Here is a 57671-nt window from a genome sequence, read left to right as displayed (position 1 = left end):
CTCGAGCAGTTCAGTCCACTTCTCAGAGTTTTCAGCTTTCGCAAGCTTCTCCTGAGCACGTTTGAATTGCATCTTCACCATGGCACGACGGATTTTGAAATCCGGAACCGTGCGCAGATTGCTGGTCAGACCCACGTATGAGCAACCTTTAATGAACCACTTGGTTGGGTCCCAGTGGAACCAGCGGATACCGTTACGGTAGTCAGTCTGGAAGATGTGGTGATAGTTGTGATACCCCTCACCATGCGTCAGGAATGCGAAGAATGCATTGTCACGCGCTGTGTTTTCATCCGTGTATGGCTGAGAGCCCCACTTGTGGGCAATCGAGTTAATGAAAAAGGTCACGTGGTGAGTCGTCACGATACGCAGGAAGCCAGCCAGAAGCAGCATGCCCCATACGTCACCGAAAATCAGGCCCAGTGCCAGTGGCACACCGATGTTCATCGCAAAAACGATAGGAACATAGTATTTGTACTGCCACATAACGATTGGATCTTTCATCAGATTCTTCACGTTGGCGAAATCAACGCGACCGCTTGGGTATTCGCGAATCATCCAGCCCATGTGAGAGAACCACAGACCACGTTTAGCAGAGTATGGGTCTTTATCTACATCATCACAGTGGCGATGGTGTACACGGTGGCCAGAACACCAGTCAAGGATGGTGTTCTCCAGCGCTGCCGCACCCCACAGCGCGTACCAGACGCGTAGAATCGGGTGAGCATCGTAAGCATTGTGAGACCACAGACGGTGGTAGCCGCCAGTAATCGCCATGCCGGTAATCCAGGTTAATGCCAGATAGGCAACCCAGGTTGAAGTTTCGTAGCCATATGTCATGCCATACCAAGGTACGAGTGTGACGGCAACGCCTGTCGTCACGATGAACATGATGGTCGCCGTCCAGTTTAAGGGGGCTTTTTCTTTTTGTACTGATTTACTCATAGACAACTCAGTTGGTTTACGTCAGTTACTCTACGCAGTGTAGCGATGGAGCATTACACTGTTGCGACATGATACCGGAATTAGTCAGTTATGGATGGCCTGAATGTGGTGTTAAGTCATTGTTTAATGTAAATATGGCGTCAGATTGGCCCACTTCAAATAACTCTTTCCATTTAATCAATAGTCCAAGGCCTGAATGCACAACAAGAGTGCCATTTGCGGACATAAAAAACCGCGCCGAAGCGCGGTTCTTTTTACGGCTACTGCTAATCAGCCACCGAAGTCATCAAGCATGATGTTCTCGGGTTCTACACCCATGTTTTCCAGCATGCTGATCACCGACTGGTTCATGATTGGCGGCCCACACATGTAGAACTCGCAATCTTCTGGTGCCGGGTGATCCTTCAGGTACTCTTCATACAGTACGTTATGGATGAAGCCGGTCAGACCTTCCCAGTTATCTTCTGGCTGAGGGTCAGACATAGCAACGTGCCATTCGAAGTTGTCGTTCTCTTCGGCAAGCTGATCGTATTCATCCTGATAGAAGAGTTCACGCAGTGAGCGTGCACCATACCAGAAGCTGATCTTACGCTTAGAGTTCAGACGCTTCAGCTGATCGAAGATGTGTGAACGCATTGGCGCCATACCAGCACCACCGCCCACGAACACCATTTCAGCGTCGGTATCTTTCGCGAAGAATTCACCGAATGGACCGTATACCGTCACTTTGTCGCCTGGCTTCAGGTTGAAGACGTAAGACGACATGATGCCCGGGTTAATGCCTTTGCTGCCCGGAGGCGGCGTAGCAATACGGATGTTGAACTTAACAACGCCCTTCTCTTCCGGATAGTTCGCCATCGAGTAAGCACGGATGGTGTCTTCTTTGTTGACCGCTTTCAGATCGAAGAAGCCGAAACGCTCCCAGTCACCGCGGTACTCTTCTTCGATGTCGAAGTCAGAGAAGTTAATCTCGTACGGAGGACACTCAAGCTGAACGTAACCGCCGGCACGGAAGTCAACGTTCTCCCCCTCAGGCAGTTCAAGCGTCAGCTCCTTAATAAAGGTCGCAACGTTCGGGTTAGATACCACAGTGGTTTCCCACTTCTTAACACCGAAGACCTCTTCAGGAACTTCCACTTCCATATCTTGCTTAACCGGTGCCTGACAAGACAGGCGCCAGCCTTCACGGGCTTCACCCTTGGTGAAGTGCGACGCTTCTGTAGGCAGCATTTCGCCACCACCAGATTTCACGATGCACTTACACTGCGCACAGGTACCGCCACCGCCACAGGCTGATGACAGGAAGATATTATTGGCTGCCAGTGTGTTCAGCAGCTTGCCACCGGCTTCTGTTTCAACGGTACGCTCACCGTTCACCAGAATTTTTACCTTACCGGAGTTAACCAACTTGCTGCGAGCACCCAGGATGATGAACACCAGTGACAATACAATCACGGTGAACATCACAACGCCGAGTATGATTTCTATATCCACAACCGACTCCTTACAGTGATACGCCAGAGAATGACATGAAGCCAAGAGACATCAGGCCAACCGTCATAAAGGTAATACCCAGACCTTCAAGGCCTGCCGGTACGTCGCTGTACTTCAGCTTCTCACGGATACCTGCCAGTGCAGTAATCGCCAGTGCCCAACCGACACCTGCGCCTACACCGTAGACCGTTGATTCACCAAAGCTGTAGTCACGCTCAACCATGAACAGAGAGGCACCGAGAATCGCACAGTTCACCGTAATCAGCGGCAGGAATACACCCAGCGCGTTGTACAGTGATGGGAAGTACTTATCGAGCACCATCTCAAGGATCTGAACCATCGCCGCGATAACGCCGATGTAGGTCAGCAGACCCAGGAAGCTGAGGTCGACCTGAGCGAACTCTTCACCGGCCCACGCCAGCGCACCTTCTTTCAGAAGGTAGGTATAGATCAGGTTGTTAACCGGTACAGTAATCGCAAGTACAACAACAACCGCGATACCGAGACCGAGAGACGTCTGAATCTTCTTCGAGATCGCGAGGAAGGTACACATCCCCAGGAAGAAGGCCAGCGCCATATTTTCAACAAAGACTGCCTTAACCAGCAGGCTGATATAGTGTTCCATCAGTGACCTCCGCTGTGTTCAGTGTTTGGCAGGATTTTGAATTCAGACTCTTCCACCTGATCTTTTTTCCAGGTACGCAGTACCCAGATGAAACCACCGATGATGAAGAAGGCTGAAGGTGGCAGCAGCAGCAGACCATTAGACTGATACCAGCCACCGTCGGTAACCAGAGGCAGAATCTCGAAGCCCAGCAGCTTACCCGCACCAAAGAGTTCACGAATTACCGCAACAGTAATCAGTACAACCGAATAACCAAGGCCGTTACCAATACCGTCGAAGAAGCTCAGAACCGGGCCATTTTTCATAGCGAAGGCTTCTGCGCGACCCATTACGATACAGTTAGTGATGATCAGACCAACGAATACCGACAGCTGCTTACTGATTTCATAAGCGAAGGCTTTCAGTACCTGGTCTACCACGATCACCAGCGAGGCAATGATGGTCATCTGCACGATAATACGGATGTTGTTCGGAATGTGATTCCGGATCAGTGCGATACCCGTGTTAGACAGCGCAGTTACCGAAGTCAGTGCCAGACACATTACCAGTGTCACTTGCAGACTTGTGGTTACCGCCAGTGCTGAACAGATACCAAGGATCTGTACGGCAATCGGGTTCTTACTGAAGAGCGGTTCAGTCAGAACAGTTTTAATCTGTGACATCTCAGGCTCCCTGTTCTTTCAGTTTGGTTAGCAGACTGCCGAAAGCACGGTCGCTTACCCAGAAACGCACGAGGCTGCTTACACCACGGCTTGTCAGAGTAGCACCAGAGAGTCCATCGACCTGATATGGGTTACCTGGCTCCGCCGGCCCCTTAACAACTTTAATGGCAACGTCGCCGCTGTCGTCGTAAACCTCTTTACCTTCCCAGATCGCTTTCCACGATGGGTTGTCGACTTCACCACCCAGACCCGGTGTTTCTGCGTGCGAGTAGAAACCCAGGCCAACGATGGTGTCCATGTCGCCTTTCAGTGCGATAAAGCCGTACAGCGTCGACCACAGACCGTAGCCGTGAATCGGAAGAATGATCTTCTCGATTTCGCCGTTGTTTTCGATCATGTAGATCTCAGCGTACTTTTCCATGCGCTTAATGCTGGCTGGATCTTCATCACCAGACAAAGGCTTGGACAGTTCAGGTGTTTTAGAAGCTTTACGCTGATCGTACTTCTGCGGATCAAGACCGGCGGCCTTGATTTCAGCCAGCTCGGCTTCCGTCGCAAAACGACCTTCTTCAAGATTCACGATACGGGTCGTGATTTTCTTGAACTGCTCTTCAACGCTAACGCCTGGCTGTAACATACCTGCAGCTGCCAGAACGTTTTTCTTTTTGTCTTCAACTTTGTTAGCAACCTGCAGTGGTTTCAGTGAAACCGCCGCACCTGCAACAATGATTGCACACACCAGACACAGCAGAACTGCAACGATGAGTGTCTTCTGGATGCTGTCGTTATTAGCTGACACGTGCCACCCTCCGTTTAACGTTTGCCTGAACCACGAAATGGTCAATCAGTGGTGAGAACAGGTTAGCGAACAGAATCGCCAGCATCATGCCCTCTGGGTACGCCGGGTTAATCACACGGATCATCACTACCATCACACCGATCAGTGCACCGAAGTACCACTTACCTTTGTTGGTCATTGAGGCAGATACCGGGTCGGTTGCCATAAAGAACATACCAAACGCGAAACCACCAACAACCAGATGCCAGTACCAAGGCATCGCAAACAGTGGGTTAGTGTCAGAACCAACTGCGTTCAGCAGCAGGGTCATCGCCACCATACCGATCATGACACCGGCAACAATACGCCATGCAGCAATGTTCATTACCAGCAGCACTGCACCACCAATCATAATGGCCAGGGTACTTACTTCGCCCATGGAGCCTGGTACGAAACCAAGGAAAGCGTCCATCCAGGTGATACCGGACTCAACCACTTTCTCAACACCGCCTTCAGCTGCCAGGCCAAGCGCCGTCGCACCTGTATAGCCATCAGCTGCAGTCCAGACTGCGTTCCCCGACATGTTTGCCGGATAAGCAAAGAACAGGAAAGCACGACCCGTCAGTGCTGGGTTCAGGAAGTTTTTACCTGTACCACCGAAGATCTCTTTACCGATCACAACACCGAAGGAAATACCCAGAGCAACCTGCCAAAGCGGGATCGTTGGCGGTAAGGTCAGAGCAAACAGCACCGAGGTTACGAAGAAGCCTTCGTTCACTTCGTGTTTACGGATAGTCGCGAACAGGACTTCCCAGAAGCCACCGACGATAAAGGTAACGGCATAAACCGGCAGGAAGTAAGCCGCACCGAAGACCATATTATCCCAGAGGCTGGAAGCGTCATGCGCTCCACCGCCAAGCATAGCGATGAGCATTTCACGCCAGCCTTCAAGCGGCGTTCCAGCACCGGCTGCGATGGCGTCGTTCGCCTGCAGGCCAATGTTGTACATACCGAAGAACATCGCCGGGAAGGTACATACCCAAACGGTAATCATGATGCGCTTAAGGTCGATACCATCACGCACATGAGCAGTGTTATTGGTCACGCTTGGAGGCGAATACAGACCTGTATCAATTGCCTCATAAAGCGGATACATCTTCTCAAGCTTGCCACCTTTCAAAAAGTGAGGCTCGAGGCTGTCGAGCATACTACGCAGGCCCATAATTAACCCTCCGCTTCAATTCTGGTGAGGTTCTTACGCAGAATTGGACCGTATTCGTACTTACCTGGGCAGACGAAACTGCACAGTGCGAGGTCCTCTTCATCCAGCTCCAGTGCACCCAGAGCAATGGCACTTTCCATGTCCTCAACGATCAGCGCGCGCAGCAGCTGAGTTGGCAGAACATCAAGTGGCATAATGCGTTCGTACGTACCGATCGGCACCATAGCCCGCTCAGAGCCATTCGTGGTCGTGGTGAAGTCGAACATCTTCTTCATCAGCTTGGTAACGTAGATCGGCATCGCAGAGAAGCGATCAAAACCTGGACGTAGATAGTGCAGCATCGGACGCTCACGGCCCTCTTCCAGCACGGATACCTGGGTGTGATAACGACCAAGGAAGGCAAGATCACCGGCAGCGTTGCGGCCACCGAATACAGAACCAGAAATAATACGGTTCTCGCCGTCTTTCAGCTCACCCTTAGTCAGCTCGGCAAGAGAAGCACCAACCTGAGTGCGAACCAGACGCGGGTTCTTCACCTGAGGGCCAGCCAACGCAATAACGCAATCCGTATTCAGCTTACCCGTAGTAAACAACTTACCGATCGCAATCACGTCCTGGTAGCCAATGCTCCAGACGGTACGGCTTTCACTCACTGGATGCAGAAAATGAACATGCGTACCCGTCAGGCCCGCTGGGTGCGGACCACCAAATTCTTCAGCCTGCTCAACACCCGCGCTTGGTACAGACGCGCCCGGTGCTTTACACACGTAGGTTTTACCATCAGTGAGGCGACTGATGATCGTAACACCTTGCTTGTAGGCTTCGGCATCGGCACTGATCACAACCTGAGGATCAGCGGCCAGAGGATTCGTATCCATCGCATTGATAAAGATGGCCTCTGGGCGGCTACCCAGTTCTGGCACCTTAGAGAAAGGACGGGTACGCAACGTGGTCCACAGACCCGATGCCACCAGATTCTTCTCGATGTCGCCTGCACTCAGAGTCGCAAGCTTGTCAGCTGGATAACTGTCGAAGGTTTCTTCGTCGTCGCCATCAATCTCTATAACGACGGAGAGGAGTACACGGCGTTCGCCGCGGTTGATAGCTTTTACCACACCAGAGGCCGGGGCGACGTACTGAACGCCATCGGTCTTCTTGTCAGTAAATACCACCTGGCCTTTCTTGACTCGATCACCTTCCTGAACAGCCATCGTTGGCTTCATACCAACGAAGTCCGGACCGACTACGGCTACCTGAGTAACCTTAGGACCGTCCGAAATTTTCTGTTCAGGGCTACCGGTGATTGGTAAGTCGAGACCTTTTTTAATGTTGATCATATGCCTCGCCTAATCACGTTTGGATTCTGTCTTCCTCAGGCGTACAGAAGTACACTTTGAGGTATCGGGTACCACAAAGCGTAGATTCACGCACGGACCTGTGCGGAGACTACCCATTTCCCAAGTAAAAAATCGCGCTAAGTATAATGACGCAACTGACTTTTATCCACTGACGTTAAGGTCAATCTCACACTAATGGATAATGCCGGCCACGTCTGTACTGGATTTGTATAAATTCTAGACAAAAAAAAGCCGCTGTCAGACGACAACGGCTTTTTTATGTTCCGGCTTAACCGCGAGACGGGTAAGTCGGGTACTCAACGCCGCATACCTGCTGCGCGATACGAACCACCTGACGGCTGTAGCCGTACTCGTTATCGTACCAAACGTAAAGGTTTACACGGTTGCCGTTAACAATGGTCGCTTTGGCATCAACAATGCCCGCGTGGCTGTTGCCAACGAAGTCAGTTGATACAACTTCTGGAGAGTTAACCCAATCAATCTGCTTCTGTACAGCTGAGTGCAGAGCCTGATCACGCAGGAAGTCGTTAACTTCTTCAGCGCTGGTTTCTTTCTTCAGGTTCAGAGACAGGATCGCCATAGAAACGTTTGGCGTTGGTACACGGATCGCGTTACCGCTCAGCAGACCTTTCAGTTCTGGCAGTGCTTTCGCTACTGCGCTCGCTGCGCCTGTTTCAGTGATTACCATGTTCAGCGGAGCAGAACGGCCACGACGGTCACCTTTGTGGTAGTTGTCGATCAGGTTCTGGTCGTTGGTGTAGGAGTGAACAGTTTCAACGTGACCGTTCTCGATGCCGTACTGATCGTTCATCACTTTCAGTACAGGCGTAATCGCGTTGGTAGTACATGATGCTGCAGACAGGATCTTGTCAGATGCATCGATGTCTTTATTGTTGATACCGTAAACGATGTTTTTCAGGTCGCCTTTGCCCGGAGCAGTCAGCAGTACCCGCGCGGTGCCTTTTGCTTCAAGGTGTTGAGCAAGGCCAGCTTCGTCACGCCATACACCAGTGTTATCGATAACCAAAGCGTTCTCGATACCGAATTCGGTGTAATCAATCTCAGCCGGGCTGTTGGCGTAGATGATTTTGATGTAAGTGCCGTTCGCAATGATGGCTTCGTTTTCGTGGTCGATGCTGATAGAACCACGGAAAGTACCGTGTACAGAATCACGACGCAGCAGTGACGCACGCTTAACCAGGTCATCACCTTTACCACGACGAACAACGATAGCGCGCAGACGCAGACCGTTACCGCCACCTTCTTTCTCGATCAGGATACGAGCCAGCAGACGACCGATACGACCGAAACCGTACAGAACAACGTCACGGTTCTCGCTGTCACCCGCTTCGCCGTTCAGGCTAGCCAGTTCTTCAGCCAGGAATTCTTTAACGTCTTTGCCGTTACCTTCGGTGCGATATTTAACCGCCAGCTTACCCAGGTCGATGTGTGCCTGAGCAACGTCCATCTCGGTCAGAGCCTGCAGCAGAGGATAGGTATCCTGAACTGACAGTTCTTCGTTTTCCATGTGACGGACAAAACGGTGCGCTTTCAGGAGCTCAATGACTGAGCGATTAATGACCGGACGGCCGTAGATAGAAGAAACGATGCTTTTCTGGCGGTACAGGGTACCAATCAGAGGAATCATTGACTCGGCGATGGCTTCACGGTCCATCCAGTCCTGTAAACAGGCGTCGCGCTGGTCTTTGCTCACGGGGTCACCTTACAAAGAAGTTAATTTAAGAGGAAAAATCGGGGCGGTATTATGCCGATTTTCGAGGCCGCCGACAAATCTTTCGCAGGCGCCGTGCCGTCGCGATTTCGTTCGGTTAACAGTGCCCGGTGCTTTGGGTAAACTAGCCGACCTTATTTGCATCGATCACACCGCTCAGGAGCGCGAATGTCCAGCCCTTTACACCCTGAACTCCCCCAACGTGCAGGTGAACGCCGTTTCTGGGGCCAGCTGACGGGTTCTACCCAGGCCATGGCACTGGCCAGTGCTGCGACTGAACACACGGGGCTGACATTGGTTGTCACCACGGATACCAGCTCGGCGCTGCGCCTCGAAGAAGAGATCCGCTACTTCGCGCCGGATCTTGAGGTCATGCACTTCCCGGACTGGGAGATTCTGGCGTACGACATCTTCTCGCCCCACCAGGACATCATTTCCCAGCGTATTGCGACTCTGAGCCAGCTACATGATGTCCGCAAGGGTGTGCTGATCATTCCGGTTTCAACCCTGCAGCAGCGACTTCCACCTGCAAGTTTCTATCAGGGCCAGACTTTTGTTCTGGATATCGGCAGTACTTTTGATGTCGACAACACCAGACGTCAACTTGAGAACGCCGGCTATCATTGCGTTGATACCGTGTACGAACACGGTGAATACGCAGTGCGCGGCTCAATCATCGACATATTCCCTATGGGGCAGCCACTGCCGTTCCGCATAGAGCTGTTCGACGACGAAATTGAATCACTACGTACCTTCGACCCAGACAACCAGCGCACGCTGGATAAAATTGAGCAGGTCAGGATTTTACCAGCGCGTGAATTCCCGTTAGATACAACGGCCATCCGCACTTTTAAGGCACGCTGGTTCGACTTCTTCGAACAGGACCCGAAAGCCTGTAGTGTGTATACCGATGTTGCTCAGGGCATTGCTCCGGCAGGTGTTGAATACTATCTGCCACTGTTCTTCAGTGATGATCTCGGCAACCTGTTTGAACACCTGCCAGCCAATACGCTGGTCATCCATGATGCGGGGATCGAAGACGCAGCCAAACATTTTCGTGACGATGTTGAGACCCGCTACGAAAGTCGTCGCTACGATATTCAGCGCCCTATCGTGCCACCGGCGCAGCTGTTTCTGGCGCACGACGAGTTATTCAGCGCGCTGAACAACTACCCTCGTGTTCAATTGCACGACAAAGAGCTTCCGGAGCGCGCGGGTGGCGTGGCGTTTGAAACTCAGCCTCTTCCTGATCTCACCGTCGATTCACGACTGGATCAACCACTACAGCGCTTGCAGGCCTGGCTGGCAGACGCCGACGGTCAGGTCTTCTTCTGCGCTGAGTCCGCCGGTCGCCGTGAGGCCCTGAAAGAGTTACTGCAACGCATTAAAGTCCTGCCGGATGAGTTTGAACGCTGGCCCGATGCGCTGGTGTCGGAGAAGCGCATCCTGATGCTGACAGGCCCGCTGGAGGCCGGTGCATCGATGACCGATAGCGGTCGACAGATTCACCTGATCACTGAGAACGAATTATTCGGTCAGCGCATCCGCCAGACCCGCCGTCGTCAGAAGCAGAAAACTGACAGCGACATGGTGATCCGCGATCTGTCAGAGCTGAAGGAAGGCTCTCCGGTGGTTCACCTCGATCATGGTGTCGGGCGCTACACGGGGCTTCAGACACTGGATGCAGGCGGCCAGGTGAATGAGTTCGTTGTGCTGGAATACTCTGGTAACGACAAGCTCTACGTACCGGTATCAAGCCTGCACCTGATTTCCCGTTACGGTGGTGGCGCCGAAGAAACCGCGCCAATGAACAAACTCGGCACCGATAAGTGGTCAGCCGCGAAGCGTAAAGCCGCTGAGAAAATTCGGGACACCGCCGCAGAATTGCTTGATATCTACGCCCGCCGACAGGCACGTAAAGGCTTTGCTTTTGATGAGCCAGATACCGATTACGAGCGTTTTGCAGCAGGCTTCCCTTACGAAGAAACACCGGATCAGCAAGCAGCCATCGAAGCTGTGATTGGTGATATGTGCTCACCGCGCCCAATGGACCGTCTGGTGTGTGGTGATGTTGGCTTTGGTAAAACCGAAGTTGCCATGCGCGCCGCTTTCATGGCCGTTCAGAGTGGTAAACAGGTCGCCGTACTCGTACCGACTACCCTGCTCGCACAACAGCATTATCAGAACTTTGCCGACCGCTTTGCCGAGTGGCCGGTCAAAGTCGATGTGCTGTCGCGTTTCAAATCAGCAAAAGAAACTCAGGCTGCATTGGACCGTATGCTGGAAGGCAAAACAGACATCGTCGTTGGCACGCACAAGCTGCTGCAGAAAGACGTGAAATTTGACCATCTTGGTCTGCTGATCATCGACGAAGAACACCGGTTTGGTGTCGCTCAGAAAGAGAAAATCAAAGCTTTAAGGGCAGAGGTCGATATTCTCACCTTAACGGCCACGCCGATTCCACGAACGCTGAATATGGCAATGGCGAGCATCCGGGATCTGTCGATTATCGCGACGCCACCGGCCAAGCGCTTAAGTGTAAAAACCTTTATCCGCCAGCAGGACGATACTGTCACCAAAGAAGCGGTTCTGCGGGAAATTCTGCGTGGTGGTCAGGTGTATTACCTGCACAACGAAGTGAAGAGCATTGAGAAGACCGCGCGTGAATTGAGCGAAGCCATTCCTGAGGCGCGTATCGGTGTGGCCCACGGACAGATGTCAGAGCGCGAACTGGAAAGCGTGATGAGCGACTTCTACCACAAGCGCTTCAACATGCTGGTGTGTACCACCATCATCGAAACAGGTATCGATATCCCATCGGCAAACACCATCATTATTGAGCGTGCTGATAAGTTTGGTCTGGCGCAGCTTCATCAGCTCCGGGGCCGCGTCGGTCGCTCGCATCACCAGGCGTATGCGTATCTGCTGACACCACCACCGAAGCAGCTCACCAAAGATGCAGAAAAGCGTCTGGATGCTATCGGTGCCTCCCAGGACCTGGGAGCGGGCTTTATGCTTGCGACGCACGACCTTGAGATTCGTGGCGCTGGTGAACTGTTAGGCGATGAACAGTCGGGTCAGATTGAAACGATTGGTTTCACCCTCTATATGGAAATGCTTGAGCAGGCCGTTAATGCGATTCGCGCCGGTAAAGAGCCTTCAGTTGACCTTGCCGCAACGCACGGTGCCGATGTAAACCTGCATATTCCAGCCTTGATTCCGGATGACTACCTGCCAGACGTGAACAGCCGCCTGACGCTCTACAAGCGCATTGCCAGCGCCAAAGACGATCACCAGCTGAAAGAGCTTCAGGTAGAAATGATCGACCGCTTCGGCCTGTTACCTGAACAGGTTAAGAACCTTTTCCGTATTGCGTCACTCAAATTCAAACTGCAACCGCTGGGTATCGCCCGACTCGATGCCAACGACAGTACGGGCAAAATTGAATTCAGCCGTGATACCGAGATAAATCCATTCACTCTGATCAAGCTGGTGCAGACGCGACCGGATGCCTATAAACTGGACGACGGAAACTCGCTGCGTTTCTACGCGAACATGGAAACACTCGACCAGCGTTTCCGCACTATTGATCAACTTCTGACAGATTTACAGAAGGACCCGAATTCGTGAAGACCCTTTCCGCCCTGCTCTCTGCGGGCCTGACACTGAGCATGCTGCCCAGCGTTGTAAACGCGACAGAACATTATCGTGTCGAAGTTATGCTGTTCACTTATCTGGACGAAAACAGTGCCCGCGAGGAACACTGGCCACTCCTTAAGGAGCGCGCAGAGGCGGAAGAAGCTGCAATTGCGGCGGCATTAGAAGAAGACACTTCAGCGATGGCCGAATCAGAGCCAGGCATTGTGAAGTCAGAGGAAGGTATGGCGGGCGACGCCAATCCAGGTGTTCTGCAGGTATCCGCTGAAGAATCGTCAGAGCTTAACAGCGACGCTTCAGACGAGATGAACTCCGCCGAAGAAGATACTGACAGCACGCCTCCGGTAACGCTGCTCGACGACCTCGAATTCGCCAACGCCGTTAATCGCTTTGGCTACCGCAGCGATATGAAAGTCGTGTGGCACCAGGCCTGGATCGAAGAACTTCAGGATTCAGCCAACGCCTACGATCACGAAGTAACCGCCAGTTACGAAGAAGAGAACTTCCGCATCGATATCAGCGGTAGCTTCAACCTGTACCGTAGCCGCTACATTCATATCCGCCCGGATCTTGAAGTAGACCAGCTGATCTTCACCATTCCGGCTGATGCACCACTGTCTGGCGAGACTACTGAAAATACCGAAGAAGGCGCCATGACCATGGCCGTCACCTCTGACACCATATCTGACAACATAGGTAACTCAGACGCCCTTCCCGGGGTTGAAGGTCAGATGACGATCCTTCCCCCGGATCAAGGGATCACCAATGAGCCTGTGGCTGAACCTGAGCCAGAATGGATTCCGCTGCGCGCAGCAAAAATCGAGCGTAGCCGCCGCATGCGCAGCGGTGAGGTCCACTACCTTGATCACCCCCTTCTAGGTATGGTCGTCAAGGTAACGCCTTATGAGGTGCCAGAAGAGGCCTCAGAAGAAGCCCCAGAGAGCGAAGCTTCAGATCAGGGATAATGAAGCTGCGATAATATCGCGGACTTCACTCATTCCTGAGTCGATCACGGCGCGTATCTCATCCATGGTAATCAGGTCGTCGCTCTTTCCGGCGGCCGGATTCACGACAAGACAGATACTCGCGTAAGGAATACCCAGCTCTCTCGCCAGGGCTGCTTCAGGCATGCCCGTCATACCGACCAGATCACAACCGTCTTTATCGAGACGATTAATCTCAGCGATAGTTTCTAATCTTGGCCCCTGTGTCGCCGCATAGACCCCGAAATCAAGCGCGTCGACTGAACATTCTGATGACGCTTTAACAAGCGCCTGGCGCAACGTCTCATCGTACGGATGCGTGAGATCAATATGCTCAAGCGGACGGTACTCACCATCAAAAAAAGTACTTTCGCGGCCCCAGGTGTAATCAACCACCTGATGAGGAATCACAATTTTGCCTGAACCCATGTCCGGGTGAATACCGCCCACAGCATTCACAGCAATGATATGAGTAACACCCTGCGCCTCTAATGCCAGCAGGTTAGCGCGGTAGTTAATCTTATGTGGTGGGACTTTGTGAGGATGCCCATGCCGCGCTAGAAACACAACCTCCTGCTCTCGCCAGCGCCCGACTGACAGCGGTGAAGATGGCTGTCCAAGGTCAGTCGTTACAGCCAATGTCTGGCTGATCTCCGGCCCATCAAGCTCGGTTAAGCCGGTGCCGCCAATAACAGCGATTTTACGAGAAGTTGCACTCACAGGTTGTCGTCTCTGATCAGTTGATACGAGCCCAGTATTTTACGGGCCTCGGCCATGCCCTTTTCATCAAGGGCATTAGCCTTGCTATCGGGTTTTAGTGATTCAAGCTTTAAAGCGCCAGTGCCTGCACGGTACAAATCGGCAACGGCACTGACGACATCTTTGGCGGCCTGTCGGTTATTGCAGACCACCAGTGCGTTGGCTCCCGCCTGAGCCGCAGCGATCGACCGCTGATAAAAGTCGCCGCCACTGGCAGCGCCTTCCATGGACAGGTCATCGCTGAAAATGATGCCGCTGAAGCCGAGCTGCTTACGCAGAATATCCTGCAACCAGACAGAAGAAAAACCGGCGGTATGGTTTGCATCAATGGCAGGATAGACGACGTGAGCAGGCATAATGCCCTGTATCACGCCTTCGCTGATCAGCGTTTTAAAAGGTACCGACTCGGCTTCTAAGGCTTCGGCATCGCGCGGGTCGACCGGTAACTCCAGATGTGAGTCCGCTTCAACGGCACCATGCCCCGGAAAGTGTTTACCAACGGACATCATGCCCGCAGAAGAAAGTCCTTCGCACCAGGCTCTGGCCAATGACGTCACCGTGTCTGCGCTGTGACCAAAGGCACGATCACCAATCACCCGAGAAAGATCTCGCTCAATATCCAGAACCGGGGCAAACGTCAGATCAACACCATGCGCGATTAACTCAGTAGCCAGAAGTTGGCCACCCAAACGGGCGAGCTCAAGCGCTTTTTCAGGTGATTCCACAAAAATGGCTTCATAGCGCATCATCGGCTCAAACAGCGTAAAGCCGGAGCGAAAGCGCTGCACACGACCACCTTCCTGATCTACGGTGAGCAGGAGGTCGGGTCTCAACGCGTTTAATTCTCCCGTCAGAGCTTTCAGCTGCTGAGGAGATTCGTAATTGCGCGCGAAAAAAATAAGCCCGGCGATTTCAGGCTGAGTTAAGAAATCACGATCCTCATCCGTCAACGCCGTTCCTTCAATATCGGTAATCACGCCGACGGCCTGTGCTAACGCATCCGACACAGCGTATGAATCAGTGGAAGAAACTGAAGACTCGGTCATCGTCATCTCACAAATTGATGCAGGAAATTCGCTGAAAACTTGCCGCCTGAATCCACACCCGGGTACCGGCCTGAATCCGTTCAGCAAGGTCAATCACATCGCTGTTACGCATGCGAATACAACCATGAGACAAGGGTTTCCCCATAGGTTCAGTATCCGGTGTGCCGTGGATATAGATAAAACGACGCTGGGAGTCGACGTTGCCAAAGCGGTTGAGCCCACTCTCCAGGCCCTGTAACCAGAGGATGCGGGAAAGTATCCAGTCCCGGTCCGGATGCTCTTCGGAAAGCTCTGAAGAATAGATTTCACCCGTTGGACGACGCCCACGGAATACGGCGTTTTCCGGCTGATCACGGCCAATAACAGCACAGATACGATGCCAGCCTCTCGGCGTGCAGCCGCTGCCTTCTTCTTCACCTATGCCATTCAATGCCGTTGACACTGAATATTCAGTAATGCCATCGCGCTCAGTCAGCCGCAAGAGTTGATCCTCGACTGAGATCTCAATAAACGGAAGATCTGACATCTACTGACGCGTTCCTTAGTTACCCGCAGGTGACTTCAGCCCGCTGGCGAGGAACGGCAGCAACTGATCGATAACATCCGGCGTGGCGGTGGGTTTACCGAAATCATGCTCCGCCATCGCGGTCAGAGAATCAACCCCGTTCAGTGTGAACATAGTCGCACCCAGCATGAAATGAACCCGCCAGAAGCGGTCTTCGTCGGAGAGCTCCGGCGTCGCCCGGGTAAGAAGATCCGAATAGCGGCGAAATACATGACCATACTCCACGCGCAGAAAACGACGTACATGGCCCTGACCCTGACTGTAGGCAAGCCCCAATAAACGCATAAAGATACGCAGACGTTCAGGCCGGTCTGCCCCCGAACGTAATGCGGTGTCAGATAAGAGCCGCAATAAAGACATCAGGTCAGCAGGTTGTTCGCCCTGCTCTGCATCGCAGGTATTGAGCGCCTTATCGAGTTCAGCGACAAAGGGCGTCAGAAAGCGGGCAAATACAGCCTGTATCAGAGACTTTTTAGAGCCAAAGTGATAATTCACGGCAGCCAGATTCACATCAGCCTTAGTCGTAATATTACGCAACGAAGTCTCCGCGAAACCCCGTTCTGAAAACAACTCTTCTGCAGCATCGAGAATGCTGCGCGCGGTATCTTTCTGCGCCATAGTGCCTTATCCAACTAACAAGTGTTTCAAACATACGTTTAAAACACTTAACACGCAACAATTGCAGCAATTCGGGGAAAATTCCGTCAGATCTAAAATTAGACGGCACTGGGTATTTACACAGTAAAAGGTACTGTATATATTTACACACACTGTATAAATCAACAGACTGGATAAATGTCATGGAAAAGCTCACGGCTCGCCAGCAGGAAGTTCTTGACCTGATTCGCTCAGCCATTGATGAAACAGGCTACCCGCCGACGAGAGCAGAAATTGCCGCAGAACTTGGCTTCCGCTCACCGAATGCAGCAGAAGAACACCTGAAAGCACTGGCACGAAAAGGTGCCATTGAGATGATGCCAGGTGCCAGCCGTGGCATTCGCATCGTAGGTGAAGACTCTCCGGGGCTGCCGGTAATCGGTCGCGTTGCAGCCGGTGAACCTATCCTGGCTCAGGAGCATATTGAAGATTACTGCGAAATTCCGCCGTCGTTCTTTAAGCCGGAAGCGAACTTCCTGCTCGAGGTGCATGGCGACAGCATGATCGACATCGGCATCATGGATGGCGATTACATCGCAGTGCATAAAGCAGAGACCGCACGCAATGGTGACATCGTGGTTGCCCGCGTCGGTGAAGAAGTAACCGTTAAGCGATACCACAAGAGCCGCAATCAGGTAACTCTGTTTGCTGAGAACGAAAATTACGCCCCGATTGAGGTCAACCTGAAAGAGCAGGAATTTGCGATTGAAGGTAAATACGTAGGTGTTATTCGTCGCCAGTAACGCGACCGACCAGAGTAACAGGTAAACGGTACACGACAGGAGAGATTGTTATGCGTCAGTTATCTTTCGAAGTATGTCCAGAAGCAGCACCACTCAGCTCTGCGGCACCCGTCAGAAGCGTGCCTAAAGGCAGTATGACGGAAGTCATTGTGTCTGAAGGCAGTGCATTACAACCCTTCCAGCTGTTGCCTGTGCTGGCTCTGTGCAGCGACCAGAAACGTTGGTTGATGTGGCTGAGCCCAAGCCAGAATCTGAACAAACAATGGCTGGCAAAAGCGGGCATCAGCGACTCTCCGGTACTTCACCTGAATACTCAAGTCGCTACTCAGTTTGACTTGTGTATCAAGGCGCTGAGATCAGGTAAAAGCCATTTGATTGTTGAGTGGTCAGGCGAACTCGCGGCAGATACCCGTCAACTGCTACGCCGTGTCGCAGAAGAAAACGGATCACACCTGTTCATTGTGCGTGGAGAATAAGACACTACCAGCCGGAGCTGGTAGTTGATCCGCCCGAATTACTGAGCAGTAGTAGCGGCAGGAACGTGCACAACGGCACCTTTTTCGTGCAACTCAACAACACGATCCAGTCGCTCAAGGGCTTTTTCCAGCGCGTCCTGGTTGTTCTCCATCGCTTTAATGGCATCTTTTGTTTCTTCGAGCGCGGTGCGCGTCTGCTCACGGGCTTCAGTGTATGCCTGAACGAGTTCAGAACTTTCTGGCTCATCGCTGCACGCGGTGATCAGTGAAGCGGAAAGTACTACAGTCGAGAGTGCTACTAGCTTTTTCATTCTCATCCTCAGAAGTCAATTTTCACAAGTACACCCGTTAACAGGGCTTTAGTTAGGATACTGAAATTCAAAAAAAAATCCGGTATCAGTTGCCCGATACCGGATTTTTTTATGAATTTGTCTGCCAGGGACAAATCAATGCAGGTGCTGACTGCTCTGCGGCACCTCAAAGTCGTCACTCTCGACTTCCATCCCAGACAGATCGCCCACGAGGCGCACGCCAGCCTCGAGCATTACTCTGGCCACATCCATATGGTGCTCCTGGAGACTTGCTTTCGCATCTTCAGAGAAACAGATACGAACCAGCGCATCGCTGTCCTGTTCGTCGGCACGACGCAGGGCAATGTCACCATTGGATAACTCTACAATTTCGAAAAAACCAGCCATAAGTGCCTCTTCGTTTCTGAGCGCGGATGATAACACAGGGGGGTGACGCTTTATACGAGAGTCACTGGGAGAATCAGCTTTCCTGCCGATTCTCACGCTGACTATCGATCAGGTCAGACAGATGCTGCCACCAGGACTGTGGCTGTATGTCATCGCTCTGTGCAACGGCAATGACGTTGACCGCACCCGCTGCCTGCGGGTTTCCAGCCGGGCCCGGACGCCAACGCGTTTCTGCCTCACGCAGAAATGCACTCAACCATGAGTAAGGGTCCTCGGCCAGAATCCGAATCTCGGTCATTTCACCGGTCACCAGAGGTGTCTTGTTCAGAAGATCTGAAAATGAACTGACTTCGCCGCGGTAAGTAGCAAGCGTCGCCAGCTCATTCAGATACGAAATAAAGGCATCCTGCATAAGGTACAGGCCTGAGGTCTCAAGCCCTTCAGCAAGTGCCGGGTTACCGGTTTCGCGACGCGCCTGCTCCAACAGCAATCGTGCCTGATAGAGTTTCTGGTTGGTGAAGCTCAGCCACTGACTCATCAGAAGTTCAGCTTCAGGCCGAGGTGCAGACCATCGCCGATCTTATGACGACCGCTCTGATCATCAAAAGAAACCGAGGTCATGCGGAAGCCTGTGTAAAGGTGGGCCGTCGGCAGAATATTAAAGTGCAGACGCAGATCTGCATCGACAAAGTTATTCACGTCACTGAATGACACAACCGGCGGCGCGTAGTACACATGACCACTCACACCAAAGTTACGGTTGAACGGGAAGTTGTAACGGGCAAAGCCGCCTACACCAATGGCGGCTCCGTCATTGTCATCAGTGAATATGCCGTAAGCATTGGCGCCAACACCGATATACAGGTCTGAATTCGGATTACGGACATCCACCACATGAACGCCCCCCGAGATGATGTCGCCCTGGTCACTCTCGTGCAGAGCCGCCAGGTTCAGGTGCATACCGGTATCCATGCGGGTGGCATCCCAGCCAACGCGAGCAGTAGTGTCCGCCAGGCTGATATCTAAAGATCCCCCAGCCATCGCAGAAGTAGAAATTGCAGCGACTGACGCTATAGCAGCCAGAGAAATGCGACGGGCCAACGTAAGTGTGTTCATCGTGGTACGGCGTCCTGTTTTTAGTAATAGATGTTCAGTAATAGAATTCTTATCGGTCTATGATACCAGCGTGTCTGTCGTTGGGAAAAGTACGCCAGAGACAGGCATGGTGACCTAGGTGTTGAGGAGTGTACGGGAGTGTCAGGAAAAATGCTCACACACCAGAAGCGCATGAGCATTTTGTTAAGGCAAGGCTTACTTCATCAGATCAAGCAGCAGCTTGTTCAGGCGGGTAACGTACTGAGCGGGTTGCTTCAGTTGACTGCCCTCTGCAAGCTGGGCCTGCGCGTGAATGACCTGTGCCAGTTCGGCGAAGCGATCTTCGTCCGCTTCCTGATCAAGGCGCTCAATCAATGGATGTGACGGGTTCACTTCGAGTGCAACTTCAGGCTCTGGCACCTTCTGACCAGCAGCTTCCATCAGGCGACGCATATGACCACCCATGTCGTACTGGCCAACCACGAGGCATGCGGGAGAATCTGACAAGCGCGAGCTGACACGGACTTCTTTAACGTCGTCTTTCAGCGCTGCTTCCAGACGCTCAATGAGTGCTTTGTGCGACTCTTCGAGTTGCTTCTGCTCTTCCTTTTCGGACTCGTCAGCCAGCTCATCAAGATCCAGCTCGCCCTTGGTAACATCCTGGAATGCTTTGCCATCAAAGTCACTCAGGTGGCCGACCATCCACTCATCAACGCGATCTGTCAGCAGCAGTACCTCAATACCTTTTTTACGGAAGTATTCGAGGTGCGGGCTGGCTGCAACAGCGTCGTGATTTTCGCCAGTGATGTAGTAAATTTTCTTCTGACCTTCGCGCATGCGAGCAATGTAGTCAGCAAGAGAAACGGTCTGCTCCGTGCCTTCGCTCTGAGTAGTCGCGAAGCGGAAAAGACCTGCCACTTTTTCACGGTTGGCGAAATCTTCAGCTGGGCCTTCTTTCAGAACTTCACCGAACTGATTCCAGAAGGTCTGGTACTTCTCAGCGTCTTTTTTCGACATTTTTTCGAGTGTATCCAGCACTCGCTTCACCAGTGCTGAACGCAGGCTATCGACTTGCTTATCCTGCTGCAGGATTTCACGAGAGACGTTCAGAGACAGGTCGTTGGAGTCCAGAACACCTTTAACAAAGCGGAGATACGCGGGCAGGAACTGCTCGGCGTCATCCATAATAAAGACGCGCTGAACGTACAGTTTAACGCCACGGCTGGCTTCGCGGTTCCACATATCGAACGGCGCCTGCGCCGGAATATACAGCAGGCTGGTGTAGTTCAGCTTGCCTTCGACCGTGTTATGCATCCATGTCAGTGGTTCGTTCCAGTCGTGGGAAACGTGCTTATAAAACTCTTTATAATCTTCGTCGCTGATGTCGCTCTTAGCGCGGGTCCACATCGCCTGCGCCTGGTTCACAGCTTCTGGAGCGGAGGCATCTTCACCTTCGCCGTCGTCATCATTGCTGTCCTGCTGTACAAATACAGGGATCGCAATGTGATCCGAATATTTCTTGATCAGGTTCTGCAGGCGGAAGCTGTCAGCAAACTCTTCCTCGCCCTCTTTCAGATGCAGGGTGATGCTTGTACCGCGGCCAGTTTTCTCGATCTGCTCAAGGCTGAATTCGCCCTCGCCTTCGGATTCCCAACGCGTGCCCTGCTCTGCGCTCTCACCGGCACGACGAGTTTCAACGATCACCTTGTCAGCAACAATAAAGGCCGAGTAGAAACCCACACCGAACTGACCAATTAATTGCGAGTCTTTCTGCTGATCGCCGCTCAGTTGGCTCAGAAATTCAGCAGTCCCTGATTTGGCGATGGTACCCAGATGATTCACAACATCATCACGGGTCATACCGATACCATTATCGGCAATGGTCAGGGTTTTCGCGTCTTTATCAAACGTGATGTCGACTTTCAGGTCTGACTCTGATTCGTACAGGTCATTGTTTGTTAACGCCTGGAAACGCAACTTGTCACAGGCATCCGATGCGTTGGATACCAGCTCACGCAGGAAAATTTCTTTGTTGGAGTACAAAGAGTGAATCATCAGGTGCAGAAGCTGCTTAACCTCTGTCTTAAATCCCAGTGTTTCTTTACTTGCGGCAGTCATTCATCTCTCCTTTCAGACGTGTCAGCCCTTTTACTGTGATCACCGATGGCCAGCCACCCATTGCTGACTGGCCATCGACTATGTACTGATGACCTATTTTGGGGCTGGCGAAAACATTTCAAGGGCTGCGCGAAGGTCGGCGATGTTACTGCGTATGAGAGGCTCGTCAGCTGGGCTTCCGGCGATGCATGTCACTACGGCCAGAGAACCCACACCCGACTCTGCAACAAGGCGGGCGTTTTCGGGAACAATGCCGCCGATACAGGTCTGAGGCCAAGTATGATACCGCTTACTCCAGGCGGTCAGACAATCGATACCGAGAGGCTGATAGCGCAGGCGCTTGGACAGTGGCGTAAACACTGGGCCAAAGGCGATATAACTCGGCTTTTGGGCGCGTGCCCGGGCAATTTCCCACTCGGTGTGAGTACTGATACCTAACGCGACGCCTGCGGCGTGAAGAGCGTCGATATCCGCACTGACCAGATCTTCCTGACCCAGATGCACACCATCTGGCTTCAGCTCAAGCGCTAACGGCCAGTCGTCGTTGAGCCAGAAACTGACCCCCTGACTGCGACACATTGCCAGCGCCCGCCGAGTCTGATCCTTGTAATCAGGCCCCGGCGCTTTAATTCGCCATTGCACGGTATCCACACCCATACCAAGCAGCATTTCAAGGTGATCCAACGACTCTGTCAGCACATAGACACCGGGACGGTAGGGTTCAAAACGATCAGTACGGGGATACGTCCCAACATCGGTAATCAAGGGCCACTCATCTCCGCTACGAGGCAGTGGACTGGCAATGCAGTTTCTGTAGACAGAGCGCTCAGGCTCCATGCCTCCGGACTCAGTGCCTCCGAACTCAATACCAAGGACTCCCGAGCTGGCAATCAGTGCCTGACGTGCGGCAGCAGCGGCAATGACAATCGCATCGTACAAGCGCGTACCTTTTGTGAGCTGAACCGCAAGGGCCGCCGAGAACTGACTTCCCGTGCCGTGCGCCTGGGTTGTTTCTCTCTGCTGATGAAGAGCAAAAGAGGGCTTTGCCGCCGTCTCCGGAAAGTTCTCATCAGAACGGCTGAATATCAGGTCTGTAACCCAGGCCGAGTGTTGCTGCTGCTCATCATCGCCACCGGTAATAACCACCGTATGAGCACCCGCATGCTGCAGAGCCGCGCCCGCCGCAGCGGCACTCAATGTCTGATCTCCTAACAGCCAACGAGCCTCGTCAAGTGATGGCGTCATGACAGACACGTTCGGAATTAAACCGGTAAGGCCAGAGTGTGCCGCCGGTAGCTCCCCAAGAGTCGCTGACACCACCGGGTCCCAGATGACCGGCACCCGACTGCTGGCCTGAAGCTCGTTCAGGAACGTCCGCAGATATTCCAACACTTCTGGTTCAGGTGGCAGCCAGCCGATCAGGACTGCTTCTGGCGGGCCGTCTCTGAGCGCGGCCTGAACCTGAGCTTCAACCATAGAGGCTGAAACATGACTGACGGCTTCCACTCCCTGATGACTCTGTGCAGTCACTGCAAGAACTACACTGCGGCATTCGCACCCAGATAAGGCTGCTTGCGACAGAGCAGCCTGTAAACCCGCTCCCCCACGACTGTCAGAAGCGCAGAGTGCCATTAAGTACCTAGGCTTAGTTTCACTACTCATGGGGTTGCCCTCCCCGCATGGCGGTGTGCCAGAACGGCATGCCCGCCACTGGCGTACTCGGCGATGCCATATCGCGCTCTGTCATAAAACCCGCATGATAAGCAGTCCGCCCGGCATCGACAGCGGCAGCGAAGGCTCCCGCCATTGTTACCGGGTTAGCTGCTTTTGCGACCGCCGTATTAAGCAACACGCCATCGGCGCCCATTTCCATCGCTTGCATCGCCTGAGATGGCCGACCGATTCCTGCATCAACAATAATCGTGGTATCAGGCAGCCGAGCACGAAGGGTACGCAACTGATAAGGATTAATGATTCCTTTTCCTGTCCCTATCGGTGCCCCCCAGGGCATAATCGCTGGACACCCTGCATGCAACAATGACTCGCACACCACCAGATCATCCGTACAATATGGCAAGACGTGAAATCCTTGCGAAGACAACTCCCGGGCGGCACTGACAAGTTCGAATACATTGGGTTGCAGGCTGTATTCATCGCCGATAACTTCAAGCTTAATCCATGAAGTTTTGAATAATTCACGCGCGAGAATGGCAAGTTGAATCGCTTCTTTTGCCGACTGACATCCGGCAGTATTGGGCAACAGACGTGACTGGCTGGCGCTCAACCATTGATTAACACGCTCGTGGTAATCGTTGTTAGCAAGATCACCCGCCGTCTGTCGGCGCAGCGACATGGTGACAAACCCCGGCTGCGCGCTGGCAAAGGCAGACACCATTATATCGGGCGAGGGGTACATTGAGCTCCCGAGCCACAAGCGACTTGATATCTCTTCACCCGCAATAGTAAATACGTCTGAATCAGCCACCGGTAATTGCTCCCAGCACATCAATGATGTCGCCGTTGTTCACTCTGGTTGAAGGCCACTCTTCTGCAGGTAGCAGTTCGCCGTTCAGTGCTACAACAAAACGACTGCTCTCAGCCGGATAGTTCAGCGTGTCGATGATCAGAGTGTATACATTTTTTTCACTGGTCCAGGCCATGGATTTACCGTTGACGATGATCTCAATCACGCCACACCTCCCTGTTCAGATACTCTCATTTTCATACTCTCCAGCCCTTCAGCAGTTAACAGTGACTCGATCTTTTTCAGTAAGGCCGGTGCCAGTAAGAATCCGTGCCTGAACAGACCATTAACAAAGAGTGTTTTCTGCCCCCCAGAATTATTCTGCAGTTTTATGCAAGGTCTGTGGTCCTGCGTTGCAGGCCGGAGGTTCGTTTCCATAGACAAAATCCGAGCTTCCGAAAAATCCGGTGAAAGCACCCAGAACGCACTCAGCATTTCCATTGCAGAACGGACACTTACCGGAGAGCAATCATCACTCTCCAGTTCTGTTGCACCAAGCTGATAGCAATCGTTCCCACGCGGTACCATATACAAATGGTACCTGGGGTGAAGCAAACGCACCGGACGATGAAATTCGGTGCCCGTACTGGAAACCCAAAGTGTTTCGCCACGCACTCCGCGAATAATCCGCTCAGCATCACTTCGGGCTCCGGCTCCACGACAATCAATAACGAGATCTGCCTGCTGTAGTTCTTTATCGAATTTATCGAAATCCGGATCGGATAATTCAGTGCTGCGCACGTCAAGCGAATAGCGGCCGTCCGTTCCGTTTACTTCGCAGGCGAAATGGAAATCCGCACCATGCTTTTCTGCAGCAAGCTGTAAGGTGCTGAGTAAGACACGGTTATCGACCTGCGCTTCATCGGGTAACCAGAAGCCTTGTTTAAATTCGCCCGAGAGCGCGGGCTCTTTCTGACGAAGCCCAGTACTATCAAGTGCAACGGCATAAGAATCGCCCGGAATATCGGGGGCGCTCATATCACGCTTAAACAAATCCATTTCTGCCTGATCCGACGGGTGCGCAACAACCAGGGTGCCGCGACGTCGGTATGGCACCCGGATACCAGAGTCTTTGTATAAATCCTCCAGAAGCCCGGGCCATAGAGTCAGAGACTCCATACCGAGATCAAAAACCTCGGGATGACACAGCGGTTTTTCAGCAACAGGGGCAACCATTGCAGCGGCAGTCCATGCCGCACATTCAGGTGTTTCTTCACTGGCGCGTTCGTAAACAGTGACCTGCATCCCGCTCCGGCTCAGTCGCCATGCGAGTAGCTTTCCCATCAAACCAGCGCCGATCACGGCTATTGAAGACATGGCTCAGGACTCGACTGCATCGACGTAAAGTTCCGATCCGTTTGCACGGAATTTCTCAGACATTTCCTCCATGCCCTGTCGCTGGTTGCGAATATCATGAGACAGTTTCATGGAGCAGAACTTAGGTCCACACATGGAACAGAAGTGCGCTACTTTATGGCCGTCTTTTGGCATGGTTTCGTCGTGATACTGTCGAGCTGTATCGGGGTCGAGTGCCAGGTTGAACTGATCTTCCCAACGGAATTCAAATCGCGCCGCAGACATCGCATTATCATGCATCTGCGCCGCCGGATGCCCTTTCGCAAGGTCCGCAGCATGAGCTGCAATTTTGTAGGTAATCAGACCCTGCTTAACATCTTCTTTATCTGGCAGACCGAGGTGCTCTTTCGGTGTGACATAACACAACATCGCACAGCCATACCAACCAATCAGAGCTGCACCTATACCAGAAGTGATGTGGTCATACCCCGGTGCAATATCTGTAGTCAGTGGGCCTAACGTATAAAAAGGGGCCTCATGACAGTGCTCTAATTGTTCTGTCATATTTTCTTCAATCAGGTGCATTGGCACATGCCCCGGACCTTCGATAAAGGTTTGTACATCATGCTTCCAGGCAATTTTTGTCAGCTCGCCCAATGTACGTAATTCCGCAAATTGTGCTTCGTCGTTCGCATCCGCAATCGAACCCGGTCGCAGGCCGTCCCCTAGTGAAAAGCAGATATCGTACGCTTTCATAATTTCGCAGATATCTTCAAAGTGGGTATAGAGAAAACTCTCTTTATGATGTGCGAGGCACCATTTCGCCATAATCGACCCGCCACGACTGACGATGCCTGTTAAACGGTTTGCCGCCATCGGAATAAATTCCAGGCGCACTCCCGCATGAATAGTGAAGTAATCGACGCCCTGCTCTGCCTGCTCAATCAATGTATCGCGATAGATCTCCCATGTGAGGTCTTCTGCAACTCCACCGACTTTTTCAAGCGCCTGATACAAAGGAACGGTACCTACCGGAACCGGTGAATTACGTAGAATCCATTCACGTGTCTCGTGAATATTATCGCCGGTAGAAAGATCCATAATCGTGTCAGCACCCCAGCGGGTAGCCCAGGCCATTTTTTCGACCTCTTCACTGATGCTGGATGTCACCGCAGAATTACCAATATTGGCATTTACTTTCACACGGAAGTTACGCCCGATAATCATCGGCTCACTTTCAGGATGGTTAATATTGGAGGGTAATACCGCTCGGCCCGAGGCAATCTCATCACGAACAAACTCAGGCGTAATATAGTCTGGAATCTTCGCACCGAAACGCTTGCCGGGATGCTGCTTAGCAACTTCAGCAGACATACCTTCCTGCGAAAGGCCGATGTTCTCGCGAATGGCAACGTACTCCATTTCGGGGGTAACTATGCCCTGACGTGCGTACCAGAGCTGGGAGACGTTCTTTCCGCTTTTGGCCTTTCGTACTTTCTGGCGCAGAGAAAGCTGGCCTTCTTTGATCGCTATGCGGTTTGATTCTCGTGAGGTGATGGCGCTGAACTCAGTGTCGCCACGATCTTCAATCCATTGCTCACGCACCGGTGCCAGCCCTTTCGTCACATCGACCGTGATTGCAGGATCGGTGTACGGGCCTGACGTATCGTAAACGCGCAGTGGAGCATTCGGCGTTTTGCTGCCGTCCGCCTGAGTCGTATCCGAAAGATTAATCTGACGCATACCAACGCGCATGTCATCGCGACTGCCGCTCAGGTATATTTTTTCAGACGCAGGATAAGCGTAGGTAAGGTTAAATTCGGTATTTGTATTGTCAGCCATGCTCTTTTCCTTAAAAGGATCAGGCAGGCAGCGACGAGAATAGATGGGAACACCACACAGAATCACACGAAGGTGACCATAAGAATTGGCGTACGCAGACCACGGGGAGCCCCGGCAGTTCATCTCTGTTCCCTACGCTGGCACTAACCAGATCAGGTTCAACGGGACCCGCATTCGCGATCTCAGCCTGTGTGGTTATCTTTGATAACCGGTCAGGCACCCCGACAGATAATTCGCTGACAGTGTATGGTGATTCGCCCTTTCTTTACAAGGCGCACTCTGAAATTAAAGCACCTCTGAATAACCGCACTCATTTCCCTGTGCGATTTTTCTTAGCGGTCGGAAAATCTCACTCCTGAACCAACAAGAAATGTGCTCGCGCCGTCGCAATGGGCTCACTCGGATCCGTTTGCCAGGCGTTAATAGCCACGTTGGCAACCCGACTGCCCTGTCGCCATACCTGACAGCTGACGAAAGTATCCTGCAAACGTCCCGCACGAAGATAATCAATCGAGAAGTCGATGATTTTAGGCAGAGCAATACTTTCCATCGTCATCAGCAGGTGCAGTGCCGCTGAGGTTTCCATGCAACCCGCAATGACTCCACCATGAATGGCTGGTAGCATCGGGTTACCGATATTGTCTTTATTTGCGGGCAGAATAAATGTTGGTTGCAGGTCCATCGCGTGCAGCTTAATACCCAGCAACCCGGCATACGGAACGGCATCAATCACAGCATCAAAATCACCGTTATTACGGCCCTGCTGCAGAATTTTGCGCATGGCTTCAGTCATTGTTTCGCTCCCTTACTTACTACCAAGACGCAAACCAATGCGCATAAAATTAGCGGTGCAAGTAGCAACAACGACGTTGTCACTTTCCTGCCGTACTTCGCCCTGGGTGAACACCAGGCTGTTCGCCCGCTTTACCACTCTGGCCTCGCCAATCAGGTTTTCACCGGGCTTAGCGGCGCGGTGATAATCCATCCGTAAATCCAGTGTTGGACAGACTTCCCCGTCTTCGAAGCAGTTAAACGCGGCTGTGCCGCATGCTGTGTCCATCAAGGTCGTGAGACTGCCACCCGCAACGATGCCATTGTCAGGGTTGCCTATAATGGCCTCACTGTACGGTAACTTGAGAATCACTTTTTCACCGTCGGCGTATTCCACCGTCATGTTGAGTACGCGACAATGCGGCAGAACCGATACAAACCGGGTAGCTCTCTGCGTCAGCTGATCTGACATAATGAAGGGCTCCTAAAAACCAGAATGGTTAAGGTACTTGTCACTCAATCGATGAGCAATGCTGTATCCGAGCTATTAAATTGACATATATGATCATCACACGCAGAAGCAGGTGATCTTTATAGTAAAACAGGACTCGTAATGACCTCTTTCGATCACTACTACCAAGCCCTTCTCAATGGCGAGATGCCTGCTGTCGATGCCACCTGGGGTCAGGGAAAGACCACCTTTGGCGGTATGTCAGCAGCGCTTGCATTAGCTGCTCTTGAGCGGGACTACCCCCAAACTGCGCCGCTTCGATCTCTGAGTATTCATTTCTGTGGAGCACTGACGACTGAGCAACCATACGATATTGCTACGCGGGAGCTCAGAGCCGGCCGCTCAGTTTCACACTTACAGGCAGAGGTCATCCAGAACGAGGACTGTTCCACCGTAGTCAGTGCCTGCTATGGCAAGGCTCGGGAATCTGATGTAATTGTCCATGCAGACAAGCGCGAACCGGGTGAACCCGGCAGTGGCACCCGCCTGGGATATATCCAGGGCGTGACTCCGGAGTTCGTGCGTCATATTGACTTCAGCTATGTCAGCGGCGGGTTGCCCTTCTCCAACAGCAAAGACAACCACATCCATGGTTGGATGCGCTTCAATGACTGTACTGGTCCTCTTACCGAAGCCCATCTCGTTGCATTGATCGACTCCTGGCCGCCCGCCACTCTTCAGAAGCTTAAGTCGGTCGCTCCCTGTGCCAGTATCACCTGGAGCCTCGAACTCCTCGATTCGCCTTCTGCGCCCTCTAATAGTGGTGAGCCTTTACAGGCGAATGACTGGCTCTATTACGAAGTTGACATCGCCGAAGCGCACGGTGGCTACGCCCACACAACCGCACGTATCTTCCGTGCCGATGGCTCCCTTCTTGCGCTGTCGCGCCAGCTGGTTGTGGTTTACGACAAACGCAGCTGATCTTTACAGGGTTCTTCCTTGCTGTAATCACTGAGAGCAACTATTACTTAAAGCATGGGCGATGTATTCAGCGACGTCGTTCTATGTGACTAGCAGCCTCTCACCAGACTTACAGGAAGTGAAGAACCGGAATGAGCCTTAATGTACTGATTTGTGACGACTCGAGTTTTGCCCGCAAACAGATGGCGCGAGCACTGCCTGAAGAGTGGCAGGTGGAGGTCCACTTTGCTGGTGATGGGGTGGAAGGCGTCGATGCGATCCGTGAGGGTAAAGGTGATGTCGTTTTTCTCGACCTGACTATGCCGAACATGGACGGCTATGGTGTACTCGAAACTATCCGTCGGGACGACCTTCCAGCCATGGTTATTGTTGTCTCTGGCGATATCCAGCCCGACGCCCAGGAGAGAGTCAAAAAGCTGGGAGCGATGGCGTTTATCAAAAAACCGATTGATGCCGACAAAGCGCGCTCCGTGCTGACCGAATACGGCATTATGACGGGGGCCTGAAATGTCAGCAGCAGCGATTATTAATGAAGACCAGCGCGACTGTTATCAGGAACTTACCAACGTAGCTATGGGTCAGGCGGCTGATCGCCTGGCTCGCTTGCTGAATGCATACGTCGTGCTTCCTATCCCAAAAATCAGCGTCATTGAGAACAGTGACCTGAATATGGCTCTGCAGGGAGCCACCAGCGACAGCAGTGTTTCGGCTGTGTGTCAGGGCTTTATCGGTGCTGGCATCTCTGGCGAAGCTATGCTGATGTTCAATGATGCCTCGTTTGCCAGTCTGGCCTCTCTGATGAAGTACTCGGGCCCACTGACACAGGCCGCCGAACTAGAGCTGCTGATGGATACCGCCTCTGTGTTAATCGGCGCCTGTATTCATGGTATCGGTGACCAGCTGGAAATTGTTTTTAACCAGGGGCATCCCGTGGTTCTGGGTCAGCATTGTGATATGGCTGACCTGGTGGCCTACGGCAACAATGGCTGGGAAAAGGCACTGGCGATAGAAATCCATTATACGATTGAGCACGTAAATATAGAGTGTGAGCTCCTCTTGCTATTCACCGAGGAGTCTGTACGAGCACTGAATAAGAAGATTGATTACCTTCTTGATTAACACCGGCACCCGACCGAGAGAGACACCAGACAGATGAGCGACAAGAGCGAGGCCGACACGATTAAAGACATCCACTGGTTGATGGATATTCTTCAGAATATCGACGTCGGCCTTGTCGTGCTTGATCGCAATTACGAGGTTCAGCTCTGGAATGCCTTTATGGAGGGGCACAGTGGCGTCAGCCCGCAGCTGGCGAAAGGCAAGAACCTGTTTTCGCTTTTTCCAGACCTTGATGAAGCCTGGTTTAAACAGAAAGCAGAACCAGTATTCCAACTCAAAACCCGGACCTTCACCATCTGGGAGCAGCGCCCGTATCTTTTCCACTTCAGGAATTCGCGCCCGATTACTGGCCGCAGCAAGTTTATGTATCAGAACACCAGTATCATCCCACTGGAGTCCGTTACCCGCCAAGCTGATCATCTATGCGTAATTATTTACGACGTTACAGATACGGCCGTTGGTAAGCTCGATATTTCCCGGGCAAACCAGACCCTTAGCGAAATTCAGGTCCGCGATTCACTAACGGGTCTGATGAACAAATCTGCCTGGTTGACTGTTCTGGAAAGTTATTACGCCAGTCAGAAACAGGGCTGCCTCCTATTACTCGACATGGATCATTTCCGCGACCTGAACCATGCTCTCAGTCACCAACAGTGTGATGAGATTCTACGGCGGATCGGCGCAGGCTTAAAAACTCTGGGCGATGAACAGCACGCAGCTCGATTCGGTGGCGAAATATTCTCGGTCATTCTTGCAGAAATAGAGGCCGAGGAAGCCATGCAGATCGCCGAAAAATTACGTCGCTCAGTTTTTAGTCTCGGCAAAAACTCGCAGCATACGATCAGCGCCAGCATCGGGGTTGCAGAACGCCTTGCCGATACGCCCAGCGCCAGTGAGTGGTTAAGCAACGCGGACAAAGCGCTTTACCACGCAAAGGAAAGCGGCCGCAACCGCACATCCCTGTTTAAACGGTGACCTGCTATCATACGCAGCAGACTTCCTGATCCTGCTTGCTGTTATGGCCTCTTTTTCGATACCACCCGCATTCATAGATGCACCTTTGAAAGGTGTAGAACGTCACGGCTTCGCCCGCGACATAATTCTGAGTGAAGCCGGTATTGAAGCAGGATCTTTCAACCCGGATGGATCACTGGCTCCTGAATCATACGCCCGACTGATGCTCACTATCTGGCGGAAAACCAACGATGAGGCGATGGGGCTGAATCCAGAACCCGTTGTGTTCCGCACCTTCGCTATGATGGGTCGGTCAATCATTACCTGTGCCACACTCGAACACGCGATTCGCAGAGCAAGTTCGTTTTACAGGCTGCAACCTCACTCCCCACAGATTACCCTCGAGAAAAGTGAACACAGAGCCCGACTGATCATCAGCCACGATACCGGCTTCGACACGGATCATTTTCTCAGTGAGTCTTTGCTGGTCATCTGGCACCGCTTCTGTAGCTGGCTGATCGGCCGCGGCATTCCTTTATTGAAAGTAGAATGTCCTTATGCAGCGCCAGGTCACGTTAGTTTATACGATGATTTGTTCGCAACGCCGGTCACCTTCAATTGCGATAGTTTGTCTCTGACCATTCCCCTGCAGGCGATTCATGCTCCAGTTGTGCAATCAGCGACAAGCCTGGAGGAATTCCTCGGACACTCACCAGCAGATATTCTTGCCCGGCCTAACCCACACGAGAGCACCAGTGCGAAAGTTCGACACGCACTGATGAGCCTGGCCAGCGATCAGATGCCCGACCTTACCGGCATGGCCGACGCTCTATCTGTGTCTGGCGCAACCCTGAGGCGCCGTCTCCGTCAGGAAGGAACAACGTATCAGACCATTAAAGACAACGTACGACTGATGGAAGCCAAGCGTTTACTGGCTGGCTCAGAGTTAAGCATTGCAGATATCGCCGTTGCGTCAGGATTCTCGGAGACAAGTGCCTTCACACGAGCATTCTCCCGCTGGACCGGAGATTCACCTGCGAATTTCCGGCGCAGAAACAGCAGCCGTTGAGGCCAAAGCACTGAGTGACAATGACAGCAGCGAAACTAAACTTTAAACTCAGACCATTTACGAGAGACACATTGTGGCGGTAAGGATACTTCTGCTTCTTTTCTTCATTCTGACTCCATGTGCCGCCCACGCCATTACGCTGACGGACGATCTGGAAGGACGTCTGCTGGGTACTTCTCTTCAGGAGTGGTCTGAATCAGAACAGATTAACCCGGACGATATACATTCACACTCATTGCCTTGGACTCAGGTCAGAGCGATGGTGCCCAACCCCGGAGTTTCCAGCCCCCCTCACTGGTATCGCCTGCCGCTCAAAGTGAGCAAGACCGGAGAGCGCTGGTTCGCCGACGTGGATTACCCGAGAATAGAACGTATTGATATGCGGCTGTTCCGCGGTAAAACCCTTATCGCCTCCTCCGAAGACGGCAACCCGGTTCACTCAGACGCACCCCAGCGAGCAAAACTGTCTTTCAGTTTTGAATTGCCCTTTGATCAGCCGGGCGAATATGTACTGTACCTCCGGGTTGAAAACAATGTACTGCTGAATTTCCCGTTACGTCTCTTCAAAGATGCAGGCTTACGCGACGCCCAGCAGCAGAAACAACTCTATTTCGGGCTCTATACCGGGTTTCTGTTCGCACTGCTGCTTTACAACCTGGCGGTTTATCTGGTTATCCGTGAACGCTACATGATCCTGTTCTGTGGCTTCGTGTCGACGTATCTACTGTTCTTCTGGGCACATACGGGGCTGGGTTACCGATACTTGTGGCCAGACTGGGCAGGTTTCGAGGAGCAGTCGAGTTTCCTGACGTCCTGCTTTGCCATGCTGTTAATCATATTGTTCAGCATGAGTTTTCTGAAAGTTGCTGGCCCTAACCGACGCGCGCTGACGCTGGTGTACAAAATCGCTGTGTTACTCACGGGCGCTGGGGCTGTTTCTGCCCTGTTTACTGATGTCCACACCACGGCAATCATTATGAGGGTTGTCACCCTTTTGACGCCTGTATTCCTGATTATTTCTGCGAGCCTGTCGCAACCACTGTCGTCGGCATCCAGAGCCGTCTATACCCTGGGAGTATATTCGCTCGCAATCGCTATTGTTGTTCACAGCCTGGCCCGTCAGAGCATTATTCCTACCAATGACATCATTGCATATGCCGCACACATCGGTGGCGTAAGCCTGATTGCTATTCATAGCCTGGCGATTGTTCTGCGCCTGTATGAGCAGCGGCTTGAACAGATTCGTGCACGCAAAGACATTATTGCTGCACGAAAACGCTCACTTCAAAGTGAAGAAAAACTGCGTCAATCAGAGGCTTCTCTGGCAGAAAAAGATGCGGAAGCGAATGCCAAGTCTGCGTTTCTGGCCATGATGAGCCACGAAATCCGGACACCGCTGAATGGCGTGCTTGGCATGGTTGAATTACTGCAGCACACACGTCTCGACAACCAACAAAAACGCTATATCAGTACCATCGCCAGCTCAGGTGAGAATCTTCTTTCGCTTCTCAATGATGTGTTGGATCTCTCTAAAATTGAATCCGGAAAAATGATCATTGAGCGTAGACAGGTTGAGCTGGCCCCCTTAATCAATGAGTGTCTGATGCTACACAGCCAGAAGGCACTGGATAAACGACTGACCTTAACCGCTGATTTAGGCACACCGCTGTACACAACAATCAGTACGGATGAGATGCGACTCAGGCAAGTGCTCAATAACCTGATCAATAATGCCGTTAAATTTACCGAGCAGGGACAGGTTGAAGTCCGACTGGAGTGGCGGGAGCCCGAACTTCAGATCCATGTCATTGATACCGGCATTGGTATTTCAGAGGAGCAACGGGGCCGCCTGTTTCACAGCTTCACACAAGCGACACCAACCACGAGCAAATATTATGGCGGTACAGGTCTTGGGCTGACCATCAGCCAGAAACTGACTCATTTACTCGGGGGAGAGATCTCAGTGAGCAGCTCCCCGGGTGCTGGCTCTGCATTCACTGTCAGACTGCCCGATGTTGCTCCTGGGTCACCTCAAGCAATACCAGATCTGTCTGGCCGCACATGTTTTATCGAATTATCGAACCCTGTCGAGCGACGCTTCGTCAAAATGATCACTGCCCGCCTTGGTCTGGAGGAAGTCACCAGTCGTTTCCACACACCTCTGGACTGCATGATCGTCGATGCACTGCCAGCCGATAAAACCATCCCTGAAAACCTCATTTGTGTTGTTGACGACTACTGGCCACGTATTGGTGTTGAACGCCAGAGCGAGCGTCCTCTTCGTTCTCATGTTCTTCTGCATCAGATATCTAACCTGATTCAGGTCCAGACAGAGTCAACAGAGGCTGTCACCGGGTATCGCAGAGGCACGATCTGGGTGGCAGAAGATAATATCGTCAATCAGAAAGTAATCTCGGGAATGCTCCGCCATCTGAATATGGAATGTGAGGTATTCTCTAACGGAGCCCAGATTCTTGCGGCTTACGGTAAACGTCCCGAGCAAGCGGATCTTATTCTGATGGATTGCGAAATGCCGGTCATGGACGGTTATGACGCCTGCCGCGAAATCCGTCGTCTGCAGGACAGCGATGCAAAAAATATTAACCGCCGCACCCCAATTATTGCCCTGACGGCACACCTTGGCGGTGAGTTCGAACAGATGGCCCGCCAGGCGGGCATGGATGATCTGGTCACTAAACCGATTCGTAAGAGTACGCTCAGTAACCTGTTCAGTATCTGGCTGCCTGAAACGGAATAAACTTATACAAACGCTGCCGATTTGCGATACGTATGCATAGGGTAACTGCCCAGCACGCGAACATCCCGGGCAAAATAGCGTAACTCTTCAAGAGCATTCGCTACCGGCAGCTGATCCGGATGCCCGTAGATATCCAGGTGGAAATGGCTGGCCTCCATCGTGCCACCATCCATATAACTCTCCAACTTCACCATATTCACGCCATTGGTCGCAAAGCCGCCCAGTGCCTTGTACAAAGCAGCAGGAATATTCCGCACAGAAAAGAGTAAACTTGTCATATATCTCTTTTCTGCATCGTAGTGCTGGTGCTCGGCTTCCCTGGAAAACACAAGAAAGCGTGTGGTATTCCCCATAACGTCCTGAAAATTTTCATGCAGGATGTGCAACCCATAAAGTTCCGCTGCGAGAGAAGACGCAATAGCGCCAACACTGAGATCGCCTTGTTCAGCCAGACCTTTCGCAGACATGGCAGTATCCACTGCTGCCTCTTGCTTCAGCCCCAGATTAATCATTCGCTGATGACACTGAGCCAATGCCTGCGGATGTGAGCGAACGCGCTTAATTTGATCAAGTGATGACCCTGGGAGTGCCAGCAAACAATGGTTTACTGGTTCGAAATGCTCCGCAATCACGAACAGCTGAGTTCTCGGAATCAGGCGGTATATCTCATCTACACGGCCCGCAGTGGAATTTTCTAACGGAATCATTGCCCGCTCGGCAAATCCATTACTTACGAGATCAAGAGCACCGATAAAATCGTCGCAGGCGAGGTGCTCCCAATCCGGAAAGACCTTAGTGCAGGCAAGGTGAGAATAAGCCCCTGCTGTCCCCTGATATGCCACTCTACTCATAACTACGCCCCAAAACTGTGCACCATAAAATCAAACCTAACGAATGCACCAAAACAATGCACGGAAACCAAACACCGTCATCCCGCTTTGCTCCGGAAGCCGCGTGCAGTGCCTGATTGCGTCAGTGTATCTCAGCGCCCTCGTAAGTGGCATAGTGCGTGCAAACAATTCAGACAATAAAAAATAACCTCGGAGTCTCGCTATGCCCGGATGGCCCACCTCACTGCAACCCGATGGCGAAACGCTGCGGACAATACAGCAGTGCCCGCCGTGTGATGCACGAATTCCTTCCGGCTGGCACGCTCAGTGGGAGCATGTCTGGGCGCCACTGGCGGCGTATCTTGCAGAGACAATCAAGTCCTCTGACGTCCCACCTGTTATCGGAGTTCATGGCGGCCAGGGATCAGGAAAAAGCACCCTGTCTCTCGCATTGAAGGATATCTACAAACAGGCTTTCGACTGGAATGTGGTCGTTGTATCTATTGATGATCTCTATCTCAGTCACGCCGACCGTAAGAATCTTAGCAAGACGATTCACCCACTTCTGCAGACGCGTGGCGTTCCGGGCACCCATGAAGTCGAGCGCGGCATAAGCTTGTTTGAAACCTTACGCTCACTGGATGCAGGAGCACAATGCCAGATACCGGCATTCGACAAAGCGAGTGATGACCGCCTGCCCGAGTCCGAATGGCATACAGTCAAAGGCCCTGTTGATGCCATTCTGTTCGAAGGCTGGTGTGTGGGTTGCCAGTCGGTTGATGATGCACTGCTCACTGCTCCCATTAATGATCTTGAAGCAAATGAAGATCCGGATGGCACCTGGCGCGGCTGGGTAAACCAGCAACTCGCTGGTGATTATAAGACCTGGTTCAGCATGATTGATTACTTGCTGATGCTCAAAGTCCCTGACATGAGTGCTGTCCAACGGTGGCGCACTGAACAGGAAGTCGGCAATAAAAAAATGGCGAAAGGCGGAACTGACCGCAGTCTTGATGACGCTGGCATCAGGCGCTTCATACAACATTATGAGCGACTGACCCAACAGGCGTTGACCCGACTGCCGGATATTGCCAATCTGGTACTCGTGATTAACGACGCGCACAAAGTTGCCGACGTCCAACCGGGAAGCCCAACCTAATGAGTTCAATTCCTACATTACCTGTTATTGTCCTGACTGATCTGGATGGGACTCTCCTCGACCACCACGACTACAGCACATCAGCCGCACGTGAAGCTCTGAATTTTCTTCAACAGCACCATATTCCGCTGATATTCAATACCAGTAAAACGCAGCCAGAAGTAATTCAGTTACGGCGTCAGCTGGCTAATACATCTCCCTATGTGTGCGAGAACGGTGGCGCTATCTACTACGTAGACAGCGATGACAAATGGCATTGTGAACTCCCCGGCGCAGGTTACGCAGATATACTGAAAGTGCTCAATCAGTTGCGCAAAGACGGATTTAATTTCCGTGGTTTCAACGATATGACGGACACCGAAGTCGCAGCCATTACAGGGTTGTCGATCGATGACGCGCACCACGCACGCCAGCGAGCAGCCACCGAACCTCTGCTCTGGCGCGGCGAAAAATCCGAAATTACTGTATTCCGCGAAGCATTGCTGGCACACGGCATGAGGCTACTCAAAGGCGGCCGTTTCTATCATGTGATGGGCGATGCTGATAAAGCGTCTGCCGTTACTTTTTTTAAAGACTTCTATCGTCAACACTGGGGGCTCAACGAAGCTCCTTTGGTGATTTCACTCGGCGATGGGGAGAATGACCGTGCCATGCTCGAAGCCTCGGACTACCCGGTTGTGATACCGGGCGAATCCGATACTCTTGAGCTGAATAACCCTGAAGCTCAGACCGCTGAATTTAAGGGCCCTAAGGGCTGGAATAACACCTTACTACCATTGTTAGAAAAACTGCTTAAGGAGAATTGCGGTGGCTGATTTTTATCAGAACGGCATTGTAACCACGCTACATAACCTGACCGACCGTCCGGTGGAAGACCTTGAACGCGAACTGATGAGCTTCTCACGCCTGCGGCCTATGTCGCTGGTTCTGCCATCCCTGTTCTCGGAACTTGAGGGCCCTGCGCTATCCAACATTATCGATGAAGTCGCCCAGGTGCCTTACCTGAATGAGATCGTGATTGGCCTCGACCGCGCAGATCAATCTCAATATGAATTTGCTCAGAAATTCTTCTCCAAGTTACCACAGCACCACCGCATCCTCTGGAACGATGGCCCACGTCTACGCAAGCTGGATGAAATGCTGGCAGAGAAAGGCCTGTCCCCCACCGAAATGGGTAAAGGTCGCAACGTCTGGTACTGCTACGGCTACGTTCTTGCCAGTGGCCGCGCCGAGTCTGTTGCGCTTCATGACTGCGATATTGTTACCTACGACCGTAGCTTGCTGGCACGCCTGATTTATCCAGTTGCTCACCCTGGTTTTAATTACGTCTTTGGTAAGGGTTACTACACACGCATTGCTGAGCAAAAAATGAATGGTCGAGTCAGCCGGTTGCTGGTAACGCCCCTGCTTCGCGCTCTCAAGAAAGTCTATGGTTCACTCGATTTTCTTGAATACCTGGACAGCTTCCGTTACCCACTTTCCGGTGAATTTTCTATGCGCGCAGATGCGCTTAACGATATTCGCATACCGAGCGACTGGGGTCTCGAGATCGGTGTTCTTTCAGAAATGAAGCGTAACTATGCAACCAATCGTATCTGCCAGGTCGATATTGCAGATGTTTACGACCATAAACACCAGCCTCTGTCAGAAGCAGATGCAAGCGCAGGCCTGTCGAAGATGAGCACAGACATCTGTAAAGCTATCTTCCGTAAGCTGGCAACCCAGGGCGAAGTTTTCACAACCGAAACCTTCCGTACGATCAAAGCAACCTACTTCCGCGTGGCACTCGATTTTATCGAAACCTACCACAATGATGCACGTATGAACGGCCTCGAACTGGATCGTCACTCAGAAGAAAAGGCTGTTGAGTTGTTTGCTGAAAATATCATGAATGCCGGTGAGCACTTCCTGGCGAACCCAATGGAGACACCATTTATTCCTAGCTGGAACCGGGTGATTTCTGCAGTACCTGATATTCTCGACCGTCTTTATGAAGCGGTAGAAGCTGACAACAGCGAATTTGGGGATATCTGATAACTCAGGTAGCTTCAGAAAAAAGCCCCGCACTGCGCACTGCGGGGCTTTTTTATCAGGTCATTATCAAGCTCTGAAACTCAGGTGTTTGATAACCACACCGTCTGGTACGGATACAGTACCAGCTCGTCTTCAACAATACGTTTCTCATGCGCAAGCAAATCAGACAAGCCATTTTCAAGAAAGCCCAGCGTAGCCAGAGGTAGTTTCAGAATACGCTCGGTCACGTTGGAAATTGCGAATATACGCTGACTGTTATCTTCGCTGGTGCGCTTCAGAATAAAGAGGTCGGTATTAATTTTGACCACGTCCTGGCGGGCATCCGGGCTGAAGGCTGGCTGGGCCCGACGAATTCTCAGCATACGGGTAAGCTCGGTAAAGACTTCGGCCTGAGGCGTCACTGGATTCGAGAGCAGGTATTCCAGCTCATGCTCTTCCCAGATGCGGCGATTAATCGAGCGTGTACGCCCCGTCTGTTCAACATGCTCCAGATCATTCGGAGACGCCGTCAGACTGTGAATATAGACCGCAGGAATCCCCTGCATGGCCAGCATTATTGCCTGAGAACACAGGAACCGCTGTACTTGATGATGATCCGGGCCACGACGGGTTCCCATACAGGCATCGAACAAGGTGATATTAATTTCATACGGGCTTTCGGAGCCGTCGCTATTGGCCTTCATGCTTACGAATCCGCCGAAGCGGTGCATAGAGTCGATCAGATCCTGAACTTCCCGCTCAGGTAGCAAGCCTTCGACAGGACGGACACCAATACCATCATGAGACGCTGTAAAATTCAGGTAACTACAGCCCTCAGGGAGAGGTGGAATGGCATCAGCCCAGTCACTCAGAAAGGAGGCATTACCGCGGTTTAATGCGTGCAGCACCAGTGGCGGTAATCCAAACTGGTAGACCATATGAGCTTCGTCTGAATTACCGAAGTAGCTCAGATTTTCTTTTACCGGCACGTTGGTTTCTGTAATAACGACGACTTCCGGTGCAACGAAATTCACGATATCACGTAGTAATTTTACCGCAGCGTGCGTTTGACTGAGGTGCAGACAGGTCGTGCCTAACTGCTTCCATAAAAATGCCACGGCATCGAGGCGGATAAAGCGCGCGCCCTGCTCGATATAAAACAGGTAGATTTTAACAAACTCGAAAAGGACCTCGGGGTTTGCAAAATTAAGGTCAATCTGATCTTCAGAGAATGTCGCCCAGACATGACGAACACCCCGGTGCGTGTGCACGGGCGTCAACAATGGTGTGTTGCGGGGCCGAGTTACCAGTGAGACATCCGTGGCCGGGTCAACTTCAATAAAATAATCTGTGTAGGGTTCCCGGTTACCGATGTAATCAATAAACCACAGGTTTTCGCGCGAGCAATGATTAATCACCAGATCAATCATCAGATCAAAATTATCAGCGATCGAGGCAACGTCCTCCCATGTGCCCCAATCCGGGTGTACCTGGCGATAGTCAATAACAGAAAAACCATCGTCAGAGCTATACGGAAAAAACGGTAGAATGTGGACCGAATTTATAACATCCGCGAGTCGCTCTTTAAGAAAATCGGAGAGCGTTTTCAACGGCATTTCATCGGCGGTCTGAACGCTATTACCATAGGTAATGAGAATGACGTCTTCTTCTGACCAACGTTTATGTCCGGTTGCTGTGGGTACTTCGAGCACGCACCGGGATGTTTTATCTGCAAAACACTGACAGATGGTCAGAATTTCCCGTGCGATCTGTTGGTTGTTCTGCGCGTCACCATAAATCTCTGTAACACGTTGGGTAAATTGATCCAGTGCCGCCTGAGTCATGCGTTTCCCTTAAATATCTGAAGCCAGGTCTTTTATCGCTTGCCAGTTCCGTGCCGACATCAGATCAGGAGGAGTTAACCAGCTACCTCCCACGGCAAACACGTTATCCAGTGCAAGGAAATCGTGGTACGTCTCAGCGCTGATTCCACCTGTAGGACAGAAGCTGACCTCAGGCATGGGGGCTCCTATGGCTTTCAGCATAGAGCGACCGCCACTTGGAACCGCAGGAAAGAATTTCATTTTTGTGAAGCCGGCTTCGCGTGCCTGCATAACTTCACTCGGTGTCGCCACACCGGGTAGGAAAGGCCCACCCCACTCCGATGCAGCGGCCAGCAGATTCGGCGTAAACCCCGGACTTACAGCGAATTGCGCGCCCCGATTCAGTGCAGCGTGTAACTGATCTGGCGACGTAACGGTGCCGACACCGATAATCGCCTCTGGCACGTTACGGCTGATTTCACTGATAGCGGCCAGAGCTGCCGGCGTCCGCAAGGTTACTTCAAGCAATTTCACACCGCCGGCAACAAGCGCCTGTGCCATAGGTACAGCGGTATCAATATCATCAATGACAATCACCGGCATTACAGGCTTTGATTTTGTAAGCCACTCATCCCACATACTTATCACCCTCCATAATCACACGCCTCCAAGACTGATTGCACCTTCATCCGCTGGCCCTGCCAGTGCTCTGAATCCGGCAAATAGTTCGCGCCCGACACCGTGCGACGACGCACTGACATCGAGCGGATCACGCGTTTCTGCAAGACGTTCCTCAAACCCCGCCGTTGCCACCTCAAGTGTTCCGGCATGACCGTCAAGGCGGATCAGGTCTCCATCTTCAATATAGTGAAGCGGACCATCAACCAAAGCTTCAGGGCTGAGGTGTATCGCTGCAGGCACTTTTCCTGATGCACCAGAAAGCCGACCGTCAGTCACCAGTGCAACCCGATATCCGGCTTCCTGCAGGTTAGTCAGTGCTGGCGTCAGTTGATGCAGTTCTGGCATCCCGTTCGCCCGTGGTCCCTGCCCCTTCACCACGACAATCACGTCCTGATTCAGCTCGCCAGCCTGATACGCCGTCAGTACCTCTTGCTGATCCAGAAAGACACGCGCCGGGGCTTCAATGACCCAGCGGTCATCAGGCACTGCAGAAACCTTCATGACAGCACGCCCAAGGTTTCCACTCACTAGCTTCATGCCCCCCTCACGCAGAAACGGCGCGTGCGCAGGTGCCAACACAGACAGGTCTGCGGACTCAGCAGCCACATCCTCCCAAGCAAGTTCACCGGACGCATCAAGCACAGGCTTTCTGCACCACTGGCGTAAACCTTCACCCAGGATAGTATTCACGTCTTTATGTAGGAGCCCCGCATCGAGCAGTTCTCTGATCAGGAAAGGCATACCACCCGCCACCTCGAACGCATTCACGTCGGCGCTGCCATTGGGGTACATACGGGTCAGTAATGGCACAACATCGGACAGCTCCGCCATGTCCTGCCAGTCGATAACAATGCCGGCCATTCGGGCAATGGCGACGAGATGGATGCTGTGATTCGTAGAACCACCGGTCGCCAGCAGACCCACCATGGCATTCACCATGACTTTCTCATCAACGATTCTGGCGATCGGCATATAGCCGGGTTCCAAGGCGGTGATTTCAGCCAACTGATGCGCTGCGGCCCGGGTCAGGGCATCTCTTAATGGGCCGTTCGGGCTGACAAAAGACGATCCGGGTAACTGCAACCCCATGATCTCCATCAGCATCTGGTTGGAATTCGCGGTACCGTAAAAGGTACAGGTGCCTTCGCTGTGGTAGGACCCCATTTCGCTTTTGAGTAGCTCGGCCTCGCCAACATCCCCCCGGGCGTATGCCTGGCGGGTCTTGGCTTTATCCGAATTGCTGATACCACTGTGCATCGGGCCAGACGGAACAAATACCGCGGGTAAATGGCCAAAACGCAGTGCCGCCATCAACAGCCCCGGAACAATTTTGTCACAGATGCCCAGCATCAGACTGCCATCAAATACTTGATGTGACAGTGCAACCGCAGTGCTCATGGCGATCACATCACGGCTGAACAAAGACATTTCCATCCCGGTCTGACCTTGAGTAACACCATCGCACATTGCCGGAACTCCGCCTGCAACCTGCGCGACGTGATGCTTTTCTGCCAGATAAGTTTTCAATTTTTCGGGATAGTGGCGATAAGGTGCGTGTGCCGAAAGCACATCGTTGTACGCATTAATGATGGCAACGTTAGCGCCGCGACTGCTGCTCGTCAGAATCATTTTTTCATCGTCACTGGCAGAAGCATAATCATGCGCCAGATTCGTACAGCTTAAAGCTGTTCTCACCGGCCCCTGCTGCGCAGCGTCTTCCATCTGAGACAGATACCTGGCTCTCGTATCGAGACTTCGCTGACGAATTTTTTCTGTAACGTCTTCAATAATGCGATGCGTCATTACTCGCTCCGGAAAATACTTAATGGAACCTGAGACTGGTACAGCACGGTACGGATCGGCATCGCGCTGATGTTCTGCCGCTCATCCTCTTTCTGAGCCTGGGCATAAACACGATTTTTTTCATCCCCCTCAAAATGAAGGTACAGATGACGGCAATTAGACAGAAGCCCCCAGGTCAGCGTCATGCGCGGCAGGTCCACGGGTTCATCAGTGACTGGGCAACACCAGGCTGCATTTCCTTCATCAAGGCACTTAGGTAGCGCTGCAGAACCTGGAAACCAGGACGCAGTATGGCCATCATTGCCCATACCGAGAACGGCAAAATCGAGCCTGACCATTAATTCGTGAAGGCTGTTTTCACACTCCATAAAACCGTCGACAGGATTAGTTGCAGCATTTTTTAATGGCAGAAAATACGCTTGTTCTGCTTCGTTCTGCAGCAGGTGGCGACGCACCAGCGCAGCGTTACTTGCCGCGTCATCCAAAGGTACCCAGCGCTCATCAACGAGAGTGATACGTACTTTACTCCAGTCCAGCTTTCGCTTTGAAAGTTCTTCAAGAAAACGTACCGGCGTTGACCCACCGCTTACTGCAATACACACGCGACCACGCGCCTCAATCGCTTCACGCATTTTTCCTGCGAGGTCATCAGCCAGCTGGCGAGCCAGTGCATCTGCTGATTTAAATCTGTTGTCTGTCATTTATCGTATCTCCATTATTATTATCGACGAACTCAACTGTTCTCATCCCACAAGCGACCATCGCGTGCGAGTAACAGAGTAGCGGCCGCTGGGCCCCAGCTACCTGCGGTATAAGGTTCTGGACGTTGCTCCTGCTCTTCCCAGTGTTTAATAATCGGGTCCACCCAGCGCCAGGCTTCCAGCAATTCATCATCCCGTAAAAACAAGGTAGCGTTTCCGCTAAGCGCATCAAAAAGGAGTCGTTCATAAGCCTCCGGGACGCGGGTCTGTCGCTGATTCGATGGATTCAGGCTGAGATTCATCGGGCGAACATTCATACCTGGGCCAACACGCTTTTCACACAACATCAGCCGCACCCCCTCATCCGGCTGAAGTCTGAATATCAGTTTATTGGCCATGGTATTTTTATGCTGCAGCGGAAAAATCGAGTGTGGAATTTCTTTAAACTGCACTACGATCTCGCAGGCACGCTCAGCCAGGCGCTTACCGGTACGAAGATAAAAAGGCACCCCGGCCCAGCGCCAGTTGTCGATCTCTACCTTCGCTGAAATAAAGGTTTCAGTCAGAGACTTGTGATGCACACCGGGTTCATCACGGTAGCGTGGAACGGGTTTCCCCTCCGCGACACCAGAATCGTACTGACCTCTCACCACATTCTCATTAATCGCGGTGCCTGTAATCGGCTTGAGCGCCTTCAGTACTTTTACTTTCTCGTCGCGTACGGCATCTGGCTCAAGCTTGGCCGGCGGCTCCATCGCGGTGATACATAATAGTTGCAGCAAGTGATTCTGAAACATATCCCGCATTGCCCCGACATGCTCGTAGAAGCCTGCGCGCTGCTCAACACCAAGTTGCTCAGAAATCGTAATCTGGATATGGTCGATGTAATTCTGATTCCACTGCGATTCGAACAGCGAATTCGCAAACCTCAGTACCATCAGGTTCTGAACCGTTTCTTTTCCGAGGTAGTGGTCGATACGGTAGATCTGCTTTTCTTTGAAGTACTCAGCTACGGTGTCATTGATCGCCTGTGCAGTACCAAGGTCGTGACCAATCGGCTTCTCAAGAACAATCTTACTCTGACTCTGTATCAGGCCGGCGTCATGCAGTCCCTTACATACTGGCGTGTAAAGATCAGAACCAGTCGCCATGTAATACAACCGGTTGATGTCATCGGAAGACAGGGTCTTACTCAGGTTCTTGTATCCCTGGTGATCGTTCACGTCATGCGTCAGGCAATGCACCTTACTCAGGAAGCGATCGAGAGGTTCCTTTTCCAGATAATTAGAGGGCACATGCGACTTGACCGATTTCTCGATTTTGGCCACGAACTCGTCTCTATTCATGTCGCGACGCGTTACCGCATAGATGGCGCCATCGGGCAGGCGTCCGTCTCTCTCCAGTAAAAACAGTGCTGGCATCAGCTTACGCAAAGCCAGATCACCCAGCCCACCGAACAGAACCAGTTCAAACGGTGCATCAATGTGCATTCATTACCTCCGGTGATTCATTTTGGGGCGTAGCTTCATCCTCTCACGGCTTCCACTTACCTTCCAATCAATACTTGAAGCCAGCCTGCTTTTCCTGAGCGCCCGCATCGAATGCTTCATGGGCAAAGGCCGGCTCTACTCAGATAGCAAGCACGTTCCATACCGTCGGCATCATACTTGCACCATTGTGATTCAGGGCGAGCGTTTCCGTGCTCGATAAAAAATCAGGGCGATACTGCAGGGTGACGCAAAACGGTAACAAATCTGCCATAATCTGCCCCCTAATCAGAGGTTACAAACTACATGTCTGAACAAGGAAAGACGTCAATGATTCGCAAATGCCTATTCCCGGTAGCCGGATACGGAACCCGCTTCCTCCCAGCAACCAAAGCAATGCCCAAAGAGATGCTCCCGATCGTTAACAAGCCGCTCGTACAGTATGGCGTAGAAGAAGCAACTGAGGCTGGTATTGATCGCATAGGTTTCATCACAGGCCGTGGTAAACGTGCCATTGCTGACCATTTCGATATCTCCTACGAGCTCGAAAAAGAAATCGAAGGTTCTGGTAAGGAAAGCCTGCTGACCTCTATCCGCACCCTCATCGATGAAAACGAATTTGCCTTCAAACGCCAGAACCATATGAAAGGTCTGGGCCACGCGATTCTGTCCGGCAAATACCTGATGGGTGACGAGCCATTTGCCGTTGTTCTGGCCGATGACCTATGTGTTGCTGGTGACGACGGTGAAGGCGTACTGGCTCAGATGGTTAAAGTCTTCTCTCAGTTCCGCTGCTCTATTGTTGCAGTACAGGAAGTGCCTGAAGACGAAGTGCATAAGTACGGCGTGATTGCTGGCGAAGAGATGAAAGACGGCCTCTTCCGCGTAACCGATATGGTTGAGAAGCCAGCCAAAGAAGATGCACCAAGCAATCTGGCGATTATTGGCCGCTACATTCTGACACCGGACATCTTCGACAAGATCGAAGATACACCTCCGGGCAAAAACGGTGAGGTTCAGATCACTGATGCCCTGCTGAAGCAGGCTCAGGAAGGCTGTGTACTGGCGTATAAGTTCCGCGGTACCCGCTTCGACTGCGGTAGCATCGACGGTTTCGTTGAAGCGACCAACTATGTCTACGAGAATATCTTCAAACAGGGCAAATAAGCCCTCGTCTGAGGATACGCATCAGGGCTGCCGCGCAGCCCTGATGTTTCCTCTATCTTTTTGTTTTCTATGATTTTTTGAAACAAAGGTGTTGACGACATCCGGGTAAATCCGTAATATTCGTCCCGCTGTTGAGATGTTCCCCGATAGCTCAGTCGGTAGAGCAGTAGACTGTTAATCTATTGGTCGCTGGTTCAAGTCCAGCTCGGGGAGCCACTTCTTTTTCCAAGGTCGGCGGCATGGTACAAGGACACGCGATTGACAGCTCCCTGCAGCCAGCGTCACTCTCTCGAAAATCTTTCCTGATACACAGCACTACCGTCCTTCTCGGGCTATTTATTTGTGCTTCGCTTATCACATTGGGCTCAGTCCTCTTTACCGGATTAAATCTAAAAGCACCTCAGTTTCTGAACGTGCTGTGCGGATCACTGATCGGCTATCTTATTTCGAGCGTTACTCTCCATAACCTGGGCAGATTCCCCGGGAATAGACCACTGTCTTACATGATCCCGGTGCTTACGGTTTCTCTGCTATCTATTACTGCAGTTATCATATTCACGCGTATCGATTATTCGCGCTCGGTTTTACTTCTATCCTTGTGTGTAGTTCCAATCGTCACATACTCCGAATTCAAGCTCAGACAGCACTTGCAAACTGGACGCTACGCAGTTATTCCATTTGGTTTCTACCAGGAATTAATCAGGCTGAACCCATCCAAGTTCTATGCACTTGAAAAGCCATCGTTTACCGCCCCTGACACGATCGGCATCATAGTGGATAGCAATGAGCAGCTCCCTGCAGAATGGCAGCAATTCATTGCAGAAGAGCTCTCAAAAGACACTCCCGTAATGGATTCAGTAGCTGCCTATGAATCAATTTCAGGAAAAAGCCCTCTCGACCACTACGGCGAGCTTGCAGGACATGAGCTCCTACCCTCGCAAGCTTACCTGACTGCGAAGCGTTTGCTTGAGTCGTCTCTCATACTAGCCACTTCACCTGTTACCGTGCCTTTCATCATCATAGTAGCCATAGCGGTAAAGTTAGAATCAAAGGGACCAGCCTTCTTTGTACAGCGTCGAGTAGGCAAGGGTGGTCGTGAGTTCAGCATGTACAAAATCCGTAGTATGCGTACTGACTCTGAAGCGAACGGTGCTCAATTCGCGGGCGAAGATGACCCACGAATTACACGTATAGGTAAATTTATACGGAAAATGCGGATTGATGAGCTTCCGCAGTTTTTGAATATCCTGAAGGGTGATATGGCTCTTATAGGCCCACGCCCCGAGCAAGCAGCTTTCGTTCAAGAGTTTGAAAAAGTCATTCCCTTGTATAGCTTCCGGCACATCGTGAGGCCAGGCATTACTGGCTGGGCACAAGTAACTCACGGCTACGCTGCTGATGAAGATGAGACGCGAGAAAAACTTGCTCACGATTTTTACTATGTAAAAAATCTGAGCATTTGGCTGGACCTAGACATCGTCTTTAAGACGATAAAGACGATGTTGACAGGGTTCGGGGCTAGATAAATGAGCAGTGATCTATGTTCTGAACTAGTATCTATTATCATGCCGACCTACAACTCGGAGCGTACTGTCAAAGAGTCGATACAATCGGTATTGGAACAGACCTACCCTAATTGGGAACTATTAATTACAGATGATCACTCAAGTGATGGAACCATCGAAGCAGTGGCATCATTTAATGACTCACGTATTAAACTATTCAGGCTAAACGAGAATAGTGGAGCTGGGGTCGCGAGAAACAACTCTATTCGAAATGCTGCCGGTCGCTATATAGCTTTTCTTGATTCAGATGACCTTTGGGACCCGAACAAGTTAAGTGATCAGATACTATTCATGCAACGAAATAACTACTATTTCACCTACACATACTACCAAAAGTTGACGAGTGGAGTACCTGGATCAATTGTCAAAGCTCCAGCGCATATCACCTACAATAAGCTATTATATTCAAACTGTATTGGCTGTTTAACTGTAGTGTACGACCAACTAAAGCTGGGCAAGAGGTACATGCCTAAGATCCGAAAACGCCAAGATATGGCACTCTGGCTTGAACTACTCAAAACTACGGAGAAAGCATTCTGCCTTCCCAAAAACTTAGCAAAGTACCGAACAGATACTGGAATGACACGCCGAAAAGTATCTGTTGTGAAAGCACAGTGGCATTTTTATCGGAATGTAGTAGGACTTTCGTTCCTTGAATCAGTTACTAAGATGATTATTTACTCAATAAAAGGATTACAAAAGAAACTTCTATAACCTCCTCTCTATCAAAATCTTAATAAGTGAAAGCAATGCTTTAAACCCAATTTTATTAATATTCTTCAGGCAGAATAATATAAATAGTGGAATATAAAAAAATCTACCAAATATATATTTAAAAGCAATCAGTCGAGACATAATTCCGACACCGGAATTTAATGACATTCCGCTGCTAATCGCTGGATGCGCGCATATTGTAATCGGCACATAAGTGACACTAGCACCTTTATCAATAATTCTAGAAAGAAATACCGGCTCATCACAACAAGGATAGCGAGCACCGGCTCCAAGATCTTCAGGAAATTTAATAGAATGCTCGATCAAAAACTCTCTTTGGCACGCTATTTCTATCGTACCTACAGATAAAATAGAAAGACGTGTGTGCCTCTTTGAGAATTCTGAGAATTCTTTCGTAAAGCCACCTTCCGTAGAAGCAACTCGAAAAGTACATGCCACTGAATTCTGCAATGCACCGACCACTATATCATACAGGTTATCGGTATAGACAACGTCATCATCGCAAAATAAAATATAATCAGAAGTTGCTAGAGTTATAGCTAAATTACGACTCTTCGTAACCCCATATGAAAATTGTTTAACATAAGTGACGTCACTCCTCTGCTGGAAAAACTTATTAACTCTATCGAATCCTTCAGATCTCATAGTTTGATGAACTATTATAATCTTCTGGCCCTCTTTATATTTAGGTAGAGTAGATATCAAGTCATATATCCGATCCTCATACGTTGAAAAGAGCAGATCTAAACAAGCCATAATTTTTCCCAATTTCACCTTAGAAGATATACAAATACAAATAGGGCTCTGAATAAGCCACAGTGCCTAAACGCCAGAAACGACAAACGTAGATTTTTATATAAAGCCCACCTTGTACTACTGCCTGACTTCCTACCAAACAACATGTAGTGACAATCGTCAATACTAGTTAGAAACTTCGAATATTTACTTAAGACAGTAGCGCTACCAGAAGATTGCAGATCAGCCATCGTACGAGAAACACTAGAATCAAGTATACGGTACTTGAACAAGATCTCTGGTGTATTCGCCATTCGAATACCAGCTGATCTTAGACGAAGCCATAATTCGTAGTCTTCATAGGAGCGACATTCGATGGCATACCTCAGGTTTGGGCCTAAAATATCACGATCAAATATTACCGATGGATGACAGAAAGAAGATCCAAACTCCAACAGCCATGAATTTAGGAAAGGTACACTTGACAGCTTTCTCACCCCAACAGGTTGATCAGCTTTGTCTATATATTCATAGCTACAGCCCACTACCCCCAGCCGATACCTATCCATTAATTGAAGTTGCTTCTCGAACCGTTCTGGTAATGAAATATCGTCGGCATCCATTCTGGCGATATATCTGTACCTGGCATGCGAAAGTCCTTCATTTAACGTCGCTATAAGGCCCCTATTTTCACGAGTGTAAAGCCTTATTCTGGGATCATCAAATTGTTTGAGAATATCAAGTGACGAATCAGACGAGCCATCATCAATACAAATCAGTTCAAAATCACGGAAAGTCTGCGATAAAATACTCTGAACTGCGCGTTCAATATAACTTTCAGCATTATATACTGGAAGGATAACTGATATGTATCTATTGGACATTTACTATATTACTCCTTAACCCAATCATAAGGCCTAATGTCCTCTATAGTTTTGCCGAAAAATATAGAGTATGGAATAGATGGACTTCGCGTACCAACTTTCGAATGCAATACCAAGCTAATTAAGAACAATATAGAAATCAATAAGAAAAATATCGCAAGAAATTGCCGCGGCCTTACACTAATAAATAGTTTCGGTACCAATAATACCAAGGAAAAAAGATAGTAATAACTGACCCTAGTCCCAGCAAAACCTATCGGTTGAAATGTATTATACAAAACGACCCCCAAAATAAAGACATCAAAATAGAACCGACGATATACATCTCCTCGATACTGTCCCAATGCTAAAAATAACGATGACAAAATAAAAATAAAGAATTGAAATACCGCTCCCCCCTTATTAGGACTGTCAAGATAGTGAGAGTAACCAGGAACTAAAACAGAAACCATATATTTAGCCAGAGGAAATGCAAAAAAAGAAGATATCAAGACCAGTACGTACACCATCCAGTGGAATCGTCGGGAATATAGGTAGTATAAAGGAAGCGCTATTATAGACGTATAATGAATCGAGCTTGCGAGGAGCACAATCAGAAAATAGCTAACCACTCTCCTTTCGAAGATATATCGAAACCCATAGTAAACTAATATTAGGGCTGAAAACTGTCTTATAAAATTAAAAGACATTAAGAAGAAAAAAGGAATTGCGATAAACACCATCAAAGAAACAACCGGGAAGTCGCTAAAATCCCTAATGACAAGATAGAAAAAATAATAAAAGAAAAATGATGTTAGTATAAAATATAGCTGAAAAAACTCTAGGTAGCTTGACAGCTTAATGAGGATACCGTGAAAAAAACCGAAACGTCTGAAAGTCTCAGTGTCGCCACCGTAATCTGCTATCGCTGTGTAATAAGACAAAAAGTCATAACCAACATCAAAGCGAATAGCAGAAAAAACGAAAAGGAACAAGAACGACAGCTCTAGTCTATATTTAAACTTTGTGAGAAGTAACCATGCAATTAAAACTTGAAATAGAATATAAACTAACAAAGTTCACCTCACATCTTATTCTGATCTATGCAATAAATAAAATAAAGTAAGGGCAACCCACACAAACCAACGAGAGCTATACTAAATAACAACGATGTTGACGAAAATAAGAATGATATTGCAAAATAGAACGTTGCGACTACTAGCAAGCTAGCTACATAGCGCTTAGAGATTGACATCCCTACTGGCAGTAACTTTCGCATAGAGATAAACATCAGACTAAAGGTAACTGCCCCACCCACACCTATAGTGAGCGGAATACCCCACTCATAGCCGGTGAAATCGACGCTGTAAAGAATAATCAGCCATAAAGATAACCCTCCTGCATATGGCCAAGCAGTGCCCCCTGTCCTTAATTCAGATTGAGATATCCAATAAAGTACATTTGTTGCTGCTCTTGAAAACTCTATAATCACCGCAATCGATAAGAGAAGCCAAACACCGTGAAACTTGGGGTCGACAAGAATCACTAATATGCTCTTCGAAAAGACAAATATAAACATCAGGATACATAAATATATCTTAATTATTCTCGAGAAATAGTCTTCAAATATAGCTACCCTTTCTTCTTTATTAGCATGAGTTATATCTTTATAGAAAAGCGGGAGATAATATTGGTTCACAAGGCTTTCAATCGCTCCGAAGATTGCAGCAGCAACAGCAATAGCTACAGAAACCTTCGCTAAAACCTCGACACTGTATATATCATTAATCACAAATCTATAACCGCTATTATTAGCCCACTGCAGTAATAGAGTAACCACCAAAGGCGCGCAGAATAGAACTATACGCTTAAATTCATCTCCATTGTATATCTGAAGACCTACTCTTGATTTATCCAAAGAAAAAACTATATATAGAGATGGGATAAGAAGAAGTAGTTGTCCAATAGCAAGTCCTGCGTACCATGCTAAAGCGCTTTTCTGATAGAAAGATATCAACACCACAGAAAACAGTAAACCAAGTGAAAGATACGCTGTATTTATAATAACAAATGCTAAACGATGACCTAGTATATTAATAGAGTTCGATATAACTAATGTTGTACCGCCGAGTAAAGCTAAGGCTATAACAAGATAAAATGGTTCAATTTCAAAATTTTGGCTAAGGCTAAGAGCGTAGTACGCGACGCCAGTTACAGCCAGGCCAAGTAAAATTAACAACAACCTATAAAACAGTAATATTAGAGAAGCGGATACTAGAACTCCGTTTAAACTATAATCTATAACTTTCCTGTTAAAATATTGTCCTGGTGCATTCAATAGACCAAAATTTAGTAAGGTCATCACAGCAAGAACCAGATAGTACTTACCTACCTCAACTTCAGACAAATAACTGGTCATCAACCTGACGGATATGAGTGCAATCGATACCTGTAAAATTTTTCCAACTACGAGTGCTAATACTCCTGTTTTGATACCACCTAACTTGATCATTAAAGCCTGGCCCAATTACCAGGAACTAGATCCTCAGAGCTTAGCGTTTTGCTCTGAAACCACTTATCTGGCGCAACAACAACCTTTTCTTCGTTTCTATTTAACCACGCTGCCCACCAACTAAACGTACTATTAGAAATAATATTGTGTTTACATAGACTCATCAAATGCATATCCAACTCAGGAGCATTCTCTTGACCACTTATATATATGCATTCGTAATCCAGTTTTAAGTTACTCTTGCACCATTCGATATCATCCGAAAAAACATATATCTTTGCACTTTTCTCTTTCGATGACTTCAATACGAACTCAACTGCACTTGAAAAATAATTTAACTTACAAAGACCATGAACATCATTAGCAGAAGCATTTGTCACATAATCGCCTCTTCTGACGTGCACAGAAATACTATTATTACAGCTCTTTATGTCGTGAATCTGCTGCCTTATGGGTAGTAAGCTAGCGTCTTTAACTGAAATTTCTTCTAGTAACCTCTCTCTAATACTAGAGAAGTATTTTTCGGACTGGAAATACCCATAAATTGTCGCTCCCGGCCCTAAGCTAAGTACTGCGGGATCAAATTCTATCGAATCCTCTATATATAAATCGCTCCTCAGCCCAAACATCGACAATAAACGTTGGAACTTAACGCTGTTAATCGCTTTATATACTCTCCCAGCGTGAGAATAAATTTCACAGTTATGATTCATATTCTGAATACGCAGGGGGTGAACATTATAATAGAGATAATTTGAAGTATCCAGACGTAAGGGAACGCCCCACTTGAGTGAAAGAGCCCTACCTGTCGCGTACTGAAATAATTGGTTTCCTAAGCCCCCGTTTAGTTTTACCGTAATCATAAACTATCCTCCAAACACTGAAGTATCAAATCAGGAAAACGATTAGCTTCGAACTGATTAGATTCTTTTGAGTTCAAGAACCTTTCAATCTCACGCTGGCGACTATTGAATTCATCTTCTGAAACTCCAACAAGGTAATTATGTAACTCATCATATGAACTGAATACTCCAAAATCTATGTAGCACCCTGAGGGGATGTAATCTGATATATTTGGGGCTCCAAGATAGACAGGAATACAGCCTGCCATTAGTGAGTCAAATATTTTTTCTGATATATAGCCAGGAAATCCTGAAGCGTTTTCAAAGCAAATACTATATCTATAGTTTCTAAGGGTATCATTTTTAGATGTTACCCTTCCACTATACGATGGATACGTTTTCTTAGCGAAGTTCGAAAATGGAGTAAGTTTATTCAACAATCTATTTTTGAAACTACCATCATTAGTAAACTCATCCCAGCCTATTCCATACAAATCAAAATCCTCAGGGGCATTATTTTCAAACCATGATATTGCTCGCTGCCTTTCGGAGTATAGCTCCAGAGGATGGTTAACCATTTTATTTGCTGAAATTAAAGCACACAGTTTTCTTTCCCCGAATGAAGGGGCATTTATGAAGTCATATGGGCGATTAAGTTTATGAGTATAGTTAAACTTTCTAAAATTAGGGATAGATAGATAATTGTCATTCCATGAGAGTATATAATCAAAAGCATCAAATTCCGATGACGGTGCATTCTCTGGTTTTATAATTTCGTTTTCAAAGAGACATAGAATTTTTATGGCAGAGGTGTTTTCAATGCCGTTAACAGGGTAGTCAAAATATATAACAAGTTCAGAATCTGAAGGCCGATTAATATCACAAGTTGAAAGCTCATATCCTTTCGCTTTTAATCTCTCTTTTAAGAGCCATATGGAATAGCCATAGTTATCCCTATTGACCGCACAGTCATCAATGTCAAATATTTTATTATTCAGATGGTAATCAACTACCAAACTAGCCTTTTTATACATTTTCAGTAATTCTTTTAAATATTAATCTAGCGTCCGTTGGGCTATAGGTCCACCATTCAGATTTTTCAATACTAGCGATACGATCATTTGAGAACCGGTATTTAATTACCCTAGCAGGAGCCCCTACAACGACGGCATAACGAGGAACACTTTTAGTAACAACACTATTAGCACCGATTACAGCTCCTCGCCCAATAACAACACCTCTCAATACAATAGAATCAGCCCCAATCCATACATCCTCCTCGATGATGAGGTCTTCCTTTGTCAGCTCATCATAAGCACTCTCATAGAATAACGAATTTGTGCTTATTCTTGTAATATCATGCTCACCCTGACCAATTGATACACCATTAGCAATTGAGACATAGGAACCGATGTTAGCTCTGGTCACGTTACAATATTTCCCGATGTATACGTATGAACCTATAGTACTCGCCGGGTCAATTGCGGTACCAACCTTAACTTGTGATCCCTTACCAATAACAACGCTACGATGTACTTCAGAGGATTCTACTAGCACGTCCTTACGAAATATATTTACAACACTGTTCACAGTATTCGCAACTATCTTTCGTAAGCCTAAAAATATCCTGTCTACAGTATCCATATCTTAGCCTTGTGCAATCATTGATAAAAGGTACGCTGAGCTATGGTTATGCCACCCTTCATCAGACTTTAGCAGTCGAAACTAGCGTTTGGTTAAAGCCACGCAATACATCGAAGAATTCCAAGCTGCTCCGATGCCCGCAACCCGACAAAAATTGTTCAAAATAGAATATTCAAAAACATGACAGGGCTTGCGTTGAACTATTCGCGAAAATCGTCCTGGTGTTCTAAAAACCACGCATACGTACTGGCCAGACCTTCTTTCAGCTCGATGTTGTACGTCCAACCTAGTTTCTTAAGCGTATCCACATTCATGAGCTTGCGCGGTGCACCATCTGGCTTGGTCGTATCAAAGGTAATTTTGCCTTTATACCCGACCACTTCGGCCATGGTGTGTGCCATCTCTGAGATAGTGCAGTCCACACCCGTACCCACATTAATATGCGACAGCATAGGCTCAGTGCATGACTGATAGATTTCATCACTCACATTCGCCACAAAAATACTGGCCGCGGCCATATCGTCCACGTGCAAAAACTCTCGCATTGGTTTGCCCGTGCCCCATACCACCACTTCTGGCACATCATTGAGCTTGGCTTCATGAAAGCGACGCATTAACGCAGGAATAACGTGGGAGTTATCAGGATGGAAGTTATCGTTTTCGCCGTACAGGTTCGTTGGCATCACGCTACGGTAGTTACGACCATACTGACGGTTGTAACTTTCGCAGAGTTTAATACCAGCAATCTTAGCGATTGCGTACGGTTCGTTGGTCGGTTCAAGAGTCCCAGTAAGCAAAGCGCTCTCGGACATTGGCTGCTCGGCCAGCTTAGGATAGATACAGGATGAACCCAGGAACAACAGATCATTCACTCCCGCCAGGTGCGCGGAGTGAATTATATTGCATTCGATCATGAGGTTCTCGTAGATGAACTCCGCTGGATAGGTATTGTTGGCAATAATGCCACCTACCTTAGCCGCAGCCAGATACACCTGGTCAATATTCTCTTCTTCAAAGAATGCCTGGACCTCTGCCTGATTCAGAAGGTTGAGCTGAGTGCGGTCTCGCACAATCAGCTCAACGTCTGTTTGCTCTGACAGCTGACGAACGATGGCTGATCCCACCATTCCCTTGTGTCCAGCAACGAATATGCGCTTCATAGCTCTACCTCTCTCCTTGCCTGAGGCTCAGCTTTCAATCGCAACAGCGACATCAAAGCCATGCTCTTTTAGCAGGGCATGCTGCTTCGCTTTCTGTAGGTCCGACTGAACCATCTCAGCGCACATTTCTTCAACGGTGATTTCTGGCGTCCAGCCCAGCTTATTCTTCGCATTTGAAGGATCACCCAACAGGGTTTCTACTTCTGCAGGGCGGAAGTATTTAGGGTCAACGCGAACGATGGTGTCACCGACGTTCAGAGCTTTAGCATTGTCGCCCTCGATCGCTTCAACGATGGCAACTTCTTCAACACCTTCGCCTTCAAAGCGCAGTGTAATACCCAGCTCTTTAGCGGACAGGCGAACAAATTCACGAACAGAAATCTGCTTACCCGTAGCGATTACAAAATCTTCTGCGGTGTCTTGCTGCAGCATCATCCACTGCATACGTACGTAGTCTTTGGCGTGCCCCCAGTCACGGAGTGCATCCATGTTGCCAAGATACAGACACTTCTCGAGGCCTTGAGAGATGTTCGCCAGAGCGCGGGTGATCTTACGGGTAACGAAGGTTTCGCCACG

55 protein-coding genes, 1 tRNA gene and 1 riboswitch (1 of these 57 running past the window's edge) are annotated in these 57671 nt (G+C 50.1%); of the genes, 17 read left to right on the top strand and 39 right to left on the bottom strand.

The genetic code is table 11. The features are described from left to right. From B2067_RS03305 to B2067_RS03270, 8 genes are all read right to left on the bottom strand, one after another. Positions 1-942, bottom strand: partial view of a fatty acid desaturase gene (locus B2067_RS03305; protein WP_297532009.1) — the 5' portion only. The gene continues 204 nt to the left of window position 1, outside the view; 942 of the gene's 1146 nt are visible here — the first part of the coding sequence; its start codon is at positions 940-942; its stop codon lies beyond the left edge, outside the window. 270 nt (positions 943-1212) lie between these two features. Continuing rightward, positions 1213-2436 carry an NADH:ubiquinone reductase (Na(+)-transporting) subunit F gene (gene nqrF / locus B2067_RS03300; protein WP_068442897.1) on the bottom strand — a complete coding sequence of 408 codons (1224 nt, stop codon included), beginning with the start codon at positions 2434-2436 and terminating at the stop codon, positions 1213-1215. A gap of 10 nt (positions 2437-2446) precedes the next feature. Next, complete coding sequence (nqrE, locus tag B2067_RS03295) at positions 2447-3064, bottom strand: NADH:ubiquinone reductase (Na(+)-transporting) subunit E (RefSeq protein ID WP_245820096.1); 618 nt, start codon at positions 3062-3064, stop codon at positions 2447-2449. Then, positions 3061-3723 (bottom strand): NADH:ubiquinone reductase (Na(+)-transporting) subunit D, encoded by a 663-nt coding sequence (locus B2067_RS03290; protein ID WP_068442891.1) that lies wholly within the window; start codon positions 3721-3723, stop codon positions 3061-3063. The genes nqrE and B2067_RS03290 overlap by 4 nt, the downstream gene beginning before the upstream one ends. Before the next feature lies 1 nt (position 3724). Next, on the bottom strand, positions 3725-4522 hold the full coding sequence (locus B2067_RS03285) for a Na(+)-translocating NADH-quinone reductase subunit C (RefSeq protein WP_301181254.1): 798 nt from the start codon (positions 4520-4522) through the stop codon (positions 3725-3727). Next, entirely contained in the window at positions 4512-5723 is a 1212-nt protein-coding gene (locus tag B2067_RS03280) for an NADH:ubiquinone reductase (Na(+)-transporting) subunit B (RefSeq protein WP_068442885.1), read from the bottom strand. The genes B2067_RS03285 and B2067_RS03280 overlap by 11 nt, the downstream gene beginning before the upstream one ends. A gap of 2 nt (positions 5724-5725) precedes the next feature. Next, positions 5726-7060, bottom strand: a complete 1335-nt coding sequence (locus tag B2067_RS03275; protein WP_068440123.1) for a Na(+)-translocating NADH-quinone reductase subunit A — start codon at positions 7058-7060, stop codon at positions 5726-5728. A 289-nt stretch (positions 7061-7349) separates the two neighbouring features. Continuing rightward, positions 7350-8795: a glyceraldehyde-3-phosphate dehydrogenase gene (locus B2067_RS03270; protein WP_301387432.1), complete on the bottom strand. Its 1446-nt coding sequence runs from the start codon at positions 8793-8795 to the stop codon at positions 7350-7352. Between the two features lie 186 nt (positions 8796-8981). Between B2067_RS03270 and mfd the strand changes: the two genes are divergently transcribed. After that, positions 8982-12443 carry a transcription-repair coupling factor gene (gene mfd, locus B2067_RS03265; RefSeq protein ID WP_301387431.1) on the top strand — a complete coding sequence of 1154 codons (3462 nt, stop codon included), beginning with the start codon at positions 8982-8984 and terminating at the stop codon, positions 12441-12443. Further along, entirely contained in the window at positions 12440-13435 is a 996-nt protein-coding gene (locus tag B2067_RS03260; RefSeq protein ID WP_297532018.1) for a CsiV family protein, read from the top strand. Before mfd ends, B2067_RS03260 begins: the two co-directional genes overlap by 4 nt. Here B2067_RS03260 and B2067_RS03255 read toward each other — a convergent pair. From B2067_RS03255 to B2067_RS03240, 4 genes are read right to left on the bottom strand one after another with little or no spacing between them, the layout of a single operon-like run. Further along, the gene (locus tag B2067_RS03255; RefSeq protein ID WP_301377372.1) at positions 13421-14173 is read right to left on the bottom strand and encodes an S-methyl-5'-thioinosine phosphorylase; all 753 of its coding nucleotides are present in this window, start codon (positions 14171-14173) and stop codon (positions 13421-13423) included. The two genes, B2067_RS03260 and B2067_RS03255, sit on opposite strands and share 15 nt — an antisense overlap. Continuing rightward, positions 14170-15258 carry a beta-N-acetylhexosaminidase gene (nagZ, locus tag B2067_RS03250; RefSeq protein ID WP_301387429.1) on the bottom strand — a complete coding sequence of 363 codons (1089 nt, stop codon included), beginning with the start codon at positions 15256-15258 and terminating at the stop codon, positions 14170-14172. Before nagZ ends, B2067_RS03255 begins: the two co-directional genes overlap by 4 nt. 7 nt (positions 15259-15265) lie before the next feature. Next, entirely contained in the window at positions 15266-15784 is a 519-nt protein-coding gene (locus B2067_RS03245) for a L,D-transpeptidase (RefSeq protein ID WP_297532023.1), read from the bottom strand. Positions 15785-15799: 15 nt separating this feature from the next. Next, complete coding sequence (locus B2067_RS03240) at positions 15800-16441, bottom strand: TetR/AcrR family transcriptional regulator (protein ID WP_068442870.1); 642 nt, start codon at positions 16439-16441, stop codon at positions 15800-15802. A gap of 182 nt (positions 16442-16623) precedes the next feature. Between B2067_RS03240 and lexA the strand changes: the two genes are divergently transcribed. Next, positions 16624-17223 carry a transcriptional repressor LexA gene (gene lexA, locus B2067_RS03235; protein ID WP_068436172.1) on the top strand — a complete coding sequence of 200 codons (600 nt, stop codon included), beginning with the start codon at positions 16624-16626 and terminating at the stop codon, positions 17221-17223. Positions 17224-17273: 50 nt separating this feature from the next. After that, positions 17274-17699 carry a cell division inhibitor SulA gene (locus tag B2067_RS03230; protein ID WP_068436174.1) on the top strand — a complete coding sequence of 142 codons (426 nt, stop codon included), beginning with the start codon at positions 17274-17276 and terminating at the stop codon, positions 17697-17699. Positions 17700-17737: 38 nt separating this feature from the next. On the opposite strand, the gene B2067_RS03225 is transcribed toward B2067_RS03230, so the two are convergent. From B2067_RS03225 to B2067_RS03170, 12 genes are all read right to left on the bottom strand, one after another. Beyond that, positions 17738-18010, bottom strand: coding sequence for a hypothetical protein (locus B2067_RS03225; RefSeq protein WP_068442867.1), 273 nt, complete (start codon positions 18008-18010; stop codon positions 17738-17740). A 135-nt stretch (positions 18011-18145) separates the two neighbouring features. Further along, positions 18146-18397: a hypothetical protein gene (locus B2067_RS03220; protein WP_068436843.1), complete on the bottom strand. Its 252-nt coding sequence runs from the start codon at positions 18395-18397 to the stop codon at positions 18146-18148. A 73-nt stretch (positions 18398-18470) separates the two neighbouring features. Continuing rightward, the gene (locus B2067_RS03215; protein WP_068442864.1) at positions 18471-18935 is read right to left on the bottom strand and encodes a DUF6586 family protein; all 465 of its coding nucleotides are present in this window, start codon (positions 18933-18935) and stop codon (positions 18471-18473) included. Further along, complete coding sequence (locus tag B2067_RS03210; RefSeq protein WP_068442861.1) at positions 18935-19513, bottom strand: YfaZ family outer membrane protein; 579 nt, start codon at positions 19511-19513, stop codon at positions 18935-18937. The genes B2067_RS03215 and B2067_RS03210 overlap by 1 nt, the downstream gene beginning before the upstream one ends. Before the next feature lie 195 nt (positions 19514-19708). Continuing rightward, positions 19709-21610 carry a molecular chaperone HtpG gene (htpG, locus tag B2067_RS03205; protein WP_297532031.1) on the bottom strand — a complete coding sequence of 634 codons (1902 nt, stop codon included), beginning with the start codon at positions 21608-21610 and terminating at the stop codon, positions 19709-19711. 93 nt (positions 21611-21703) lie between these two features. Beyond that, positions 21704-23272: a PfkB family carbohydrate kinase gene (locus B2067_RS03200; protein ID WP_301387428.1), complete on the bottom strand. Its 1569-nt coding sequence runs from the start codon at positions 23270-23272 to the stop codon at positions 21704-21706. Continuing rightward, on the bottom strand, positions 23265-24095 hold the full coding sequence (locus B2067_RS03195) for a thiazole synthase (protein ID WP_301387426.1): 831 nt from the start codon (positions 24093-24095) through the stop codon (positions 23265-23267). The genes B2067_RS03200 and B2067_RS03195 overlap by 8 nt, the downstream gene beginning before the upstream one ends. Next, a complete protein-coding gene (thiS, locus tag B2067_RS03190) occupies positions 24088-24300 on the bottom strand; it encodes a sulfur carrier protein ThiS (protein ID WP_301387424.1) in 213 nt (70 codons plus the stop codon). Before thiS ends, B2067_RS03195 begins: the two co-directional genes overlap by 8 nt. Next, complete coding sequence (thiO, locus tag B2067_RS03185; protein ID WP_301387422.1) at positions 24297-25451, bottom strand: glycine oxidase ThiO; 1155 nt, start codon at positions 25449-25451, stop codon at positions 24297-24299. Before thiO ends, thiS begins: the two co-directional genes overlap by 4 nt. A 3-nt stretch (positions 25452-25454) precedes the next feature. After that, positions 25455-27272, bottom strand: coding sequence for a phosphomethylpyrimidine synthase ThiC (thiC, locus tag B2067_RS03180; RefSeq protein WP_301387421.1), 1818 nt, complete (start codon positions 27270-27272; stop codon positions 25455-25457). A gap of 112 nt (positions 27273-27384) precedes the next feature. Next, positions 27385-27506, bottom strand: a riboswitch (TPP riboswitch). A gap of 115 nt (positions 27507-27621) precedes the next feature. Further along, complete coding sequence (locus tag B2067_RS03175; RefSeq protein WP_301387419.1) at positions 27622-28065, bottom strand: PaaI family thioesterase; 444 nt, start codon at positions 28063-28065, stop codon at positions 27622-27624. A gap of 12 nt (positions 28066-28077) precedes the next feature. Continuing rightward, a complete protein-coding gene (locus tag B2067_RS03170) occupies positions 28078-28515 on the bottom strand; it encodes a PaaI family thioesterase (RefSeq protein ID WP_068440913.1) in 438 nt (145 codons plus the stop codon). A gap of 141 nt (positions 28516-28656) precedes the next feature. On the opposite strand from B2067_RS03170, the gene B2067_RS03165 reads away from it, so the two are divergent. The 6 genes from B2067_RS03165 to B2067_RS03140 all read left to right on the top strand — a co-directional run bounded on the left by B2067_RS03165 (position 28657) and on the right by B2067_RS03140 (position 35375). Then, complete coding sequence (locus B2067_RS03165; protein ID WP_301387417.1) at positions 28657-29475, top strand: acyl-CoA thioesterase; 819 nt, start codon at positions 28657-28659, stop codon at positions 29473-29475. A 131-nt stretch (positions 29476-29606) separates the two neighbouring features. After that, positions 29607-29981: a response regulator gene (locus B2067_RS03160; protein ID WP_068440908.1), complete on the top strand. Its 375-nt coding sequence runs from the start codon at positions 29607-29609 to the stop codon at positions 29979-29981. 1 nt (position 29982) lies between these two features. Then, positions 29983-30594 carry a histidine kinase gene (locus B2067_RS03155; protein WP_301387416.1) on the top strand — a complete coding sequence of 204 codons (612 nt, stop codon included), beginning with the start codon at positions 29983-29985 and terminating at the stop codon, positions 30592-30594. Positions 30595-30627: 33 nt separating this feature from the next. Next, positions 30628-31569: a GGDEF domain-containing protein gene (locus tag B2067_RS03150; protein ID WP_301387415.1), complete on the top strand. Its 942-nt coding sequence runs from the start codon at positions 30628-30630 to the stop codon at positions 31567-31569. Positions 31570-31654: 85 nt separating this feature from the next. Further along, positions 31655-32617 carry an AraC family transcriptional regulator gene (locus tag B2067_RS03145; RefSeq protein ID WP_175607897.1) on the top strand — a complete coding sequence of 321 codons (963 nt, stop codon included), beginning with the start codon at positions 31655-31657 and terminating at the stop codon, positions 32615-32617. 73 nt (positions 32618-32690) lie between these two features. After that, positions 32691-35375, top strand: a complete 2685-nt coding sequence (locus B2067_RS03140) for a hybrid sensor histidine kinase/response regulator (protein ID WP_301387414.1) — start codon at positions 32691-32693, stop codon at positions 35373-35375. A 2-nt stretch (positions 35376-35377) separates the two neighbouring features. On the opposite strand, the gene B2067_RS03135 is transcribed toward B2067_RS03140, so the two are convergent. Next, the gene (locus tag B2067_RS03135; RefSeq protein WP_301387412.1) at positions 35378-36226 is read right to left on the bottom strand and encodes a prephenate dehydratase; all 849 of its coding nucleotides are present in this window, start codon (positions 36224-36226) and stop codon (positions 35378-35380) included. Between the two features lie 202 nt (positions 36227-36428). On the opposite strand from B2067_RS03135, the gene B2067_RS03130 reads away from it, so the two are divergent. The 3 genes from B2067_RS03130 to B2067_RS03120 are packed head-to-tail and all read left to right on the top strand — an operon-like array spanning position 36429 to position 39398. Continuing rightward, positions 36429-37364 carry a hypothetical protein gene (locus B2067_RS03130; protein ID WP_301387410.1) on the top strand — a complete coding sequence of 312 codons (936 nt, stop codon included), beginning with the start codon at positions 36429-36431 and terminating at the stop codon, positions 37362-37364. Next, complete coding sequence (locus B2067_RS03125; protein WP_301387409.1) at positions 37364-38179, top strand: HAD-IIB family hydrolase; 816 nt, start codon at positions 37364-37366, stop codon at positions 38177-38179. Before B2067_RS03130 ends, B2067_RS03125 begins: the two co-directional genes overlap by 1 nt. After that, positions 38172-39398, top strand: coding sequence for a glycosyl transferase (locus B2067_RS03120; RefSeq protein WP_076516155.1), 1227 nt, complete (start codon positions 38172-38174; stop codon positions 39396-39398). The genes B2067_RS03125 and B2067_RS03120 overlap by 8 nt, the downstream gene beginning before the upstream one ends. Positions 39399-39478: 80 nt before the next feature. On the opposite strand, the gene B2067_RS03115 is transcribed toward B2067_RS03120, so the two are convergent. The 5 genes from B2067_RS03115 to zwf are packed head-to-tail and all read right to left on the bottom strand — an operon-like array spanning position 39479 to position 45875. Further along, the gene (locus tag B2067_RS03115) at positions 39479-41221 is read right to left on the bottom strand and encodes a sugar phosphorylase (protein WP_076516153.1); all 1743 of its coding nucleotides are present in this window, start codon (positions 41219-41221) and stop codon (positions 39479-39481) included. A gap of 9 nt (positions 41222-41230) precedes the next feature. After that, positions 41231-41839, bottom strand: coding sequence for a bifunctional 4-hydroxy-2-oxoglutarate aldolase/2-dehydro-3-deoxy-phosphogluconate aldolase (gene eda, locus B2067_RS03110; RefSeq protein WP_076516151.1), 609 nt, complete (start codon positions 41837-41839; stop codon positions 41231-41233). Between the two features lie 18 nt (positions 41840-41857). Further along, entirely contained in the window at positions 41858-43684 is a 1827-nt protein-coding gene (gene edd / locus B2067_RS03105; RefSeq protein WP_301387408.1) for a phosphogluconate dehydratase, read from the bottom strand. Beyond that, positions 43684-44385, bottom strand: a complete 702-nt coding sequence (gene pgl / locus B2067_RS03100; protein WP_068440872.1) for a 6-phosphogluconolactonase — start codon at positions 44383-44385, stop codon at positions 43684-43686. The genes edd and pgl overlap by 1 nt, the downstream gene beginning before the upstream one ends. Positions 44386-44417: 32 nt before the next feature. After that, the gene (zwf, locus tag B2067_RS03095; protein ID WP_301387407.1) at positions 44418-45875 is read right to left on the bottom strand and encodes a glucose-6-phosphate dehydrogenase; all 1458 of its coding nucleotides are present in this window, start codon (positions 45873-45875) and stop codon (positions 44418-44420) included. A gap of 327 nt (positions 45876-46202) precedes the next feature. Between zwf and galU the strand changes: the two genes are divergently transcribed. The 4 genes from galU (at position 46203) to B2067_RS03075 (ending at position 49318) form a co-directional block, all read left to right on the top strand. Further along, a complete protein-coding gene (gene galU, locus B2067_RS03090) occupies positions 46203-47039 on the top strand; it encodes a UTP--glucose-1-phosphate uridylyltransferase GalU (protein ID WP_068440867.1) in 837 nt (278 codons plus the stop codon). Positions 47040-47179: 140 nt separating this feature from the next. Continuing rightward, positions 47180-47255: transfer RNA gene (locus B2067_RS03085), tRNA-Asn, on the top strand. Positions 47256-47686: 431 nt separating this feature from the next. Beyond that, the gene (locus tag B2067_RS03080; RefSeq protein ID WP_301387406.1) at positions 47687-48565 is read left to right on the top strand and encodes a sugar transferase; all 879 of its coding nucleotides are present in this window, start codon (positions 47687-47689) and stop codon (positions 48563-48565) included. Then, positions 48566-49318: a glycosyltransferase family 2 protein gene (locus B2067_RS03075; RefSeq protein ID WP_301377477.1), complete on the top strand. Its 753-nt coding sequence runs from the start codon at positions 48566-48568 to the stop codon at positions 49316-49318. It begins immediately after the preceding gene. Here B2067_RS03075 and B2067_RS03070 read toward each other — a convergent pair. The 9 genes from B2067_RS03070 to B2067_RS03035 form a co-directional block, all read right to left on the bottom strand. Then, entirely contained in the window at positions 49313-50095 is a 783-nt protein-coding gene (locus tag B2067_RS03070) for a glycosyltransferase (RefSeq protein WP_301377479.1), read from the bottom strand. The genes B2067_RS03075 and B2067_RS03070 overlap by 6 nt on opposite strands. A gap of 14 nt (positions 50096-50109) precedes the next feature. Continuing rightward, positions 50110-50958 carry a glycosyltransferase gene (locus B2067_RS03065; protein WP_301377481.1) on the bottom strand — a complete coding sequence of 283 codons (849 nt, stop codon included), beginning with the start codon at positions 50956-50958 and terminating at the stop codon, positions 50110-50112. Positions 50959-50966: 8 nt separating this feature from the next. Further along, complete coding sequence (locus B2067_RS16060; protein ID WP_369598038.1) at positions 50967-51932, bottom strand: EpsG family protein; 966 nt, start codon at positions 51930-51932, stop codon at positions 50967-50969. Positions 51933-52021: 89 nt separating this feature from the next. Then, complete coding sequence (locus B2067_RS03060) at positions 52022-53449, bottom strand: oligosaccharide flippase family protein (protein WP_301387404.1); 1428 nt, start codon at positions 53447-53449, stop codon at positions 52022-52024. Then, positions 53449-54312, bottom strand: a complete 864-nt coding sequence (locus tag B2067_RS03055) for an alpha-1,2-fucosyltransferase (protein ID WP_301377484.1) — start codon at positions 54310-54312, stop codon at positions 53449-53451. Before B2067_RS03055 ends, B2067_RS03060 begins: the two co-directional genes overlap by 1 nt. Further along, complete coding sequence (locus B2067_RS03050) at positions 54309-55325, bottom strand: glycosyltransferase family 10 domain-containing protein (protein WP_301377486.1); 1017 nt, start codon at positions 55323-55325, stop codon at positions 54309-54311. The genes B2067_RS03055 and B2067_RS03050 overlap by 4 nt, the downstream gene beginning before the upstream one ends. Next, positions 55318-55935, bottom strand: coding sequence for a CatB-related O-acetyltransferase (locus B2067_RS03045; protein ID WP_301377488.1), 618 nt, complete (start codon positions 55933-55935; stop codon positions 55318-55320). The genes B2067_RS03050 and B2067_RS03045 overlap by 8 nt, the downstream gene beginning before the upstream one ends. A 200-nt stretch (positions 55936-56135) precedes the next feature. Then, positions 56136-57095, bottom strand: a complete 960-nt coding sequence (gene fcl, locus B2067_RS03040; protein WP_301377490.1) for a GDP-L-fucose synthase — start codon at positions 57093-57095, stop codon at positions 56136-56138. 27 nt (positions 57096-57122) lie between these two features. Then, a partial coding sequence (locus B2067_RS03035; RefSeq protein ID WP_301387403.1) for a GDP-mannose 4,6-dehydratase occupies positions 57123-57671 on the bottom strand: 549 nt, incomplete at its 5' end.

This window comes from Thalassolituus sp. UBA2590, assembly GCF_002339775.1.
Classification (GTDB): Bacteria; Pseudomonadota; Gammaproteobacteria; order Pseudomonadales; family Oceanobacteraceae; genus Thalassolituus.
Note: the sequence above shows the minus strand (reverse complement) of the source record. Positions and strands in the feature narration are given on the sequence as shown.

Bases quoted from the DNA above. Each gene is read 5' to 3' on its own strand.
- B2067_RS03170 (WP_068440913.1), bottom strand. From the start codon at position 28,515: ATGTCAGATCAGCTGACGCAGAGAGCTACCCGGTTTGTATCGGTTCTG.
- B2067_RS03150 (WP_301387415.1), top strand. From the start codon at position 30,628: ATGAGCGACAAGAGCGAGGCCGACACGATTAAAGACATCCACTGGTTG.
- lexA (WP_068436172.1), top strand. From the start codon at position 16,624: ATGGAAAAGCTCACGGCTCGCCAGCAGGAAGTTCTTGACCTGATTCGC.
- mfd (WP_301387431.1), top strand. From the start codon at position 8,982: ATGTCCAGCCCTTTACACCCTGAACTCCCCCAACGTGCAGGTGAACGC.
- galU (WP_068440867.1), top strand. From the start codon at position 46,203: ATGATTCGCAAATGCCTATTCCCGGTAGCCGGATACGGAACCCGCTTC.
- edd (WP_301387408.1), bottom strand. From the start codon at position 43,684: ATGACGCATCGCATTATTGAAGACGTTACAGAAAAAATTCGTCAGCGA.
- B2067_RS03115 (WP_076516153.1), bottom strand. From the start codon at position 41,221: ATGACTCAGGCGGCACTGGATCAATTTACCCAACGTGTTACAGAGATT.
- nagZ (WP_301387429.1), bottom strand. From the start codon at position 15,258: ATGACCGAGTCTTCAGTTTCTTCCACTGATTCATACGCTGTGTCGGAT.
- B2067_RS03215 (WP_068442864.1), bottom strand. From the start codon at position 18,935: ATGAGTCAGTGGCTGAGCTTCACCAACCAGAAACTCTATCAGGCACGA.
- B2067_RS03240 (WP_068442870.1), bottom strand. From the start codon at position 16,441: ATGGCGCAGAAAGATACCGCGCGCAGCATTCTCGATGCTGCAGAAGAG.
- B2067_RS03225 (WP_068442867.1), bottom strand. From the start codon at position 18,010: ATGAAAAAGCTAGTAGCACTCTCGACTGTAGTACTTTCCGCTTCACTG.
- B2067_RS03245 (WP_297532023.1), bottom strand. From the start codon at position 15,784: ATGTCAGATCTTCCGTTTATTGAGATCTCAGTCGAGGATCAACTCTTG.
- B2067_RS03200 (WP_301387428.1), bottom strand. From the start codon at position 23,272: ATGAGTAGTGAAACTAAGCCTAGGTACTTAATGGCACTCTGCGCTTCT.
- B2067_RS03050 (WP_301377486.1), bottom strand. From the start codon at position 55,325: ATGTATAAAAAGGCTAGTTTGGTAGTTGATTACCATCTGAATAATAAA.
- B2067_RS03130 (WP_301387410.1), top strand. From the start codon at position 36,429: ATGCCCGGATGGCCCACCTCACTGCAACCCGATGGCGAAACGCTGCGG.
- B2067_RS03055 (WP_301377484.1), bottom strand. From the start codon at position 54,312: ATGATTACGGTAAAACTAAACGGGGGCTTAGGAAACCAATTATTTCAG.
- B2067_RS03075 (WP_301377477.1), top strand. From the start codon at position 48,566: ATGAGCAGTGATCTATGTTCTGAACTAGTATCTATTATCATGCCGACC.
- B2067_RS03210 (WP_068442861.1), bottom strand. From the start codon at position 19,513: ATGAACACACTTACGTTGGCCCGTCGCATTTCTCTGGCTGCTATAGCG.
- B2067_RS03230 (WP_068436174.1), top strand. From the start codon at position 17,274: ATGCGTCAGTTATCTTTCGAAGTATGTCCAGAAGCAGCACCACTCAGC.
- B2067_RS03175 (WP_301387419.1), bottom strand. From the start codon at position 28,065: ATGACTGAAGCCATGCGCAAAATTCTGCAGCAGGGCCGTAATAACGGT.
- B2067_RS03165 (WP_301387417.1), top strand. From the start codon at position 28,657: ATGACCTCTTTCGATCACTACTACCAAGCCCTTCTCAATGGCGAGATG.
- B2067_RS03060 (WP_301387404.1), bottom strand. From the start codon at position 53,449: ATGATCAAGTTAGGTGGTATCAAAACAGGAGTATTAGCACTCGTAGTT.
- zwf (WP_301387407.1), bottom strand. From the start codon at position 45,875: ATGCACATTGATGCACCGTTTGAACTGGTTCTGTTCGGTGGGCTGGGT.
- htpG (WP_297532031.1), bottom strand. From the start codon at position 21,610: ATGACTGCCGCAAGTAAAGAAACACTGGGATTTAAGACAGAGGTTAAG.
- B2067_RS03160 (WP_068440908.1), top strand. From the start codon at position 29,607: ATGAGCCTTAATGTACTGATTTGTGACGACTCGAGTTTTGCCCGCAAA.
- thiC (WP_301387421.1), bottom strand. From the start codon at position 27,272: ATGGCTGACAATACAAATACCGAATTTAACCTTACCTACGCTTATCCT.
- fcl (WP_301377490.1), bottom strand. From the start codon at position 57,095: ATGAAGCGCATATTCGTTGCTGGACACAAGGGAATGGTGGGATCAGCC.
- B2067_RS03155 (WP_301387416.1), top strand. From the start codon at position 29,983: ATGTCAGCAGCAGCGATTATTAATGAAGACCAGCGCGACTGTTATCAG.
- B2067_RS03070 (WP_301377479.1), bottom strand. From the start codon at position 50,095: ATGGCTTGTTTAGATCTGCTCTTTTCAACGTATGAGGATCGGATATAT.
- B2067_RS03275 (WP_068440123.1), bottom strand. From the start codon at position 7,060: ATGATCAACATTAAAAAAGGTCTCGACTTACCAATCACCGGTAGCCCT.
- eda (WP_076516151.1), bottom strand. From the start codon at position 41,839: ATGTGGGATGAGTGGCTTACAAAATCAAAGCCTGTAATGCCGGTGATT.
- pgl (WP_068440872.1), bottom strand. From the start codon at position 44,385: ATGACAGACAACAGATTTAAATCAGCAGATGCACTGGCTCGCCAGCTG.
- B2067_RS03220 (WP_068436843.1), bottom strand. From the start codon at position 18,397: ATGGCTGGTTTTTTCGAAATTGTAGAGTTATCCAATGGTGACATTGCC.
- B2067_RS03280 (WP_068442885.1), bottom strand. From the start codon at position 5,723: ATGGGCCTGCGTAGTATGCTCGACAGCCTCGAGCCTCACTTTTTGAAA.
- B2067_RS03045 (WP_301377488.1), bottom strand. From the start codon at position 55,935: ATGGATACTGTAGACAGGATATTTTTAGGCTTACGAAAGATAGTTGCG.
- thiO (WP_301387422.1), bottom strand. From the start codon at position 25,451: ATGTCTTCAATAGCCGTGATCGGCGCTGGTTTGATGGGAAAGCTACTC.
- B2067_RS03125 (WP_301387409.1), top strand. From the start codon at position 37,364: ATGAGTTCAATTCCTACATTACCTGTTATTGTCCTGACTGATCTGGAT.
- B2067_RS03065 (WP_301377481.1), bottom strand. From the start codon at position 50,958: ATGTCCAATAGATACATATCAGTTATCCTTCCAGTATATAATGCTGAA.
- B2067_RS03135 (WP_301387412.1), bottom strand. From the start codon at position 36,226: ATGAGTAGAGTGGCATATCAGGGGACAGCAGGGGCTTATTCTCACCTT.
- B2067_RS03290 (WP_068442891.1), bottom strand. From the start codon at position 3,723: ATGTCACAGATTAAAACTGTTCTGACTGAACCGCTCTTCAGTAAGAAC.